We start from the raw sequence: 56,114 nt of genomic DNA, 5'->3' as shown, positions 1-56,114 counted from the left end.
CCCCACACGCGCACCTTGCGGGAAACTTGCGAAACTTGCAGGTCAGTCGACGGAATCGGACGGTTTCAGTTCACGAAGGCGCAGAACTCGTTGCCGTCGGGGTCCGCCAACACGGTCCAGACCACCTCATCGTCCGGGGAACGCAGCACCTGAGCGCCGTACGCCGTGAGCAGTCCGAGGTCGGTGGTGGCCACATCCCAGTGGATGCGGTTTTTGACCGTCTTGGGCTCGGGGACGTGGGCGAACACGAGACTCTCGAACGGCGCGCCCGGGATCTCCGCCAGGCTCGCACAGCCGTCCTCCTCGTCGAGCTCCCACCGGCCGCCGATCAGGCCCGCCCACCACGCAGCGAGACCGGCCGGGTCGGCGCAGTCGATCCCGATCTCGTAGAGCCGGCGGGCCGGCACCTTCTCGCGGGGAAACACGCACAGCTCACCGCCCTCCGGGTCGCGCAGCACCTTCCACGCGAACGAGTCGAGGTCCAGCGGGGTCGCCCCGAGCGCGAGCGCGTCGGCGACATCGGCGACGTGCACGTCGAGGTGCACCCGCTGCTTGACCGTCACGGGCTCCGGCACCGGGTTCACCCAGATCGTCGATGCCTGGTCGGCCCCGGTGAGCAGGACCAGTCCATCCGCACGCTGCTCGAGGTCGAGTCGCAGCAGGTCGGCCCAGAAACGGCCGAGCAGGACCGGGTCGACTGCGTCGATGCAGAGGTCCTTGAACCGGGCGATCGGGGCACTCATCTCGCCATCATGTCCGGCCGGCTCAGTTCCAACCAGATTGACCTCAACCCGAGTTGAGGTTCTACGGTCTGCCCGTGACCCTGACCGCCGATCCCGAGGTGACGCCCCGCCCGCGTCTGCTCTCCCCGACGTACGCCGCCACCACGATCGGCATGTTCGCGCTGGTCGTCTTCGTGGCGTTCGAGGCGACAGCGGTCACGACGGTGATGCCGGGTGTGGCCCGCGAGCTCGACGGCATCGGGCTGTACGCCCTGTCGTTCGCGGCTCCGCTCGCGAGCGGCGTCGTCGGGATGGTCGCCGCCGGCGCCCGCAGCGACCGGCACGGTCCGGGCGGCCCGCTGGCCGCCGCGCTGGTGCTGTTCTCGCTCGGCCTGGTCGTCTGCGGCACCGCGCCGTCGATGGAGGTCCTCGTGGCGGGCCGGGTCCTCCAGGGCCTCGGCGGCGGCGCGCTGACCGTCTGTCTCTACGTGATGATCGGGCTGGTCTTCCCGGCGGCCCTGCAGCCGGCGGTCTTCGCCAGCTTCGCCGCCGCATGGGTGCTGCCGTCGCTGTTCGGGCCCGCGCTGGCCGCGTTCGTGGCTCAGGCGGTCGGCTGGCGCTGGGTCTTCCTCGGTGCGGTCGCGCTGGTCGCGGCCTCCACCCTGCTGATCGTGCCGGCGCTTCGCGGCCTCGAACGCCGCGACGGCGGGAGCGAGACGCCCCGCTCACGACTGGTCTGGGCGATCGTCGCGGCGACTGCGGTGCTCGCCCTCGAGCTGGTCGGCTCGCGACGCGGGAGCATCGGGCTCCTCGCCGTCCTCGCTCTCGGGTTGGTCTTCCTCTCCCTGCGCCGGATGCTGCCCGCCGGGTCGCTGGTCGCGCGGCGCGGCCTGCCCGCGGTGATCGGCACCCGCGGTCTGCTCAGCGCGTCGTTCTTCTGCTCCGAGGCTTACATCGTCTTCGTGCTGCAGGACCGCTGGGACCTGACCGCCGGCACGGCCGGCCTCGCGCTGACCGCGGTTGGCGTCACCTGGGCGGCTGCCAGCCAGGTGCAGGCGCGGCTGGGCGCACGGGTCTCCGATGTCACCGCGATGCGCTGCGGCGTCGCCCTGGTGCTCGCCGGGACGGCGGCGCTGCTGGCGGTCATCCTCAGTCACGCGTCCCCGGTGCTGGCAGTCGCGGCGTACGTCGTCTCCGGCGCGGGGATGGGCTTCGGCTACCCACGCACCGGCGTGGCGATGCTCGCCGCCTCGACAGACGCCGACCGAGGCTTCAACTCCTCGGCGCTCTCCATCGCCGACTCGCTCGGCGGCGCGCTCGCGCTGTCCCTCTCGGGCATCGTGTTCGGGGTGGCCACCCGCGCGGGCGCCGACCCGTTCGTCTCGGTCTTCATGCTGGCGGCCGGCATCGCAGTGCTGGGCGTCGTCACGGCGTCGCGGACCGATGCTCGCGTCAGTGACCCGGCACCGCACTGAGCTGGTCCGGCGCGAGCACGATGTCGATGCGGGTGATCTGACCCCCGTCGACGGTGAACGAGACGATCGAGTGCAGCCGGCCGGCCACGCGGAACGCGACCCCGGTGCGGCCGTTGACCTCGACCAGCTCCACCCCTCCGTCCTTGCGGGCGATCCCGGCCATGAAGCGGGCGACGTTGTCAGGTCCGAGGACCGGCCGCCGGGCGGCGTTGACGACGCCGCCGTCACTCGTGAAGACGACGGACGGGTCGAGGAGCCGCACCAGCCCGGCCAGGTCTCCCCCGGCGGCGGCGCCGAGGAACGCCCCGACGACCCGGTCGTGGGTGCCGGCGTCGACCGCGACCTGCGGCGTACCGGCTGCGACGTGCTGGCGGGCCCGGCGGGCGAGCTGGCGCACCGCCTCCGGCGTACGTCCCACGGCATCGGCCACGTCCGCGAACGGCCCTGCTCCGGCGCAGCCGGAGCCACTGACACAGGCCGAGGAGTGAATACAGGCGCTAGACGAGCCCGGGCTCGGTCTTCTCGCGAACCTCGTCCTCGGTGACGCCGGGGGCGAGCTCGACGAGCTTCAGTCCCCCACCTTCTGCTGCGGGGATGACGTCGATGACGGCGAGGTCGGTGATGATCCGCTGGACGCAGCCGCGGCCGGTGTAGGGCAGCGAGCACTCCTCGACGATCTTGTACGAGCCGTCCTTGGCGACGTGCTCCATCAGCACGATCACCCGCTTGGCACCGTTGACGAGGTCCATCGCCCCGCCCATGCCCTTGACCATCTTCCCGGGGATCATCCAGTTCGCGATGTCACCCGTCTTCGAGACCTGCATCGCCCCCAGGATCGCGGCGTCGATCTTGCCGCCCCGGATCATCCCGAACGACGTCGCCGAGTCGAAGATCGACGCCCCCGGCCGCAGCGTCACGGTCTCCTTGCCGGCGTTGATCAGGTCCGCGTCGACCGCGTCCTCGGTCGGGTAGGCACCCGTACCGAGCACCCCGTTCTCCGACTGCAGCACCAGCTCCACCCCCTCGGGGACGTAGTTGGGCACCAGCGTCGGCAACCCGATCCCCAGGTTCACGTACGACCCGTCGCTCAGCTCCGAGGCCGCCCGCGCGGCCATCTCCTCGCGCGTCCAGCTCATCGGCCCACCTCCGTCACAGTCCTCTTCTCGATCCGCTTGTCGGCCGCCTGCTGCGGGGTCAGTGCCACGACCCGGTGCACGAACACCCCCGGCGTGTGCACCTGCGCCGGGTCGATCTCGCCGGGCTCGACCAGCTCCTCGACCTCCGCGACCGTCACCCGTCCGCACATCGCCGCGAGGTTGTTGAAGTTGCCCGCGGACTGGCGGTAGACGAGGTTGCCGTGCCGATCGCCCTTCCAGGCCCGCACCAGCCCGAAGTCGGCCACGATCGCCCGCTCCAGCACGAACTCCTTCGGCCCCTCGGCGGTCTCGAAGACCTGGGTCTGCTTCGCCGGGGATGACACGACCACGTTGCCGGCGGCGTCGTACTTCCACGGCAGCCCGCCCTCGGCCACCTGGGTGCCGACACCGGTGCCGGTGAAGAACGCCGCGATCCCCGTCCCACCCGCCCGCATCCGCTCGGCCAGCGTCCCCTGCGGGGTCAGCTCCACCTCCAGCTCACCAGCCAGGTACTGCCGGGCGAACTCCTTGTTCTCCCCGACGTACGACGACACCATCCGCCGGATCCGCTTCCGCGCCAGCAGCAGGCCCAGGCCCCAGTCGTCGACACCGCAGTTGTTCGACACCACCTCCAGGTCCGTGGTCCCGGCCTCGAGCAACGCCTGGATCAGCACCGACGGGATCCCGCACAGCCCGAACCCGCCCACCGACAGCGTCGCGCCGTCCGGAATGTCCGTGACCGCCTCAGCAGCGGACGTCACCACCTTGTCCACGAACGCTCTCCTCCACCACTGGGGCTCCTGGATGTGACCTGCCTCCCGATGGAGTTTAGGGGCGCGGCTCTCCTGGCTACCCTCGGTCCATGTCCGGGCCGAGCACAGCCGACTGGTCGCGCGTGCGTCTGCACGTCGTGACCGGCAAGGGCGGCACCGGCAAGTCGACGGTCGCCGCCGCGCTAGCGCTCGGACTCGCCTCCCACGGCAAGCAGGTGCTGCTGTGCGAGGCCGAGGGCCGCCAGGGCATCGCCCGGATGTTCGACGTCGACCCGCTGCCGTACGCCGAGCGCCGGATCGCGACCGGGCTGAGCCACGAGGACCGGGCACCCGGTGTCGTCCACGCCCTCCACATCGACGCGGAGTCGGCCCTGCTGGAGTACCTCGCCATGTACTACAAGCTCGGCCGCGCCGGCCGGGCGCTCGACCGGTTCGGCGTGATCGAGTTCGCGACCACGATCGCCCCCGGCGTCCGCGACGTGCTGCTCACCGGCAAGGTCTTCGAGGCCGTGCAGCGCAACAGCCGCAACAAGGGCGCGATCACGTACGACGCCGTCGTGCTCGACGCACCGCCGACCGGGCGGATCACCCAGTTCCTCAACGTCAACGACGAGCTGGCGGGTCTCGCCAAGGTCGGCCCGATCAAGAGCCAGTCCGACACGGTGATGACGCTCTTCCGCTCTCCCCGCACCGCCGTCCACCTGGTGACGGTGCTCGAGGAGATGCCGGTGCAGGAGACCGCGGACGGCATCTCGGACCTGGCCGCGGCGGGGCTGCCCGTCGGCGGGGTGATCGTCAACCAGGTCCGCTCGCGCGACATCGCTGCCGCCGACCTCGAAGCGGCCCTCGCCGGTCGGCTCGACACCGCCCGTCTCGCGGCCGACCTGAAGGAGGTCGGCGTGGACTCCACCGAGGGGCTGGTCGAGGGCCTGGTCGCCGAGGCTCACGACCACGCCGTACGACGCGCGCTCGAGGACTCCCAGCACGAGGTGGTCGCCGGGCTGGGGCGACCGACGTACGAGCTCCCCCGCCTGACCGGAGGCGTCGACCTCGGCGGCCTCTACGAGCTGGCCGCCGCCCTCAAGCACCAAGGCCTTGCATGAGGAGCCCGGCATGAAGACCACCCGGATGAAGTCCCGCCCCCGCGTCGGCCCGCTCGCCGGTCGCCCCGGCCCGGCCCCCGCGATGGACGTCGATGCGCTGATCGACGACCGCGGGATCGGCATCATCGTCTGCTGCGGCTCCGGTGGCGTCGGCAAGACCACCACCTCGGCGGCGCTCGCGCTGCGCGCGGCCGAGCGCGGCCGCAAGGTCGTCGTCCTCACCATCGACCCGGCCAAGCGGCTGGCGCAGTCCATGGGGATCGAGCAGCTCGACAACACCCCGCGGCCGGTCACCGGTCTGCGCACCAATGGCAAGGGCAACCGCAAGGGCGGCGGGCTCGACGCGATGATGCTGGACATGAAGCGCACCTTCGACGAGGTGGTCGAGAGCCAGGCCGCTCCGGAGAAGGCGCGTCAGATCCTCGAGAACCCCTTCTACATCGCGCTCTCCAGCTCGTTCTCGGGCACCCAGGAGTACATGGCGATGGAGAAGCTCGGCCAGATCCACGCCGACGCGCAGCGCGACGGCACCTACGACCTGATCGTGGTCGACACCCCGCCCTCGCGCTCGGCGCTGGACTTCCTGGACGCGCCCGAGCGGCTCTCCAGCTTTCTCGACGGCCGGTTCATCCGACTGCTGCTCACCCCGGCGAAGGGCCCAGCGCGGATGATGACCGCCGGGCTCGGCCTGATCACGGGCGCCCTGAACAAGATCCTCGGCACCCAGGTGCTGCGCGACATGCAGACCTTCGTCGCGGCGTTCGACACGCTCTTCGGCGGGTTCCGGCAGCGCGCGCAGAAGACCTTCGAGCTGCTGCAGGCGGACGGTACGGCGTTCCTGGTCGTGGCCGCCCCCGAGCCCGACGCCCTGCGCGAGGCGGCGTACTTCGTCGAGCGCCTCGCCGAGGACGACATGCCGCTCGTAGGGCTGATCGTGAACCGGGCCAGCCCCGAGCCGCGCGGCACCCTGTCCGCCGACGAGGCGATGGCGGCGGCGACCCGGCTCCGTCAGCGTGACCCGGAGTCGCTGACCGCGGGGCTGCTGCGCCTGCACGCCGACCAGTCCCGCATCGGCGAGCGCGAGGAGCGGCTGCGCGCGCGCTTCGCCGCCGCGCACCCGCAGGTGCCGACGGCCGTCGTACCGGCGCTGCCGGGTGACGTCCACGACCTCGCCGGCCTCCGCAGAGTCGGCGAACTGCTCGCTGACGTCAGACGCTGACGGCCGGCACGATCGTGCCGTCCTTGGCGCGTGCCGCCTCGAGCACGGTGCGCCACGAGGAGTTCGGACGACGACGCAGCAGCGCACGGCGCTCCCGCTCGGTCATCCCACCCCAGACGCCCCACTCGATCTGGTTGTCGAGTGCCTCTGCGAGGCACTCCGTCCGCACCGGACAGCCGGAGCACAGCTGCTTTGCCTTGTTCTGCTCCGCGCCTCGCACGAACAGTTGGTCCGGCTGTGACTCGCGGCATGCCGCCGCGCTCGCCCAATCTTCAACCCACATAAGTGATGTCCCCACATCGGAACCCGAGAACGCAGCGCCCCCATGGCGTGTGACTCTCGGGATTGTTCCCCTCGCTGAGAAAGTTAAGGAATTGCTGAGTAGTGGAACAGACCATTTGTGCCCAGATCGTCTAGTCCATTCGGACTAGTCCGAATGGGTCAGGTGGCCCGAATCGAGGAATCGGGCTCTCTTCGGCCGGTCCCGTATCCTCGGAGCCATGTCCGTCCCGCGCGACGAGCGCCTCTCCGCCGGCCGCGTCATCTCGCATTTGGGGGTGATGGTGGCCGTCGCAGCGATCCTCGGCGTGGTCGTCGCCGGTCTGGCCATCCCGTTCGCCGGCGTCCTGGGTGTGGGCGCACGCAACGTCGCCAAGGCGATGGACAACCTGCCGGCCGAGCTCGAGACCGACCCGCTGCCGCAGCGGACCCGGCTGCTCGACTCCAGCGGCAACACGATCGCCACGTTCTACGACGAGAACCGCGTCAACGTCTCAATCGACCAGGTCTCCCGCAAGATGATCGAGGCGATCATCTCGATCGAGGACGCCCGGTTCTACGAGCACGGCGCGCTCGACCTCAAGGGCACGGTCCGCGCACTCATCACCAACCAGGCCAACTCGGGCGTGGTGCAGGGCGGGTCGTCGATCACCCAGCAGATGGTCAAGATGACCCTCCAGACCCAGGCGCACAACAAGGCCGAGCGGCTCGCCGCCACCGCGGACACCTACGCGCGCAAGCTCAAGGAGCTCCGTTACGCAATCGCGTTCGAGCAGCACCACTCCAAGGACTGGATCCTGGAGCGCTACCTCAACATCGCCTACTTCGGTGACGGCACCTACGGCGTGCAGTCGGCCGCGCGGCACTACTTCGGCGTCAACGCCAAGAAGCTGAACCTGCGCCAGGCCGCGATGCTCGCCGGCCTCGTCAAGAACCCCTCGGGCTACGACCCGACCAACTCTCCCGATCGCGCCCTGGCGCGGCGCAACGTCGTCCTGGACCGGATGGCGCAGCTCAACGTCATCACCCGCGAGAAGGCCGACAAGGCCAAGGAGACGAAGCTCGGCCTCCACGTGGTCCCCGCGAAGAACGGCTGCATCAACTCGCAGGCCCCCTTCTTCTGCGACTACGCCTGGAACTACCTGCTGACCGACAAGTCCCTCGGCAAGACAGTCGCCCAGCGCAAGCGAACCATCAAGTCGGGCGGACTGACGATCCGCACCACGGTCGACCTGCGCACCCAGGCAGCCGCCGACGAGTCCGTGGCCGCGCACGTCTACCCGACCGACCAGGCGCTCGGCGCGCTGGCGATGGTCGAGCCGGGCACGGGCGACGTCAAGGCGATCGCCCAGTCGCGGCCTATGGGCGGCAAGAAGAAGGTCGGCCAGACGTTCCTCAACTACGTGGTTCCGCAGAAGTACGGCGACTCCGCCGGCTTCCAGGCCGGGTCCACCTTCAAGCTCTTCGTGCTGTCCGCGGCGATCGAGCAGGGCATGTCCCTGAGCACCACGATCAACTCACCGCAGCAGGTGGACATCCCGATGTCGAACTTCCCGGACTGCGAGGGCAACTTCCAGAGCACGGACGTCTGGAGCCCCAACAACTCCACGGGCGCCGGCACGTTCAACTTCTACACCGGCACCCAGATGTCGGTGAACACCTTCTTCGCCCAGCTCGAGGAGCGGACCGGCCTGTGCGAGCCCTACCGGCTCGCCAAGTCGATGGGGATCGAGCTGACGGACCCGGACCGCGAGCGGGTCCCATCGTTCACGCTGGGCGTGCCGAGCGTGAGCCCGCTGGAGATGGCCGAGGCCTACGCGACGGTCGCCGCCCGAGGGCTGCACTGCGACTCGCGACCGGTGACCTCGATCGTGGACTCCGACGGCAAGACGGTCAAGGACTTCCCGTCGCAGTGCAAGCAGGTGATGGCCAAGGGCACCGCCGACGCCGTCAACGACATCCTGCGCGGAGTCCAGGAGACCGGGTTCGGCGCCCAGGCCGGCATCAGCCTGACGCAGCCGTCCGCCGGCAAGACCGGCACCATCAACGACAACATGGCTGTCTGGTTCTGCGGCTACACGCCCAACCTGGCAGCCGCGTCGATGATCGCCGGCGCCAACAGCCTCGGTCACTGGATCACCCTCAACGGGCAGATGCTGGCCGGCCAGTACACCGTCTCCGCCCACGGCTCCACGACGGCCGGACCGATGTGGGGCGACGCGATGAAGAAGATCTCCGCGTGGCTCCCCGACGAGGACTTCGTCGCGCCCGACACCGACACAGTGTCCGGCGTCCAGATCGCGGTCCCGAGCACCAACGGTATGAGCACCAGCGCGGCCGAGGACGCGCTCAGGTCCGCCGGGTTCTACCCCTCGGTCTCCGGATCGGTCGCGTCGGGCAGCCCGGCCGGCACAGTGGCCTACACGTCACCGGGTGGCGGCTCGTACGCCGCGAAGGGCTCGTCCGTCACGATCTACCCCTCCACCGGCCACCCGCCGCGTGGCAACGGCGGTCGCGGCAACGGCGGTCGCGGCAACGGAGGCCGGGGCGGCGGGCGCTGAGCCCGCGCGCACTCAGGCGCCCAGCTGCCGGCGTACCTCTGCCGCGACGGCGCCACCGTCGGCCCGGCCCTTGACCTGGGGCGTGACGACACCCATGACCTTGCCCATCGCCTTCATGCCCTCGCCGGCCGCGCCGACCTGGGCGACGGCCGCGGTGACGAGGTCGGCGATCTCCTGCTCGCTGAGCTGCGCGGGGAGGTAGTCGGCGATCACGGCCGCCTCGGCGACCTCCTTCTCCGCCATCTCGGCGCGCCCGCCGTCGGCGAAGGCGGTCGCCGCCTCGCGGCGCTTCTTGGCCTCGGTGGAGAGCACGCCGATGATGTCGTCGTCGCTGAGCTCGCGCGCCTCCTTGCCGGCGACCTCGGCGTTGGTGATGGCCGAGAGGACCATCCGCAGGGTGGACGACCGCACCTCGTCGCGCGCCTTGATCGCGGTGGTGAGGTCGGCGCGCAGACGGTCCTTCAACTGGCTCATGTGGTCATTGTGGCAGCCTTGCCAGGGTGAGCCTCCTCGACGCCGTCCGACGTACGACACTGGGAGTCGTCGGCGCCGGCGCGATCGGTGGTGCCGCGCTGACGGCGTACGCACTGGCCGAGGCGCGCGCCTACACGCTGCGCCGGGTCACCGTGCCCGTGCTGGCACCGAGCAGCCCCGACCTGCGGGTGCTGCACCTGAGCGACATTCACCTGACCCCGGGCCAGACCCGCAAGCAGGACTGGGTCCGGAGCCTCGCCGACCTCCGACCCGACCTGGTCGTCGACACCGGCGACAACCTGGCCCACCGCGGCGCGGTGCCGATCGTCCTGGACTCGCTGGGCGGCCTGCTCGACGTGCCCGGCGTGTTCGTCTTCGGGTCCAACGACTACTTCGAGCCGACCCTGCGCAACCCCGTGCGCTACCTGCTCCCCGACGACGGGAAGCGGCACACCGACACTCCACAGCTCCCGTGGCCGGAGCTCCGCGACGCGTTCACCGGCGCGGGTTGGAGCGACCTGACCAACCGGCGCGCGACGTTGGAGGTGCGCGGGGTGCGGATCGCCTTCGCGGGCGTCGACGACCCGCACCTCGGCTACGACCGGCTCGACGACATCGCCGGACCGGCCGACCCGGAGGCCGACCTGAGGCTGGGCGTCGCGCACGCGCCGTACCTGCGAGTGCTCGACCGCTTCGCCGCCGATGGGTACGACGCAGTGCTGGCGGGCCACACCCACGGCGGCCAGGTGTGCGTGCCGGGCATCGGCGCCCTGGCCACCAACTGCGACCTCGAGCCGGCCCGCGCGAGGGGCCTGCACCGGCATCCGGCGGACTCTCGGCCCGGCGATCCGGGGTCGTCCTGGCTGCATGTGTCGGCCGGTCTGGGCACCAGTCCGTACGCCCGGATCCGGGTCGCCTGCCGACCCGAGGCGACGCTGCTGACCCTGGTCGCGACCAAGCGCTGAACCGATTTCAGTGGGCCGGAGGTGCTCGGGTATGGTTGCCCACGGCCTGCTCCGGTGGGCCGATCGGGCTGTGGCGCAGCTTGGTAGCGCGCTTCGTTCGGGACGAAGAGGCCGCAGGTTCAAATCCTGTCAGCCCGACATCCAGGACCCGGATCCGCACAGCGGATCCGGGTCCTGCTGTCTTCCGGATGGTTTCCTGAGTCCGGGCGGTGGAATGCTGCCGTCATGGGTGACACCGAGCGCGACGAGCCGTCCCTCGAGCTCGAGATTCCACGCCTGCGACGACCGCGCCGCAAGCGGAAGGACCGTGCCGCTGACGCGACGCCGTCCAGCGGTGAGCAGGCAACCGTTCCGGCCGTGCCATCGGTTGCTGACGCACCGCCGCCGGCCGACGAGCCCACCCCGGCCGCCACCAGCGGTGAGCAGGCAACCGTTCTCGAGGTCGCAGAGGTTGCCAGCACACCGCCGCCGGCACCACGAGCCCGCCGTCCGCGGCCTTCCGTCCAGCTGCCCAGCGGCTGGCCGGCGGTGATCGTCACCGGCCTCGTCGTGGGCCTGGTCGTCGTCGGACTGACCTGGGTGTCGCTGCGGACGTGCGAGGCCGTCCAGGGCACCACCAGCTGCGGCACGGCGGGCTACCCCATGCTGGGGCTGGTCCTGGTCCTCGCCGTCCTGGCCGGCGGCACGCTGCTACGGCTGGCCCACGTGCCCGACCCGGTGAGCACCAGCCTGCTGGCCGTCGGCTGCGCCGCTGTGATCGCGCTCGTGTTCCTGATCGACCACCTCGACCAGCCGGCGATGGTGGTCGTGATCCCGTTGGTCTGCGCGGCCACCTTCGCCGGCGCGCACTGGCTCACGACCGCGGTGATCGAGCCCCACGAGGAGTGAAGGTCAGCGAGAGGCTGCGATCAGCTCCGCGATCTGCACCGTGTTGAGCGCCGCGCCCTTGCGCAGGTTGTCGTTCGAGACGAAGAGCGCGAGGCCACGGTCGTCGTCGACACCCGGGTCCTGACGGATCCGGCCGACGTACGACGGGTCCTGGCCCGCCGCCTGCAACGGGTTGGGGATGTCGGACAGCTCGACACCGGGAGCGCCGGCCAACAGCTCGCGGGCTCGCTCGACCGACATCGGCCGCGCGAACTCGGCGTTGATCGCGAGCGAGTGCCCGGTGAAGACCGGGACGCGCACGCAGATGCCCGAGACCTTGAGATCGGGCAGGCCGAGGATCTTGCGCGACTCGTTGCGGAGCTTCTGCTCCTCGTCGGTCTCGTTGAGACCGTCGTCCACGATCGAGCCCGCCATCGGGAGCACGTTGTAGGCGATCGTCCGCTCGTACTTCACCGGGTCCGGGAACGTCACGGCCGTGCCGTCGTACGCGAGCTCGGTCGCCTTGTCACCGGCGGCGGCGACCTGGCCGGCCAGCTCCTCGACCCCGGCGACGCCGGAGCCCGAGACGGCCTGGTAGGTCGACGCGATCAGCCGGACCAGCCCAGCCTCGTCGTGCAACGGCTTGAGGACTGGCATCGCGGCCATCGTGGTGCAGTTCGGGTTCGCGATGATGCCGCGCCCGGCCGCGATCACGCCGGCCATCGCCTCGGGGTTGACCTCGGAGACGACGAGCGGGATCGCGGGGTCCTTGCGGAACGCGCTCGAGTTGTCGACGACGATCACGCCGGCGTCGACGAACCTCGGCACCAGCGCGCGCGAGGTGGTCGCACCCGCCGAGAAGAGGGCGATGTCGAGCCCGGTCGGGTCGGCCGTCTCGGCGTCCTCGACGACGACGTCCTGCCCGGCGAAGGGCAGCACCTTGCCCGCGGAGCGGGCGGAGGCGAAGAAGCGGATCTGGTCGACCGCGAAGCCGCGCTCCTCGAGGATCTGGCGCATCGCGACGCCGACCTGGCCGGTGGCGCCGACGACGCCGAGGTTGATGCCCATGTCTACCGGCCCGTCCCGCCGTACACGACCGCCTCGACCTCGCCTGCGTCGAGGTCGAAGGCCGTGTGGACCGCGCGGACGGCCTCGTCGACCTGGCCCTCGGCGACGATCACCGAGATCCGGATCTCGGAGGTGGAGATCATCTCGATGTTGACGCCCGCCGAGGCGAGCGCGGCGAAGAACTTCGCGGTGATGCCCGGGTGCGAGCGCATGCCGGCACCGATCAGCGAGACCTTGCCGATCTGGTCGTCGTACAGCAGCTTGTCGTAGCCGACCTCGTCCTGGATCCGGGCGAGCGCGCCCATCGCGGACTGGCCGTCGGCGCGCGGCAGCGTGAACGAGATGTCGGTCAGACCGGTGGCCGCCGCCGAGACGTTCTGCACGACCATGTCGATGTTGACCTCGGTCGCCGCGAGCGCCTCGAAGATCCGGGCCGCCTCGCCGACCTTGTCGGGTACGCCGACGACGGTGATCTTGGCCTCGCTGCGGTCGTGAGCGACGCCGGCGATGATCGCCTGCTCCATCTCGTGCTCTCCTGCCTTGCTGTCCGGGATGACCCAGGTGCCTTCCTTCTGGGAGAAGGACGAACGCACGTGGATCGGCATGTCATAACGGCGGGCGTACTCGACGCACCGCAGGTGCAGGATCTTCGCTCCCGAGGCCGCCATCTCCAGCATCTCCTCGGTGGAGACCTTGTCCAGCTTGCGGGCGGCCGGGACGATCCGCGGGTCTGCGGTGAAGACCCCGTCGACGTCGCTGTAGATCTCGCACACCTCGGCGCCGAGGGCGGCCGCGAGTGCGACGGCGGTGGTGTCGGAGGCGCCGCGACCCAGGGTCGTGACGTCTTTGGTGTCCTGCGAGACTCCCTGGAAGCCCGCCACGATCGCGATCGCGCCGTCCTTGATCGCGGCCTCGATCCGGCCGGGGGTGATGTCGATGATCTTCGCCCGGCCGTGGGCGGAGTCGGTGATCACGCCGGCCTGCGAGCCGGTGAACGACTGCGCCTTGTGGCCGAGCTGGGCGATCGCCATCGCGACCAGCGCCATCGAGATGCGCTCACCGGCGGTCAGCAGCATGTCGAGCTCGCGCGGCGGCGGCAGCGGCGTCACCTGCTCGGCGAGGTCGCGCAGCTCGTCGGTCGTGTCGCCCATCGCCGAGACCACGACGACGACGTCGTTGCCCGCTCGACGGGTGTTCACGATGCGCTGTGCGACGCGCTTGATACCGGTCGCGTCAGCGACCGACGATCCGCCGTACTTCTGCACGACAATGCCCACGGTGCGGTCCTTGATGCTCGAGGTGTGTCCGCGAGCGATTCTATCGAGAGTCGGGATCCGCCGATTCGAGTATCTCATCGGCGACCGCGAGCAGCTCCTCCTCCTCGACCGGGGCGTCCGCGTCGAGACGGTCGTGGGCGACCACGGAGAGCAGCGCGTTGAGCGCCGCACCCGCGAGGTTGCCCCAGGAGGCGACGTACGAGAACTGCCACCACCACAGCGCCTCGTGGACGTTGCCGAGCCGGTAGTGGCGCAGCCCGTTCTCGAGGTCGGTCGCGATGCTGGTCAGGTCGTCGGACAGCTGGCTCTCGACCACGTCGGGGACGTAGGGGTCGAAGACGAAGGCGTAGGTGTCGACGCCACCGAGCATCTCGGCGAGCGCGAGTCGCATCTCGTCGAGGTCGGCCTCGGGGCCGACGTCGGGCTGGTACTCCGCGATCGGGGTGAAGTCCTGCTGCGCGCCGAGCCTGGCCCCGGCGAGGGACACCTGGCTGATCTCCAGCAGGAGCAGCGAGATGCTGCGGCTACCGTCGGCCTCACGTGCGATCGCGCGCAGCGCGATCAGGAAGCTCTCGATCTGGTCGGCGATCTGCCCGGCGAACTCCGCCGTCGCCTTGTCGACCACGGTCTCGGTCGGTTGGGTCTCAGTCATCTGCGGATCGTCTCCCTACGAACGCTCGGCCGAGCGTCACTTCGTCGGCGTACTCGAGATCGCCGCCTACCGGCAGTCCACTCGCCAATCGCGTCACGCGCAAGCCGATCGGCTTGAGCATCCGGGTGAGATAGGTCGCGGTCGCCTCACCCTCGAGGTTCGGGTCGGTCGCGAGGATCGTCTCGGTGATGGTGCCGTCGGAGAGCCGGACCATCAGCTCGCGGATGCGCAGCTGGTCGGGTCCGATCCCGTCGATCGGCGAGATCGCGCCGCCGAGCACGTGGTAGCGGCCGCGGAACTCACGAGTGCGCTCGATGGCGACGACGTCCTTGTACTCCTCCACGACGCACAGCACGGTCGGGTCGCGCCGCGGGTCACGGCAGATCCGACACTGGTCGTCCTCGGAGACGTTGAAGCAGATGGTGCAGAACTTCACCTTGGCCTTGACCTCGATCAGCACGTCGGCGAGCCGGCGTACGTCGGTCGGGTCGGCCTGCAGCAGGTGGAACGCGATCCGCTGCGCGCTCTTGGGACCGACGCCCGGCAGCCGACCGAGCTCGTCGATCAGGTCCTGGACGACGCCTTCGTACAACGCAGACCTGCTAGAAGCCGAGCTGCCCGGGGGCGCCGCCTCCCGGCAGACCACCCCCGGCGAGCGGACCGAGGGTCTCGCCGGCGAGCGCGTCGGCCTGCGCCTTCGCGTCTCGGTAGGCGGCGACGATCATGTCGCCCAGATCGGACAAGTCGTCGGCGTTGTCGCCGTCGAAGCCGCCGGCCTTGATCTCGACACCGACGAGCTCGCCGACGCCGTTGACCTGGACCGTGACCGCGCCACCGGCGACAGTGCCGTCGACGATCGTGTCGGCCAGCCGAGCCTGCGCGCTGGCCAGCTGCTCCTGCATCTGCTGGGCCTGCTGGAGCAGGGCGTTCATGTCGAAGCCGCCACCGCCCAGCGCCTCGAAGGGGTTCTGGCTCATGGGTGCACCTCTCGCATGTGGGTGGTCACTGGTGGGGGATCTCCTCGATCATCGAGGCCCCGAGCTCGCGCTGGAGCAGCTCGGCAGCGCTGACGCCCTGGTGCTCGGCGTCGAGGTCGTCGGGGCGGGCGTCGGCGTCGGCCGACGCCCAGTCAGGACCGGTCTGCGTCGGCCCCTGGTCGGCGGACCGGGTCTGCTGGATCGCCTCGCGGGCGGCGGCACTGGCCGTCGACTCGGGCTCGGGGTCCCACGGCGCCGCCGTGTCCGACGCTGCCGGCGCCGGAGCCGTGGGGGCAGCGGGTTCCGGGGTCGCCGTCGCGGCCTTGGTCACCGTGGGCGTGCCCTCGGGCTGCGCGCTCGGGTCCACGATCGTGTCGATCTTCCAGCTGGCGCCGACGACGTCGACCGCGGCCTGGCGGAGCACGGCGTCGCAGCCACCGCTCACGAACGAGTCGCGCGCGCCGGAGTTGGCGAAGCCGAGGGTGAGGATGTCGCCCTCGATCGAGACGACCTGGCAGTTCTGGGTGAGGTGCATCCAGGCCAGCCGGCGCATGCCCTTGGTCGCCTCGACGATGTCGGGCCACAGGCGGCGTACGTCGATGAGGGTGAGCGCGCCGGAGGCGACGGGCGCGGCGGCGGGCGCCGGCTCGGGCGCTGCGGCCGGTGCCGGCTCGGGTGCGGACGGCTGGACGATGACCACCGGTTCGGGCTCAGGCTCGCTCTCGGGCGCGGGGGTCTCGACGACGCTCGCGGGCGGGGAGCTCGCGGGAGAGACCACCGGCTTGGCCGGGTCGGGGGCCGCGGGCCGGTCGACGGGCGGGGCCGGACGGTCCTGGGCCGGCGGCGCCGGTGCGGCCACGGTCGGCGTCGGCGTACCGCCGCTGATCGACACCCGCTTCTCGAGCCGGTCGAGCCGGGCCAGGACGCCGCCGGTGTCGTCGTCGGCGCCGGGCAGCAGCACCCGGGCGCACAGCAGCTCGAGCAGCAGGCGGGGTGCGGTGGCGCCGCGCATCTCGGTCAGCCCGGAGGCGACGATGTCGGCGGCGCGGCTGAGCTCGGCCGGCCCGAACCGCGCGGCCTGCGACACCAGCCGCTCCCCCTGGTCCTCGGAGCAGTCGATCAGGCCGGTCGCAGGAGCGTCCGGGACCGCGGCGACGATCACCAGGTCGCGCAGCCGCCGCAGCAGGTCCTCGGTGAACCGACGCGGGTCCTGCCCGGTCTCGATGACCTTGTCGACGACGCCGAACACCGCGGCGCCGTCGCCGCCCGCGAACGCCTCGACGACGTCGTCGAGCAGGGTGTCGGGGGTGTAGCCCAGGAGCCCGGTCGCGAGGTCATAGGTGACCCCCGCCGGCCCGGCGCCACCGAGCAGCTGGTCGAGCACGGACAGGCTGTCGCGGGCGGAGCCGGCGCCCGCCCGGACGACCAGCGGCAGCGCCGCGGGCTCGATCGTGACGCCCTCCTTGGCGCAGAGCTCGGAGAGGTACGCCGAGAGCAGCCGCGGCGGGATCAGCCGGAACGGGTAGTGGTGGGTGCGCGACCGGATCGTCGGCAGCACCTTGTCGGGCTCGGTCGTGGCGAAGATGAACCGCAGGTGCGGCGGCGGCTCCTCGACCAGCTTGAGCAGGGCGTTGAAGCCCTGCGTCGTGACCATGTGGGCCTCGTCGATGATGTAGACCTTGTAGCGGCTGCGCACCGGCGCGAAGAACGCCTTCTCGCGCAGGTCACGGGCGTCGTCGACACCACCGTGCGAGGCCGCGTCGATCTCGATGACATCGATGGAGCCCGGTCCGCCACGGGCCAGGTCCTTGCAGCTGTCGCACTCGCCGCACGGGTCGGCGATCGGCGCCTGCTCGCAGTTGAGCGCGCGGGCCAGGATCCGCGCGCTGGTGGTCTTGCCGCAGCCACGCGGCCCGGAGAAGAGGTAGGCGTGGTTGACCCGGTTGTTCGCGAGCGCGGCGCGCAGCGGCTCGGTGACATGCGCCTGGCCGATGACCTCGGCGAAGGTCTCCGGCCGGTAGCGGCGGTACAGCGCGAGGGGGGACTCCACGCATGAACCCTAACCACCGGTGCCGACAGGGGGTAGGCGGGCGGGTGGGCGGGTGGACTGTGGCGGGGCGATCACCCTTGTAACGCGGGGTCAGGGGATCTATGAACCCGTCAGAACGGGGTGACCAGACCCCACAACACCGCGTGACAAGCGGCGGCGGCCGAGGACAGCCAGACATGAAGAGGCCCCCCGCGTACCCGACAGAGCTCGCTGACCCTTGCTGCCTTCCGGCCCTGGGGGAGTTAGGCAAGGTGCCGCCACGCGGGGGGTTGGCCCGAGTGTAGGTGAGGGCCACGCGGCTCTCCAAGACGGGGTGACCGGCGGGCAGCCGGGCGATTTCGCGGCGTCGTACGCCGACGGGTACGCTCCTCCGCGGAGGATTCGCCTAGTGGCCTATGGCGCTCGCTTGGAAAGCGGGTTGGGTGTGAAAGCCCTCAGGGGTTCGAATCCCCTATCCTCCGCCACTCGAACGGCGTCGCACCTCGTGCGGCGCCGTTCGCGTTGTGTGGGCCAGCGCCTCAGGCCGAGGGGCTCGCGTCGAGCCCGAGCAGCAGCCGGTCCAGCAGGGTCCGCAACTGGACCACGTCGGCGGGGGCCAGGCCCATCCCGTGCCACACGCGCTCAGGGACGTCGGCCACCTTCGGTCGCAGCTCCTCGCCGCGCTCCGTCACCTCGATGCGGACCCTGCGCTCGTCGACGGCGTCGCGCCGCCGGACCACGAAGCCCGCGGACTCCAGCCGCTTCAGGACCGGGGTCAACGTGCCCGAGTCGAGGTGCAGCCGCTCGCCCACCTCGCCCACGGTCAGCGGCGCATCGGCGTCCCACAGGGCCAGCATCGTGACGTACTGCGGATAGGTGAGGCCGACCCCGCCCAGCGCCTCGGCGTATCGACGGGTGACCCCGCGCGCGGCGGCGTACAGCGGGAGGCAGAGCTGGGCGTCCAGCTCGAGCTGCGGAAAGTCGACCACGTGGCCATATTAGCGCTTGCCTAATTCAATTGCGCACAATACGATTGCCCACATGAATACCCTCTACACCGCCAGCGCCGCAGCGACCGGCGATGGCCGCAACGGCCATGTCCAATCCACCGACGGCTACATCGACGCCGACGTCCGCATCCCGAAGGAGATGGGCGGAGGGGGTGGCGCCACGAACCCCGAACAGCTCTTCGCCGCCGGCTACGCCGCCTGCTTCCACTCGGCTCTGAAGCTGGTAGCCGGCCAGGCCAAGGCCGACACCACCGACTCCGAGGTGGTGGCCGACGTCTCGATCGGCCCGAACGACGCCGGCGGGTTCGAGCTCGCCGTCCAGCTCGAGATCACCTTGCCCGCCCTGGACCGCGCCCTGGCCGAGGAGCTCGTCGAGAAGGCCCACCAGGTGTGCCCCTACTCGAACGCCACCCGGGGCAACATCGAGGTGACCCTCACCGTCGCCTGACGAGCGCGGTCCCGATCTCGACCCTCTGACGCTCAGCTGCCGTCGGGCAGCTCGAACGTCGTGCCGTCGACCGTGCCCTCCGGCACGTGCACGGTCGTGCCCGCCGTGCCGTCGACCGGGGTGCAGGCGCCCGACGGCACCACGCACCTGACCAGCTCGGCGGAGGTGCCGTCGGCATAGAACCCATCGCCGCCGAAGCCGCCGTCCACCGCGATCCCTGCCGCGGTGGTGTCGTCGACCCACCACAGCAGGTCGACGATCGGCGGGACGCCGGAGAGCGGCACCTTCTGCCCGTCGGAGGAGGCCAATCGGTCGTGGGTCTCCGGGTAGTCCCGGTCGACATCGTCGATCCGCCAGCTGCCGTCGGGGCTGCGCCGGTCGTCGTACGGCGGGAGGCGGAACAGCTCGTCGTCAGCCTCCTCGGTGCTGCTGACGTCGCCCGAGGCCAGGTCGATGGACACCAACGCACCCACGCCGTCGTAGGTCGCCGTGTCGTCGGTGACCACCAGCGCGCCCGGCTCGGCGTCCTCGTAGAGGTCCGCGAGGTCGTCGGACCCGGGGTCGCCCATGGCCTCGGAGGTGCGGGCCACCTCCTCGCCGGACTCGAGGTCGACGACCACCACCTGGGCCTGTGGCGTGTCGAACTCGTCCCTCGTGCCCGAGATCGTGTCCACGAAGCCGAGGTAGCGACCGTCGGGCGAGGTGCGCGGGTTGGCCGCGGACTCGGCCAGCCTCGTCGCTTTGCCGGTGCCGTCGGAGTAGTAGAGAGGCGCGGCGGCGAGGTAGCGGCCGGCCTCCGGCCCGGACTCGTCGGTCGAGTAGAAGACTCCGCCACCGCCGAGCACGAAGCGCTCGATCTCGTCGCCGACGGCGACCGTGGAGCCGTCGCCGAGGTGGACGGTGTCTCCGATGGCGTAGACGAGCCCCGACGTGTCGATCGAGACCTCGCCCGACGGCCAGCCGGCCTCGTCCCCGCCATCGCTGCCAGCCTCGGAGCCGCAGCCCACCAGCCCGCCCGCGAGCAGCAGCGCGAGCAGCACCTGCCCTGCGCGGCGGCGCGGCGTCATCCCAGCCTCCCGGTCAGGCGCTGCATCCCGCCGCTGACGTGGTCGTCGGTCGCGACGTAGCGGTGGCTCGCGGCGTCCAGCGCGTCGGCCAGGAACTCGACACCCAGCCCCGACGTACGCACGCTCTGGCCGACGGCGTCGACGCGGCCGGTGACCGCGCCGCTGAACCCGCCGGCTGACGGCACGTCGCCGAGCAGGTGGGCGGGCATGGTCACACCCTCCAGGATCCCCGCCTTCTTCTTCAGGGTGGACCCGGGGTCGCCGAGGGCCGCGGCCGCCTTGGTCAGGCTCTGCGGCTCAGCCTCGAGCTCCCCTGACGTCCCGTCGGGCGTGAGACCGAGCGCACTGAGCGGCGTCTGCGTCATGAACGGGCTGGCCCAGAGCTCGTCGTCGTCGTTGCCGCCGAACAGCCGGTCGAGCCAGTCGCCGGCCTTCGCATGCTGGTACTGGTCCGCGCCCGACTCGTACGTCGCGACGAGCTGACCGTCGACCTCGACGATCCCCTCGGCCATGTTGGGGAACTCGTAGGAGCTCGCGGAGTCGGCGTCGTAGTCGCCGTGGCCCTGCTGGACGATCATCGTGCTCGAGTTCGTGCGCCCCTCCGACGTGCTGTAGATGAAGCCGTCGTCGCGCACCACCACGCCCTGGGTGTTGGTGGGTGTCGCGTACGACGGCGGCGAGCTCGCCGTCCACGACCCACCCGGAGCCTTGTCGTAGACGTACATCGTGTTGGTGTCGAAGTCGCCGACGTAGAGCTTGCCGTCCTTGAAGGCGGTGTACGACGCCTTCCCGTCGACCTCGGCGGGCAGGGCCGTGGGGGCGACGGGATCGCCGGCCGACGCACCGCGGATGGCATCGAGCGAGTAGGTGTAGATCTTGCCGCCGGAGCTGACGAGGACGTTGTCGCCGTCGACGGTCACTCCGCCGGCGTGCCCGATCGCCCCGTCCTGGTCGTCCTTGCCCGGGCTCAGGGTCACCTCGCTGACCTCCTGCCCGGTGCGCGGGTCGATCACCGACAGCACCGCTGGCCCGTCCTCGCTGTAGTAGGTCTGCAGGAGCATCCCACTGGCCGGGTCGTAGCCCAGGCCCTGCGGCGTGAGACCGCGGTCGTCGCCAGCCGCCTTGGTGTTCGGGATCAGCGGGCCTGCCGTGCTGCCGTACTCGTCGAGCCAGTCGTCGGTCTTGTCCAGGCCGCGCTCCACCCACGACCGGGTGTCGTCGTCGAGCGCGTCGAGGTCGATGTCACCGGCATCGCCGGTGAGCACCGCCGTCGCGGCGGAGAGCTGGGCGTCGTACACCTTGCCGATGCCGGCGAGCTGCACGCCGACCATGGCGGCCAGCAGGTCCTCGAGGATCGGCGGCATCCCCGGCGGCCGGTTGCGCCAGAAGGCGATGGACTGGTCGGCCGCCGTGCAGGTCTCGTCGTACGCCGCGCCCACGTGGTCGAGCACATTGGCGGTCTGCGTGAGCAGCGCTCGGCCGCCGACCGCCGCCTGGAGGACCGCGGTCGCCCGGACCACGAACGCGGTCGCGCCGTCGCCGGTCCACACCGGGATGCCGGTCGCCTCGTGGACCGCGTCGCAGGCACCGTCGATCGCCTCCGCGACCCCGTCGAGCACTCCCCCGCGCTCGCGGATGGCTCCGGCCTCACCCGAGGTGATCCGTCGGTACACGAGCTCGGGGTCGAGCATCAGGTCCGCCGCCGCCGCGCGAGCACCGGGCGCAGCATCAGGGCCACCACGAGTAGGCCACCGCCGATCAGCCCCCACCACACGGCGTTCTCGCGGGTGTCGGCCAAGAGGTCGTCGGCCGGTTCGGGCGCTGTCGCCTGGGTGTCGGTGTCGGCATGCACGACCGTCCGCTCCACGTCACCCGACTTGTCGGGTGCGAGCGGGCGCGTCAGCGCCTCGTAGGGCTGGACCACCCCGGCGCCGGTGAGCGGGGTCGGGTCGTCGGTGGTGCCGTCGGCGGTGTTGACCAGCCGGGAGACGATCTGCGCCGGCGTCTCCTTCGGAAAGCGCTGCCACAGTAGGGCGAGCACCCCGGCGACCTCGGCGGCGGCGGCACCAGTGGAGGTCTCCTGGACCAGGCAGGTGCTGCCGTTGAGGCCGTAGGACACCGCGTCGTACGTCGGCGCGGCAACCGTCGTACGCGAGTTCTTGACCACGGACTCGATCGCGCCGGCCGGGTCACCGCTGCCGGTCGCATTGACTGCCACGACCCCGGGGTAGCCGGCGGGGAAGAACAACGGTCCGGCGTCCTCGTCCTTCGCGGGCGGGTCCTCGAAGGACGAGGAGAGCTCGCCACCGGCCTCGGGCCGGTCTCCGGTGGCGGCGACGACGATGACCCCGGCGTCCTGAGCCGCCCTGACGACCTCGCGCAGGCTGTCGCTCTTGCGGACGGCGTACGGGACGACCGCGACCCTGATGTTCAACGACCCGGCGTTGGCGGCGACCCAGGACATGGAGCCGGCCAGGGCCGGCGTCGTGGGCCGCTCGCGTGCGGAGTTGGAGCCCCTGTTGACGAAGGTGCGGACGTCGACGATCTCGGCATCGGGCGCGATTCCCACCCCCTGTCGGTCCTTGCGCGCCGAACCGGCGACCAGGCCGGCGACCTCGGTGCCCTGCGGGTCCGTGATCTCGCCGCCGATCCCGCTTCCGTCGACGGCCCGCTTCACCGGCAGCGCGCCGTCGCCCTGCAGTACGCCGGAGCTGAGGACCGCGACCCGCACCGGCAGGTCGGTCTTCGGGGCGAAGCGCTCGACGTGGTCCTGCGCTGCCTCGATCCCGAGCAGGGCGTACGGCGCGCTCGGCAGGCCGGTGTCCCCCGGCGGGGTCGTCGCGTCGACGTCGCGACACACGTTGTCGACGGCGTACGCCGGGGCGGCTCCCGCGACCACGCCGACGGCCGCCGCCGTGACGACCGCGCTGAGGGCCAGCGGCGCGGCTAGTACGGACCTCAGGCGCACGAGTCGTCGTCCGCCTCGCGCGGTGGCGACAGTGCGGCGTCGCGAGAGAGGTTGACCCCGCAGTCGAAGAGCTTGACCCAGGTGTCGGGGACGACCGACACCTGATAGCCGCCGTACCCCAACAGCTCTGCGGCGTCGTCGCCGACGAGCGGGTTGGCGCGGCCCTTGGAGTCGATGACGAACGGCGACCCCTGGTCGGTGTCGGACCAGCCGCCCGAGAGCACGTACGCACCGCGGCCGGCAGCGACGACCGGGTCCTTCTCGCCCGCCGCCACGTCGGCACCGCTGGACACGTCGTCCAGCTCGGCGCCCGGCGCCACGAGCTGGACGACCGGTGTCTCCCCGGGCTCCGCGGTCAGCTGCGCGCACGGCTCGTCGATCGCCTCCAGCGAGGGTGCGGCCAGGGGCCAGTGGGTGTCGTCCTTCTGGTCGGAGTCCCGCCGCACCTGCGGCGGCGCGTCGACGTCCTCCGGCGTGACGACGACGTCGCCCGGGGCGATCACGTTGCGATAGACGAGTGCCGCGAAGTCCGAGAGCTCCCGTGGCCCGGCGTCGGTGAGCAGCAGCTGCTCGTTGCCCGCCACCAGCAGGTCACCGACCTGCTTGTCCGTCAGGACACCGGTCTCGTCCTGGTCGGCGTAGTCGGGCCGCTGGCCGAACTTCGTGATCTCGAAGCTGCTCCAGTCCAGCGGCGCACCCGTCGGGAACAGGTTGATCCACTCCCGGCTGACCGGGACCGCATTGCCGGTCGGCTGCACGTTGAGCGCGGAGAGCAGGTTGTCCGTCTGGTTGCCGTTCGTGCCCTGCGGAGGGACCGGGAAGACGTAGGCCCCCGGGTCACGGGCACCGGGCGTGCCGGCGCCGCCCGTCGGCACGACGACAAAGAACTCACCGCCGTTCGAGACCGTGATCCCGGTGTCCGGGACCGGCGTGACGTCCGTCGTCTCGGCGATCCGCACCCGGATGCCTGCGTCAGCGGCGGTGCAGGCGGTCCAGCCGGAGTTGATCAGCAGCGACGAGGTCGGCACGCTCGCGGGCGCCCCCAGGATCCCGATGTCGTCCCCGATGCGCTGCTCGTCGATGGTGCTCTGGGCGATCAGGGTCGGCTCGGCACCGGAGCCGAGGATCAGCTTGGCACTCGTGGAGTTGATGACCGGTCGCAGCTCCGGGTCGCTGCTCTCGTCGACGATGACGTACGCCGAGCCGGTGTCCTTCGAGATGATCAGGCCTTGCTTCTTCCAGTCGCTGGGCGCCGTCGGCGAGAAGACACCCGCGATCGCGGCCCCCGCCCCGAGGAGGACGGCGAGTGCGAGCCCGCCGACGATCGTGCGGCCGGGCCGCGCGGGCTCGACCTCGCGACCCCCCGGAGCTCCGGAGACGAACGCCGTGACCAACCGGCGGCGGCTGAACGAGTACGCCTCGACCAGGTCCTTCTTGGTAGCCATCGCCTCGGCCTAGCCCCGGATCGCCGAGAACACGCCCACCGCGACCACGGTCACCGGGATCAGGGCCAGCAGCGCGACGCTCTCCGCCACGTCGCCGAGGCGGCCGCGGCGTACCGACGGCGTGGCCGGAAGCAGGGTCACCGCCAGGAGCACCGCCCCGGACGCAGCGAGCACGACCGCGATCGTCGGGCGCCAGTCGGGGTGCACCCAGAGCGCGGCGACCGCTGCGGACAGCAGGCCGACGATGCCGGACACCAGACCGACCAGGACCTCCGGGCCGGTGCGGTACTGCCGGGTCCGGAGCATCACGACCGCGCAGCACAGGACCGCGACGAGGGCGCCGGACAGGCCGAGCGAGACCGCGAGCGGAGCGATCAGCACGAGGAGGAGGCCGACGGTCGCGGAGACGGCGACCAGGATCTCGTGGGCGATGCGGGCGTCCGACCCGACCCGGGCCGGGTCGACGGGCCGTGGCTCGGCGGTGATGTCGGCGACGTTGTAGAGCTGATCGACCGACGTGCTCGTGGCCCCGAGCGCGAGCCACGGGAAGACGCTGCCGAGGATGACGACCAGGACCAGCGCGACCGTCAGCACGACGGCGGGGTCGAAGTCGGCAGCCTGCATGAGCAAACCGGTGAGCAGGAAGACGGCGCCCGCGACCACCGTCGGGAGCACCAGCGTGCGGCCCTGGCCGAGGCCGACGAGGCAGACCAGTCCGGCGGCCATGGCGGCACCACCGGCGGCGGCCACCGGTGGGCCGAAGAACGGGTTGTCGGTGACAAGCATCAGGCCCGCCACGGCGGCGTACAGGGCGCCCATCCACGCGACGGCGACGGCCGCCTCGGGTTCGCGCTGGGCGCGGGAGAGGACGATCGCACCAGTGACCAGCGCGGCGGAGACGACGACCGCGGCGACACCGGCCAGCAGCGAGCCGCGCTGGATGAGGAGCGCCACCGCGCCGAGCGCCATGAAGAGGCCGGCGGCCCAGAGGGCGGTACGGCGACCCGCGGCCGGCGACCACGGGCGGAGGTCGTGCTCGACGATGTCGGTCATCGCCTCCACGACGTCGTCGTACACCCGGGGGGCGTCGTCGTCGACGCCGGCGGCGACGGTGATCAGGCCACCGTCCTCCACTCCTTGGATGACCAGGCCGGCGTCGGTGGCGAGCTCACGGCCGTCGGCCGTGACGAGGCGGTAGCCGCCGTAGACGGTGCTCGGGTCGAGCAGCCCGACGCTGCGGGCCAGCTCGGGCACCAGCTCGGCGACCGGGACGGCGCCGGGGAGCACGAGGTCGACGCGCCGAGATCCCGACGCGACGGTCACGCGCACCAGGCCCGAGACCACAGGTGCTTGGCTCATATCCCTCCCTCTCCCGTCACGGCCGCCGTCGAAGAAGGGGCCGGCGCCGTGCGCCGACCCCTCTTCCCTACGTGGCGTCAGATCTCGAACGATGCGGCGCCGCGCTGGTCCGCGGCGCGGTAGTCCGCGTTCGACTGGTGCACGGTCGTGCTCGTCTCCTGCAGCAGGTCCCGCATCTCCTGCATCGCGGTGTCCCACTTGGTCTTGGCGACCTGGTAGGACTGCTGGGCGTTACCGGTCCAGTCGCTGCGCAGCGGAGCGAGCTCCGACTCGAGGCGGTTGAGCCGGTCGTCGATCTTCTTGACCGAGTCGCTCAGGTCTTGGGCGGCCATGTCCAGGCCGGCGTGGTTGACGCGAAGTCCGTCGAGAGACATCTCATTCACTTCCTTGTCCGGTGTCCGGGTGCCCGGTCAGCCGAGGCGGCCGGCGACACGGCTGTAGTTGGAGGACTGCGCCTCGTCGGTGTTGACGTTGTCCTTCTCGGTCGACGTCAGCGACGCCTGGAACTCGTTGAGGGCGTTGGTGATCACGCGCTGCTTCTCGTTCCACGCCTGGTGGAGTGCGAAGAACGCGGTGCCGCCGGCACCGGCCCACTTGCCCTGTACGCCGGCGATCTGGCCCTCCAGCGTCTTGCTCAGGCTGTCGAAGTCCTGCTTGGCCTCGGCCACCAGGCCGGCGGCTCGGGTGAGTGTGCCCTCACCCTGTCCCATCTCTGCTGCGCCAGACATAGCGCCAACTCCTTCCCCCGTGGCGGCGTCAGGCCGCTCGAGACTGATTTCGTGCCGTGATGAAGATCAGCTCGGTCCGTGTTTCCGAGCCGGACAGACGTCGATTACCCGGGGCCTTGTGGGCTAAACCTGAATCCACAGCTCACGACCCGAGGTTCCACGTGCTGGCCATCTCCCACACGTCTCGGAACCATCCGGCCGACACGACCACGGACGCGACGACCAGTGCGCCGCAGAGTCCCTCGGCCACCTCGGCACGTCGCGACCACCATGCCGAGCGCCACCCCCGCCCGGTGGCGACGGCCACGATGACCAGCGCGACGCCCAGTAGCACGGCCCCGATCGTCAAGGCACGCACGGCCGCCTCGCCCGTCAGACCCAGCAGCGCGACCAGCAGCACCAGCCAGCAGCCGAGCCCCGCCGTACGTAGCAGGGCGCCTGCGCCGCGGTGGCGATAGCTGCGCGCCGCCAGCAGGAGGGCCGCTCCGGCGAAGCCGACCAGGCAGCGCGCACCGATCCGGTCCACCCGCAGGGTGGCGGTGGAGAGCAGCAACGGCGCGGAGACGACCGCGACGACGGCGACCGCGGCGGCGGCCGCGGTGAGCATGCGGGTGCCCTGGCCGGCGACGGCCGAGACGGCGCTGCGCGGGACGACGGAGCGACCACGCTTCCCGGTCGTCGGCTCGCGGGCCGACCACGCCGTGACGGCGAGACGCTCGAGATCGATCAGGAACTGGTCGGGTACGTCGACCACCAGGCCGGGCACGACCCGGGCCGCGAGGACGGCGAGCATCAGGAGGAGCGACCAGGTGAGCCGAGGCGGAGCACCCGCGAGAGTGCACAGCCACGTCAGGCCGAAGAGCAGGGAGCCGGCGACGATCCACACCTGGAGCGCCTCGTCGGCCTCGCGTCCGAGCGACCGGGCGACCGCGGCGCTCAGTGCGGCAACCAGCACACAGAGCCCGAGGATCATCGGCATCCGCTCGGCCTGCGAGTCCCACGCGATCGCGAGCGCAGCGGCGCCCGCGAACGCAGGGGCGGCGATCGCGCGTTGCCCGGCGTACCTGCCGACCGGAAGCACCCCGAGCACGCTCGCCGCCACCAGCACGACGACCGTGGCGAACCGGAGACGGTCCGTGCCGGACGTGGCGGCAAGCCAGCCGGCCGCCACCGCGCACGCGGCCGCGACGACGGCGACCACCGTCGCCGCCGTGTCAGTACGCCGGGGCGCTGGGTCCGGCTCCGCGGCCCGGTGTCTGCGACCCGCCGCCGGGATGACGTCGATCGTCGCGACCAGCACGTCGCCGGGCCGGACACCGGCCCGCGACAGCGGCAGGTCGGGCGGCAGCACCGCCCCCACCCTCGTGCACAGCACGGGGACCGTGGTGAGGCCGGCCTGCCGGGCGTAGACCTCCGCGACGTCGACGGCAGCCGCGCAGGAGGGCACGACCAGGTCGAGCACCCCGACCGGTCCGTGCACGCTCAACGCCAGGTCGGCGGCCGCGTTCGTCGTCACGTCGTCCACCTTCCCCAGCCATGGGAGGCGTCAACCGTGCCCAGGAGGGGTAGTTGCCCCGTGGACAGCTGGGCCGACGGGGGCTCGGCCGCTGGACTCGGCCACTAGAACTGGGGAAGCGCAGGAGGGAATGCGTTGACGACGACGCTGCGCGGCACGCGGATGGATGCGCCGGAGATGCCGACCGGACAGCTCGTGCTCCAGCCGCCACCGCAGATCGAGCCCAACGAGGGCGCCAGCGGCGTGCTGATGAACGCGATCCCGATGCTCGGCAGTCTCGGGTCGATCGTGCTGGTCGCCACCATGGGCAAGACCAACGGCGGCCGCGGCCTGATCGCCGCCGGCATGTTCCTCTTCGCGACGGTCGGCTTCATCATCGTCCAGCTCGACCGGCAGCGTAAGCAGCGGGCGCAGCAGGTGACCGGATCCCGCACGGAGTACCTCCGCTACCTCGCCAACGTCCGCAAGGTCGCCCGTGAGGCCGCCGACCAGCAGCGTCGGGCTCTCACCTGGCACCACCCCGATCCGGCCGCGCTGCCGGCCCTCGCCGACGAGCGGTCCCGCGTCTGGGAGCACGGGACGGCCGACCCCGGCTTCCTCCACGCGCGGTACGGCGTCTGCGCGCAGCCGCTCGCGCTCGAGCTGGTGCCACCCGAGAGCACGCCCATCGACCAGGTCGACCCGGCCGCGGCTTCGGCGCTGCACCGGCTCCTCGTCGTACACCGCCTGCAGCCGGACCTGCCGGCGTCGATCGACCTGCGCGCCTTCGACCGGGTCGAGGTCTGCGGGCCCGAGGAGCCGGCCCGCTCCCTCGCGCGGTCGCTGATCTGCTCGGCCACCGCCTTCCACGCCCCCGAGCACCTCGTCGTCGCCGTGCTCAGCTCGGAGCAGAACCTCGCCCACTGGGACTGGGTGAAGTGGCTCCCCCACGCCCAGAGCAGCCGGCAGTCCGACGCCGTCGGCCCGATGCGGATGGTGTCCACGTCACTGGCCGACCTCGCGGGGCTGCTTCCGGAGGACCTCGCCGACCGGCCGCGGTTCGGTGCCGCCGAGCGGCCGGCGACGCCCCACCTGCTGCTCGTGATCGACGGCGGCGAGCTGCCGCCCGGCAACCACGTCGTACCCCCCGACGGCCTGCACGGCGTCACCCTGATCGACTTGCCGACCCGGTGGGACGAGCTCGAGGACCCCACCCGGCTGCGCATCCAGTTCGACGACGACGGCCACCAGGACTCGCACGGCCGGCACCAGATCCACGCGCTGCGGCTGCGCGAGGAGCCGATCCGGGCCAAGGCGGACGCCTGCCCGATCGCGACCGCCGAGGCGTTCGCGCGTCGGCTCACTCCGCTGCACACCGTCGCCGGGGCCGTGGAGTCCGGCGGCGAGATCGCCGCCCCGACCGACTTCATGGAGCTGTTGGCACTCGGCGACGTGCACACGTTCGACCCGGCCCGGGCCTGGCGTCCGCGACCGGCCCGCGACCGGCTGCGCGTCCCGATCGGGCTCGGCGAGGGCGGCGCGGTCGTGCACCTCGACATCAAGGAGTCGGCCCAGCAGGGCATGGGCCCGCACGGTCTGGTCATCGGCGCGACCGGGTCCGGCAAGTCGGAGTTCCTGCGCACGCTGGTGCTGGGGCTCGCGATGACCCACTCCCCCGAGCAGCTCAACATGGTGCTGGTCGACTTCAAGGGCGGCGCCACGTTCGCCGGCATGACCACGATGCCGCACGTCTCGGCGGTGATCACCAACCTGGAGCAGGAGCTCACGCTGGTGGACCGCATGCAGGACGCCCTGTCCGGCGAGATGGTGCGCCGGCAGGAGCTGCTGCGCGACGCGGGCAACTTCGCCTCGATCCGCGACTACGAGAAGGCGCGGTCGTCCGGCGAGGACCTCACACCGATGCCGTCGCTCTTCGTCGTCGTCGACGAGTTCTCGGAGATGCTCTCGGCGAAGCCCGAGTTCATCGACCTCTTCGTCGCGATCGGCCGCCTCGGCCGCTCGCTCGGGCTGCACCTGCTGCTCGCCTCCCAACGTCTCGAGGAGGGGCGGCTTCGGGGTCTCGAGTCCCACCTCTCCTACCGGGTCGGGCTGCGCACGTTCAGCGCCACCGAGTCGCGCTCGGTGCTCGGCGTACCCGACGCCTACGAGCTGCCCGCCGACCCCGGCCTCGGCTACCTCAAGCCCGACCCGTCGACGATGCTGCGGTTCAAGTCGGCGTACGTCTCAGGCCCGCCGACGCAGGTGCAGGTACGCCGAGACGAGGGCGGCCACGTCCGCGGCATCCTGCCCTTCACGATCTCGGAGGTGCAGAACCTCGACCTGCCCGAGGCAGATGTGGAGCCGGTCGCCGTCGAGCCCGCAGCCGGCGACAGCGAGTCGCTCTTCGCGATCGCCGTACGCCACATGGAGGGACAGGGGACCCCGGCCCACCAGGTCTGGCTGCCGCCGCTGGACCGCCCCGACACTCTCGACGACCTGATGGCCGACCTCACCGCCGACGGCCGGCTCGGGCTGGTCTCCGGCGACTGGCGTCGGCTCGGCGGGCTCGTGGTGCCGCTCGGCACCGTCGACCGGCCGCGCGAGCAGCGCCGCGACACCCTCACCATCGACCTCAGCGGAGCCGGCGGCCATGTCGCGGTCGTCGGCGGCCCGCGGAGCGGCAAGAGCACCGCGCTCCGCACGATCGTCGCCAGCATGTCGCTGACGACGACACCGCTGGAGTCGCAGTTCTTCGTCCTCGACTTCGGTGGTGGCACGTTCTCGCCGTTCGTCAACCTGCCGCACGTAGCCGGCGTGGGCACGCGCGCCGAGCCCGACGTCGTACGCCGGATCTTCGCCGAGGTGCAGGGGATCGTCGACCGCCGCGAGGCCTACTTCCGGGCGAACGGGATCGACTCCATCGAGACCTACCGCGCCCGCCGGGCAGCCGGGCGGGCGGACGACGGGTACGGCGACGTGTTCCTCGTCGTCGACGGCTGGAGCACCCTGCGCGCGGACTTCGACGACCTCGAGGCCGAGATCCAGCAGCTCGCGACGCGGGGTCTGACCTTCGGCCTGCACGTCGTCGTCGGGGCCGCGCGCTGGGCCGACTTCCGAGCCGCGATGCGCGACCTCTTCGGCACCCGTCTCGAGCTACGGCTGGGCGACCCGATGGACTCCGAGATCGATCGCAAGGTGGCCGCGCTGGTGCCTGCCGGGCGACCGGGGCGCGGGCTGGTGCAGGGCAAGCTGCACTTCCTCGCGGCGCTGCCCCGGATCGACGGGGTCGGCGACGCCGACACGCTCGGCGACGGCGTCGAGAACCTGATCAAGCAGGTCAACGCCGCCTGGACCGGGCCGACCGGGCCGAAGCTCCGGCTGCTGCCGGAGCGGATCGCGCTCGACGACGTACGCGCCCTCGGAGCAGCGTCGGCAGGACCGCGCGAGCTGCTGCTCGGGATCAACGAGAAGGACCTCGGCCCGATCGGTCTCGACGTCGAGACCGAGCCGCACCTGCTGATCTTCGGTGACGGACAGTCCGGCAAGAGCGCCGTGCTGCGGGCGTACGCCCGGGAGATCATGCGGACCCGTACGCCGGCGGAGGCCCAGCTGGTGGTCGTCGACTACCGGCGCTCGCTGCTCGGCGAGGTGCCGGACGAGTACCTGCTCAACTACCTGACGTCCGTCACCCAGGCGCAGCCGGGGCTGACCGACCTCGCGACGTACCTCGAGGGCCGGATCCCCGGCCCCGACGTGACGCCCGAGCAGCTGCGCAACCGGTCGTGGTGGACAGGTGCCGAGGTGTACGTGCTGATCGACGACTACGACCTGGTCGCGACCCAGCAGGGCTCACCGGCGCACGCGCTGGCTCCGCTGCTGGCGCAGGCCCGCGACGTCGGGCTGCACGTCGTCGTGGCGCGCAGGTCGGGTGGCGCCTCGCGAGCGCTCTACGAGCCGGTCATCCAGTCACTGCGCGACCTGGCCATGCCGGGGCTCCTGCTCTCCGGCAGCCCCGACGAGGGGTTCCTGCTCGGCAACCAGAAGCCGCAGCCCGCCCCGCCCGGCCGTGGCCGCCTGATCTCGCGCGACCGCGGTGTCGAGGTCGTGCAGATGGCGTGGAGCGAGCCAAGCTTGTAGGTGCGGGCGGTGGGTGCGGCGGTGATCGCCGCTTCATCTGTTGCAGCCTCACCAACCGCCGTTTCATCAAGGGATGAAGGTGAACATGCACTCCCCACGGCGTGCAGGCCATGGGGAGTGCCGGTCGGCCTTCATCCCTTGATGAAACGGCAAGCACCCCGGACCACCAGCAACCAGCCGCCGGCACGTCCTCGCTCACACATGGGTGTGCTCGCCCGGACCCTTGACCTTGGTGCCGGGCAGGTCGGCGAGGTTGTAGGTCACCTCGAACGTACGGCGGTAGCCGGTGTGGGCGACCCGCCAGCCCTCCGGCGTACGCACGTAGCGGTCGGAGTAGAAGGCTGCGCCCTCGAGCATGAACTGGAAGGCCGGGACGATGACCTTGTCCTGGAGGTACCACCGGGCGGTCGCGGTGTCGCCCTCGACCGCGATCTCGGGGTGATGGACCTGGTGCATGGTCAGCATGCCCTCGCCGAGGTTCTCCTTCATGTAGGAGACCAGCGCGTCCCGGTTGTCGAAGATCAGACCGTTGTAGTCGCCGGTCGTCTCGGGGATGAAGCAGTCGGCGAACTCGTCCCACTGCTTGGTGTCCAGGGTGCGGAGATAGCGGTACTTCAGCTGGCTGATCGCGGTGATGTCGTCCACAAAACTAGAACGTATTCCAGTTGTGCCCGCGAGCACAGCCGAACGTTTGACCTGCTTGTAACGCGGGGTCAACCTCCCGGCGATGTGAACGATCCAACCTTGTCCTCAGAAGGCCGTCCCCTCCACCGGCGGCCGAACAAACGAACTGATCAACACACCTGATCCGGAGGCACCGATGGACGAGCAGATCACCCCCGAAGTCCCGATCGACCGCGTTGCCGAGCAGCGCGCCCTGCTGCGGATGCGCCACTCGGCCGCACTCACCAGCCTGATGGTGGAGCGGAGGGACCTGCGCGGCGTACACGCCCTGGCCGACACCATCGACGACGCGATCCGCTGGACGGCCTGAGCCCGACTCCCGCACCGCCGGAGCCCGCCTGCAGACGGCGGGCTCCGGCGGCGGCACCGCTCCAGCCCTGGCGTCGTCGTTATAGTCGCGACGTGATCTTCAAGCGTGTGGGCGTCGGGAAGCCCTACCCGGACCACGGGCTGTCGTCCCGGGGCTGGGCCGCTGTGCCGCCCCGCCAGATCCGGCTCGACCAGCTGGTCACCACCAAGGACACCCTCCAGCTCGCCGCCCTCCTCGACGAGGACTCGACTTTCTACGGCGACCTCTTCGCGCACGTCGTCGAGTGGCAGGGCGAGTACTACCTGGAGGATGGGCTCCACCGCGCGCTCCGCGCCGCCCTGCAACAGCGCAACATCCTGCACGCCCGGGTGCACACGATGGAGGGCTGATGACCCAGGCCATGCGGACGACGATCACCCTCGTGGCGCTGGGCGCGCTGCTGATGATCGCGGCCGCGTGGGGCTGGCACGCCACGATGAAGCCGCTTCCGGCCAAGGTCGACAGCCCGATCTGCGTCGACACCCCGATCGCAGCCGGCAGCAAGGTCTATCCCCAGCAGGTCACCGTGAGCGTCTACAACGCCAGCCAGCGCGAAGGCCTCGCCGGCCGGACCATGCAGCTGCTGAAGGACGCCGGCTTCGCCGCGGGTCAGGCCGGCAACGCGGCGTCCGCCAAGGTGGACGACGTCGAGATCTGGACCCCCACCCCCGAGAGCCCCGACGTCCAGCTGCTCGCCACCTACTTCGGCGACGACGTCAAGGTCGAGCGTCGCGACGGACCGGGCGTCGGGGTCACGGTCATCGTCGGGGACAGGTTCCGTGACCTGTCGGAGGGGCAGCGCTCCTTCGTCGCCGAGGACGACGCCGAGATCTGCAGCCCGCCGGTCACCTGACGCTCAGTGCGTACGCCGCTCGCGCTCACCGAGCCACTGGGCGAGCCGCCCGTGCGCACTCACCTGGCGCAACCTCTCCTCGGTCTTCTCCCGCAGCTTGCGAGGTGTGACCACCAGCAGGTCGTCGCCGTGCCGCAGCACGGTGCGGTGCTCGGGGATGATCGTCCGGCCGTCGCGGATCACCATCGACACCGACGACCCCTGCGGGAGCCGCAGCTCGCCGACCTCGACGCCGTGCATCTGCGACACCGGGCTGATGGTCACCTGGAGCAGGTCGGCGGCGATGCGTTCGAGGGGCGCGGCCTCGACCTCGAGCCCGCGCGGCTCCGAGGGTCGGGCCACCTTGAGCACGCGGGCGACGTGCGGCAGCGTCGGCCCGGTCAGCAGGGTGTAGATCACCACCATCACGAAGACGATGTCGAAGAGCCGCTCCGACTGGTCGATCCCCTCGGCCAGCGGGATCGTCATCAGCACGATCGGCACGGCGCCGCGCAGCCCGGCCCAGGAGATGAAGCCGAGCTCGCGCCACGGCATCGGCTGCACGACCGCGCTGAACAACACTGAGAGCGGGCGGGCGATGAAGGTCAGGATGAGGCCGGCGAGCACGGCGAGCCCGACGGTCTCCCACGAGATCCGGCCTGGCGAGAGGAGCAGCCCGAGCATCACGAACAGCCCGATCTGCGCAAGCCAAGCGACGCCTTCGGCGAAGGAGCGGGTGGCCGCCCGGTGCGGCAGCTCCATGTTGCCGAGCACCAGGGCCGACACGTAGACGGCGGCGAACCCGGACGCGTGGATCGACGTCGCGACGCCGTACCCCAGGAACGCGAGCGAGAGCACGGCCAGCGGGTAGAGACCGGACGACGGCAGCGCCGCTCGGCGCATCAGCCAGGCGCCGCCGAAGCCGGCGGCCAGACCGATCGCGGTGCCCGCCGCCAGCTCGTAGCTGATGATGCCGAAGAGAGCCAGCGGCCCGTGCTCGTCGACGGCGCCGGAGGCCACGAGCGTCACGAGCACGACCGTCGGCGCATCGTTGAGGCCCGACTCCGCCTCGAGTGACCCGGTGAGCTTCTTGGGCAGGGGCACGACCCGCAGCACCGAGAAGACGGCCGCGGCGTCGGTCGGCGAGGTCACCGCGCCGAGCAGCAGGGCCAGCTCCCACGGGAGTCCGAGCACGAAGTGGGCGCCGATCGCGACGACCGTCACCGACACCGCCACGCCGATGGTCGCCAACGAGATGCCGAGCCGGATCGAGGACCGCATCTCGCGCCAGCTGGTCGTGAGACCACCCTCGGCGAGGATGATCGCGAGTGCGGCGAACCCCAGTGCGTGCGCCAGCTCGGCGTCCTCGAACTCGATGCCGAGACCCTGCTCGCCCAGGGCAACGCCCATCAGCAGGTAGATCAGCAGGCTGGGGAGCCCGGCGCGCGACGAGAGCCGGACCGCGAGGATCGCCAGCAGCGTGACGGCGGACCCCACGAGCACGAACGTGTCGAGCTCGTGGACGTCGAAAGACACAGGTCACCTCGGCGTTCGTCGGGGCGGCGGAGACGCAGTCTATCGGTGCGGATGCCAGGTGCCGCCGCCGCCGACATCAGGTGGTCGGCGTGTACCCCGGACGGCCCGACGCGTCCCACTTCTCCCAGAACGAGGTGAACTCCTCACCGAGGAACGGGTCACCTCCGGTCATCGCGATCCCCCCGCGACGTACGGTCCAGTCCCACGGCGCGAGGTCCAGGGCGACGGCCAGCTGCCGCCTGGCAGCGTCGGTGCGCCCGGCCCGCTGGTGGTGGCCTGCGATCCGCCGGTGGGCCAGCGCCAGCAGCTCGTCGTCGGTCCGCTCCGGAGCCTCGGCGCTGGTGCACTCGGGCAGTACGCCGTCGCGCACCCAGGCGCGGAGCAGGTCGTGGTGCTGCTCCGCGTCGATCTGGGTGAACTCGGCGAACTGGTTGTCCCCCGGCGCGATCGTGGGCGGCTTGACGATGTTGTCGTCCTCGTCGACCCACACCACCGACGGGACGTTGGTGATCCCGAACCGCTCGGCGGTGACGTGGGCCGAGTCGATCGCGACGGGGTACGACGGGGACGCCGCCTCGATCCACGGCCGGGCATCCTCCGGATCGGCGTCGAGCGCGACCGAGAAGAGCTTCACGCCCGCATCGGCGAGCTCGTCCTGGAGCGCCTGCCAGCCGCCGAGCTCGTGCCGGCAGCCGCACCACGACGCCCAGGTGACCAGGACCCGCTTACTGCCGGAGAGGTCACCGAAGGAGAGGGGGTTGCCGTCGACGTCGGCGAGGTCGAGCGCCGGCGCCTTGCCGGACATCGCTGCCATCCGGTGCCACCCGGCCGACGGCATCAGCGAGGAGATGTCATGGTCGGCGTCGTGGGCGACCAGCAGCCCCAGCGCGGCCGCCCAGGCGTCGAGGTCGATCAGCCCAGGGTCCGCGGGCGAGGTGACGTTGCGACCGAAGAGCGGCACGCACACGTCGTCCTTGCACAATCCGGCGCTTCGGAGCTTCCAGCCGGTGGCCGCAGTGAGCGCATCGGCCTCGGCGTACCCCGCCCAGGTCGGGATCTCGTGCATGCGTCCGTCCGCGTCTATGAGCGTGAGCACACCCGACAGCATCCCACGCAACTGGAACTTGTTCTAGATTTGGGTCATGAGCTCACCCGGCACCGCGATCCCCGATGTCCTCCCCGCCTCCGCTCTGCCGGAGGATGCCGAGCGATACGACGTCGTCGTGGTCGGCTTCGGCATCGCCGGCGGCTGCGCTGCCCTCGAGGCCGCCCGGGCCGGTTCGCGCGTGCTGCTGCTGGAGCGCGCGGCCGTGCACGGCGGCACGTCATCGATGTCCGGCGGCCACTTCTACCTCGGCGGCGGCACGGCGGTGCAGGTCGCGACCGGGCACGAGGACTCGGCCGACGAGATGTACAAGTACCTCGTCGCCGTCTCCAAGGAGCCCGAGCACGACAAGATCCGCGTGTACTGCGACGAGTCGGTCGAGCACTTCGACTGGCTGGAGGCGCTGGGATTCGAGTTCGAGCGCTCCTACTACCCGGAGAAGGCGGTGATCCAGCCCGGCACCCAGGGGCTGATGTTCACCGGCAACGAGAAGGTCTGGCCTTATCGGGAGCAGGCGGTGCCCGCCCCGCGGGGACATAAAGTGCCGGTGCCCGGCGACACAGAGGGCACCAAGATGGTGATGGACCTGCTCCGCGCGCGGGTCGAGGAGGCCGGGGTCGAGGTCCGCTACGAGACCGGCGCGACCAACCTGGTGGTGTCCGCCGACGGGGCCGTGGTCGGTCTGGGCTGGCGGTCCTTCGACGAGCACGGCGCGATCGCCGCGTCGGCCGTGGTAGTCGCCGCCGGTGGCTTCGTGATGAACCCGGACATGGTCGCGGCGTACACGCCCTCGCTTGCGGAGAAGCCGTTCACGCTCGGCTCGACGTACGACGACGGCCTCGGCATCCGCCTCGGCGCGTCGGCCGGCGCCGAGCTCAAGCACATGGAGGAGCCGTTCATCACGGCGCCGTTCTACCCGCCGTCGGCCCTGATGACCGGGTTCATCGTGAACGCGCAGGGCGAGCGGTTCGTGAGCGAGGACTGCTACCACTCGCGGACCTCGCAGTTCGTGATGGAGCAGTCGGACCACACGGCGTACCTCATCGTCGACAGCGAGCACGTGGAGTACCCGAAGTTCCCGCTGGTGCCGCTGATCGACGGCTTCGAGACGATCGCGGAGCTCGAGTCTGCGCTGTCCCTGCCTGAGGGGTCGGTCGCGGCGACGCTGGAGCGCTACAACAAGATGGCGGCCGCTGGCGAAGACCTCGACTTCCACAAGGGCGCCGAGTGGCTGGCGCCGCAGGGCACCGGACCGTGGGCGGTCTTCGACCTGCGGCTCGGCAAGGCGATCTACGCCGGCTTCACGCTCGGGGGCATCCGGGTGTCGGTCGACGGTGAGGCGCAGCGGGCGGACGGATCCGTGATCCCGGGCCTGTACGCCGCCGGCGCCTGCGCGTCGAACCTCGCCCAGGACGGCAAGGGCTACTGCTCCGGCACCCAGCTGGGTGAGGGGTCGTTCTTCGGGCGGAGAGCTGGAAGGCACGCCGCTGCCCAACTCGGGTAGCCCCACCGTTGGTCGAGCAGGGAGGCGCGCCAGCGCCGAGCGTCGTCGAGACCCCCGCACCCCGACCGCCTGTCTTAGCTCCGGGGGTCTCGACAAGCTCGACCACCGGACAGGCGCCGTACCCTCGCTCCATGACCGACCGCTTCCAGGTGGCGTCACGCGCCAACGTGCCGCCGTTCCACGTGATGGACCTGCTGGCGGCGTCGGCGGCACGACAGCGCACCCACGGCGACATGATCAACCTGCTGGCCGGGCAGCCGATGACGGGGGCGCCGGGGCCGGTACGCGAGGAGGCGAAGCGGCTGCTCGACTCGGGTGACCCGCTGGGCTACACACCGGCGGCCGGCATCCTCGAGCTCCGCGAGGCGATCGCCCGGCACCACAAGCGCGCGCACGGGATCGAGGTCACAGCCGCCCAGGTCGTGGTGACGACCGGGAGCAGCGGTGGCTTCCTGCTGGCGTTCCTGGCGGCGTTCGAGGTCGGCGACCGGGTGGCGATGGCCCGCCCGGGCTACCCCTGCTACCGCAACGTCCTCACGGCGCTCGGCTGTGAGGTGGTCGAGATCCCGACCGGCCCCGAGACCCGCTTCCAGCCGACCGTGGAGCAACTCGCAGAGCTGGACGACATCAAGGGGCTCGTGGTCGCCAGCCCGGCCAACCCCACCGGCACGATGCTGCTGCCGAGCGAGCTGGCCGCGCTCGCGGCGTACTGCGAGCAGCAGCAGATCCAGCTGATCTCCGACGAGATCTACCACGGCATCGAGTACGCCCCACTCTCGAACGGTGGAGCGCATATCGCCCGCAGCTCCTGGGAGACCAGCCGCGAGGCGGTCGTCTTCTCGAGCTTCTCCAAGTACTTCTCCATGACCGGCTGGCGGATCGGCTGGATGCTGGTCCCCGAGCGGCTGCAACGCGCGGTCGACGTGCTCACGGGCAACTTCACGATCTGTCCGCCGGTGATCGCGCAGCGCGCCTGCCTCGCTGCCTTCGACGACGCGTCGTACGCCGAGCTCGACGGCCACGTCGCGCGGTACGCCGACAACCGCCGGATCCTGCTCGAGGGGCTGCCCAGGCTCGGCATCACCGAGCTCGCGCCGGCCGACGGCGCGTTCTACGTGTACGCCGACGTCGGCCACCTCACCGATGACACGATGGCGTTCGCCCACCACCTGTTGAGCACCGCCGGCGTCGCCGTCGCCCCCGGCATCGACTTCGACACCGTCGACGGCGGACGGTTCATCCGGCTCAGCTTCGCCGGCCCGGGCAGCGAGATCGAGGACGCTCTCGAGCGGCTCTCCACAGCCCTCGATCGCTGAGGTTTCTCCACAGCCGGGCACCGGCGAGCCTCTCCGTGGCGACCCGGACGGGTCGCGACGAAGGGGGACCACATGTTCACCGACACGAGCGGCATCCGACACCTCGCGCGACGGATGCGCGAGCGCGCCGAGGAGATCCGGGCCGAGGGCGCCGCGTTGCGGCGCCGAGCCGACGACGTGCCCTGGCAGGGCCGATCCGCGGAGGCGATGCGCACCCACCTGGCGGTCCGCCTGACCACCCTGGCGGCGACCGCGGACCTGCACGACGAGGCCGCCGATGCGCTGGAGCGACATGCCGGCGCGGTCGACTCCCTCACCGCTGTGGGTGGGGCCGTCGCGGGCGCAGCAGACAAGCTGCGGAGCCTGCTGTGACGGGGGCGGAGATCACCGGCGTCGTCGGCGGCGCGGCCGGGATCGAGGCGATGTACGCCGCCGTGCGCGCACTCGCGGCAGCCTTCGACCAGACCGGTGACGAGCTGCGGGCGTGGGCCGGCGACGGCTTCCGGGCACTGATGGACCCGGACCTCGCGTCGACGGCACTGCTGTCACCGCCGACCTTCGCCCTCGCCGAGGCCGCACTGCTGGCCGCGACCACGGGACCGCTCGGCCTGCTGCCCGGATCGGCCGGCTGGGAGGCCGACGCTGTGCTCGTCCGGGCAGCGGTGGCGATGTTGGCGGCGAGCGACGACGCGGCCCACCTCGCCCTGGAGGTGGTCGACTGGCGGCTGGGGCTGGCCGCCGGTGGCGCGGTCCGACTCGTCGGGCCGGCGGCGGCCGTCGGCCTGATCGCGATGCCACCGGACGCGCGCGACCGGCTCGGCATCGCGGCCGAGAGCTGGATCGTCCACCACCCCGGCTTCGTGCAGCACGCCGCCAACGCCGGCGGCGGCCTCTTCACGGGGCTGGCACCCCTCCCGTTCGTGGTGCCCGACAACCGCACGGCGACGGCGCTCCTCGCGACGCCGTACGATGACGGGACGGCGGTCACGACCCGGCGGCCGGACCTCGGCGTCCCGGCCGACCACCGGCAGCCGGGCTCCATCGAGGCGCTGGTCGAACACCTGTCAGAGGTGGCGGGGCTGTCACCCGACCCGGACTCTGCCGACAACGGCACAATCGAGGTGCAGTCGCTCGACCCGGGCACCGACCGGGCGAGGCACGTCGTCTACATCCCGGGCACCGACGACCTGGCCACGCTTCCCTGGACCCAGGACGGCGACGTCCGCGACCTGGGCAGCGACCTGCGCTCGGCGGCGGGCCAGGAGACGGCGTACCAGCGCGGCATCCTGGACGCGATGCGGCAGGCAGGCATCGGACGGCACGAACCCGTGCTGCTCGTCGGGCACTCCCTCGGCGGGATGGAGGCAGCGGCACTGGCCAGCAGGGACACGGGCTTCGCGATCACCGACGTGGTCACGGCCGGGTCGCCGACCGCGCAGCTCGACGGCTTCCCCGATGGCGTCCACGTGCTCTCGCTCGAGCATCGCGGCGACGTCGTACCCCTGCTCGACGGGGCCGACAACCCGGACATCCGCGAGCAGACGACGGTCACCTTCGATGACGGCGGTCGCCCGGAGGTCGAGGCCAAGCACGCCTACGGGCACTACATCGACGGCGCTGCCGCGGTCGATGCCTCCGCCGACCCGTCGCTGACCCGCGAGGTCGCCGGTCTGCACGACCGGGGCTTCCTCGAAGATGGGCGAACGGCGACGGAGGTGACCAGCCAGTTCTTCCAGATCGTGCGCCGGTGACGTCCGGAGGATCGAGCTCAGTGCCGCGACGGGGCCGCGAGTCCGTCGAGGATCAGCTCGAGCAGACGGGGCGCTCGATCCACTGGTGTCGCGGGCGCCCGCCACAGTGCACCTGTCAGCTGGAGGAAGTCACCCGGGTCGACATCACCGCGGATGCTGCCGGTCCGCTCGCCCGCGTCCAACAGATCGGAGATGGCGCCGACGACCGGGCCGTAGGTCTGTTCGGTGATCGACAGGTGCGCACTGGGGGTGAGAGCGTCGCCCAGGCCGTGCTTGCGGCGCATCGCCTCGACCAGGTCCAACGTCCAGGTGCGCAGCGCGTCCACCGGAGGCAGCTCGGTGAGGAGTCGCGGCACGGAGTCGACCAACCGGTCGACCTCGTGGCGGTAGACGGCGAGCACGAGAGCCTCGCGCGTCGGGAAGTTCCGGTAGAGCGTCCCCGCACCCACGCCGGCGCGCTGCGCGATCTGGTTCATCGACGTTGTTCCGTCCTCGTCGAGGGCGTCACGCGCAGCCTCGAGGATGCGGGCTCGGTTCTCCCGAGCATCCGAACGGACCAACGACGACCTCCTTGATAAGTGGAGAGTTCTCCACTACTGTAACTGGAGACTTCTCCACCTACGCTAAGGGACCACCATGCACTACATCAAGCTCGGCACCACCGGACTCGATGTCTCGCCCATCGCCATCGGGGCGATGACGTACGGCGAGCCCGATCGCGGCCACCCGGTGTGGTCGCTGAACGAAGCCGAGAGCCGACCGCTCATCAAGCAGGCCCTGGACGCCGGTATCAACTTCTTCGACACCGCCAACATGTACTCCCAAGGCTCGAGCGAGGAGATTCTCGGACGTGCACTGACGGACTTCGCCGACCGCGACGACGTCGTCATCGCCACCAAGCTGCGCCACCCGATGCGCCCCGGCCCGAACGGCAAGGGATTGTCGCGGAAGGCGATCATGACCGAGGTCGACCACAGCCTGGCCCGCCTCCGCACCGACTACATCGACCTCTACCAGATCCACCGCATGGACACCTCGACGCCGCTCGAGGAGACCCTCGAAGCGCTGCACGACCTCGTCAAGGCCGGCAAGGTCCGCTACCTGGGAGCGTCGTCGATGCACGCGTGGGAGTTCAGCAAGGCGCTGCACCTCCAGCGCCACCACGGCTGGGCGCGGTTCGTTTCGATGCAGAACCACTACAACCTCCTGGCCCGCGAGGAGGAGCGCGAGATGCTCCCGCTGTGCACCGACGAAGGCATCGGCACGATCCCGTGGAGCCCGCTGGCTCGCGGCCGCCTCGCCCGTGCCAACGGCGCCGTCACCGACAGGTCCTCCAGCAACGACGCCGCGTACGCCGACATGCTCTACACCCAAGAGGCGTCCGACCGGGCCATCATCGAGGCCGTCGGCGTCGTCGCCTCCCACCACGGGGTGAGCAAGGCCCAGGTCGCGCTTGCCTGGCTCCGTTCGAGCCCTGTCGTCACCGCACCACTGGTCGGCGCAACCAAGCCTTCCCAGATCGAGGACGCCGTGGCATCGCTCGACCTCGAGCTCACGGCCGACGAGATCGAGTCCCTCGAAGCGCCGTACACGCCCCGCTACGACTTCCAGGGTGCCTCGGACGAGACAGAACTCGCACGCATCTCCAAGAAGATGGGCATCGCTCCCGCGTGAACGCGTGCTCGGCGAGCCCGTCCTCGGACCTCGCCCTCACAGGATGTCGTGCACGAACTCCCCGAGCTGGGTGAGGTTGCGGCACTCCACCATCGGCACGACCTCGCCGTACTTCGTCGCCGCGGAGTCACCGGTGTCCCAGTGCCGCCGGTGCTCGGGGTTGAGCCACCACGCGTGCCGGGCCTCGCCGGCCAGCCGCTTGAGCACGTCGAGGTTGAGGTCGCTGTAGTTGGAGCGCGCATCGCCGAGGATCAGCAACGACGACTTGGGGCCGAGCGCGTCGCCGTGGTTCTCCTCGAACTTCAGCAGTGCCCGGCCGTAGTTGGTGCGGCCCCACAGCGCCGCGTGCGAGGTGGCGGCGGCGAGCTCGGTGAGTACGTCGGCGGGGTCGGCGCCGGGCACGAAGTGCTCGGTGACCTCGTGCACGTGGTCGATGAACGTGAACGCACGGACCTTCTCGAACTGGTCGCGCAGGGCATAGACGAGCAGCAGCGTGAACTGCGCGAAGTTAGCCACCGAGCCGCTGACGTCGCAGAGCACGACGAGCTCGGTGCGGTGCGGCCGCTTCGGCTTGTGGTGGGTGGTGAGGGGTACGCCGCCCGTGGACATCGAGGCCCGGACGGTACGCCGGAAGTCGAGCGGTCCCCGTCGCTTCGCATGGTGCTCCTGGGTCAGCCGGGTGGCGAGACGGCGCGCGAGCGGGTAGATCTCTCGGCGCATCTGCTCGAGGTCGGATCGACGGGCGGCGGTGAAGTCGAGCCGGTCGATCGAGGGCTTGATCGCGACGTTGGCGACGTGCTCGGGCCCCTTCTCCTCCGCGATCCGGCGCCGGGCGTCGGCCTCGACCATCGCGGTGAAGCCGCCCACCCGGCGACCAGCCTCGCGGCGCGCCTCGTCGTCGAGGCGGCCTTCGGCCATCAGCGCCTGGACGATCCTGTCGACCAACTCGGAGGGCGCGACCCGCTGCATCGCCGTGTACGCCGACCACGACGACAGTCCCGGGCCACGGCCCGGCATCGCGCCGAACCGGGCGATCATCTCCGCGGCGAGCTCGAGCATCGCCTGCTGGTCGCCCTCGGCGAGGGCATCGGCCAGGGCGTCTCGGAAGGCCGCCAGCGCCTCGGCGTTGTCGCGGACCGCGCTGTCGGTCGGGTCCTCGTCGTCGCGCTGACCCGCCACACCGTCGCCCACCATCCGCGGGAAGTAGACGTCGAAGAGCGCGTCGAAGGTCGGCCGCTGGGTCTGCTTCTTGACCAGGGTCGCGGCGTACGCCGTCTGCACGACGGACCGGTCGTCCCAGTCCAGTGCCTGCAGGGCGGCGATCGCGTCGAGGTCCTCGGCGAGCGACACCGACAGCCCGGCGGCTCGCAGCGCCTCCAGGAAGGAGATGTGACGATCGACGAGTCCAGAAATCATGACCGGAGTCGGAGCTCCTTGACGGCCTTCGCCTGGTCGGACGCGTGCTTGAGCACCACGCCCAGCGTGTCGGCGATCGCCTTCTCGTCCAGCTCGCCGATCTCCAGTGCGACCAGGGTGCGCGCCCAGTCGACGGACTCCGCGATCGACGGCGCCTTCTTGAGCTCGAGCTCGCGCAGCCGCGAGATCGTCTCGACCAGGCGTACGGCGACGCGCTCCTCGAGGTCGGGCACCTGCGAGGTGACGATCTCGCGCTCGCGCTCGGCGTCCGGATAGTCGAGGTGCAGGTAGAGGCAACGTCGCTTCACGGCCTCCGACAGCTCGCGGGTCGCGTTGGACGTGAGCACCACGAAGGGCCGGCGTACGGCGGAGACCGTGCCCAGCTCCGGGATCGTCACCTGGAAGTCGGACAGCACCTCCAGCAGGAGCCCCTCGACCTCGACGTCGGTCTTGTCGACCTCGTCGATCAGCAGCACCGTCAGCTCCTCGCGCCGGATGGCGGTGAGCAGCGGCCGGGTCAGCAGGAACTCGTCCGTGAAGATGTCGTCGTGCGTCGCCGACCACTCCTGGTCGGAGCCCTGCGACGACTGGATGCGCAGCAGCTGCTTCTTGTAGTTCCACTCGTAGAGCGCTCGCGCCTCGTCGAGTCCCTCGTAGCACTGCAGCCGCACCAGCTCGGCGTTCGTCACCTTCGCGACCGCCTTGGCCAGCTCGGTCTTGCCGACTCCCGCCGGACCCTCGACGAGGAGCGGCTTCTCCAGCGCACCGGCGAGGTACGCCGTGGTCGCGGTCGTCGCATCGGCGAGGTAGCCGGCCTCCGCCAACCGGGTGGCGGCGTCGGCGGGCGAGGAGAACCAGGAGCTCGGCTGCGGCATGTCCCCATCCTTCCGCACCCCCGGGCCGTACCCCAGGGCAGAGTGCGTCGTTGACCGAGTGGGAGGACCGCGTCCGCTCTGGGGGGAGGACGCGGGAGGCACCGTACGAGGAGGTTCCGATGCCCCACCGGCTCCCGATGCCGACGCGCAGGCTGCGAGCGGCACTCCTCGTGTTACGAACGGGCTCGCTGTCCCTCGTCGTACTGTCCGGGCTCTGGACTCCGGCGTACGACGGGGGCGGCGGTTCGTTCGCGGCGACCGGTCGGCCGTCCGGTCAGGTGCAGCGCCTGATCGACCGCCACGACTGCTCGACCACCGGCTTCGATGACGCCACCCCGGTCTCGGCTCTGGTGCGCCGGCCCGACGGCCGGCTGCGGCTGGTCGCCTACGAACGCGACCTCTTCGCGCTGGCCCGGGTCGGGAGCGTGGTCGCCCTGTGCCTGGACGATCCGCCCGGGTCGCACTGACGATCCGCGGGACGTCATACGAAATGTGGCCCAGAGACCACGACTCGTATGACGTCTCGGGCGAGGACCTAGACGGCGTTGCGCGCCTCGGGCCGGTCGACGACGACGGTGGCGACCGGACCGTCGACCTCGACCCGGACGGTCAGGACGGGTCCTTCACCTCGGGCGCTCCGACGCGGTGCCGCTGCGCGAGCTCCTGGTAGTACGGCGGGTTCTGCTCGATCCAGAGCTCCGACGAGGTGCCCTCGATCGGCTTCGTCGGCTTGGCCGGGATGCCGGCCGCGACCATGCCGCCCGGGATCTCGGTGCCGGGCGTGACGACGGAGCCGGCGGCGACCAGGGTGCGGGCGCCGATCTTCGCGCCGTCGAGCAGCGTCGACCCGTTGCCGATCAGCGCCTGCTCCCCGACCTCGGCGCAGTGCACGATGCAGCCGTGGCCGACCGTGGCGTTGGCGCCGACGACCAGGCTGGTGCCGGACGCCGCGTGCAGGACCGAGTTGTCCTGGATGTTGGCGCCCTCGCCGATCACGATCGTGCAGATGTCGGCGCGGAGCACCGCGCCGTACCAGATGCTCGCGCCCCTCTCGACGGTCACGTCGCCGATCAGCGTCGCGGTCGGCGCGATGAAGGCATCGGGGTGGACGGTGGGGCGCTTGCCCTCGAACTCGAACAGTGGCATGCGGACATTCCACACCCTCGGAAATCCGTCGCTTCGGCGAGTCCGGGGTTAGAGTCCCAGCACTGTCTCGGGGGAGGTCGTTCCCGGGCGTGCACATCACGGGGGGAACATCGTGCGTTGGGGAATCGTCGCACTCGCGACGCTGCTCTGCCTCGCGCTGCCGTCGGTCGAGCTGACCGCGTCGGGCTCGGCGACCGCGGCCGCCGCGGCTCCCGTCCGGTCCGACCCTCAGTGCACCGGTGACGGCTTCACGGCGACCTCGCGCGACCAGGAGGTCGCCGACGACCTGATGGCCAGCCGGATGACGCTCGCGAACTTCTCCGCCTGGCAGCTGCCCGACGACCTGCAGTGGACCGAGGACCCGTTCTCGGACAACAACTGGGTCTTCCAGCTCAACCTGCTGCACTGGGCCGACCCACTGCGCCGGGTCGGACTGGCCACGGGCAACCAGGCGATGCTGGACCGCTACCAGTCGATCATCCACGACTGGGTCGACGACAACCCGGTCGAAGCTCCGCGGTCGAAGTTCGCCTGGTACGACATGGCGGACGGCTTCCGAGCCATCGCCCTGGTCTGCCTCGCGGCCGCACTTCCCGACGAGCCGCAGTGGCTGGTGGACGCGATCGAGACGCACGCGGAGATGCTGTCCGACCCGGACCGCTTCGCCAGCATCAGCAACCACGGCCTCTACCAGAACCTCGGCCTCCTGGCCCTCGGGTGCTCGCGAGCCGTGGCTCCATGGCGCGACCTCGCCGTACGACGGGCCACGACCATGTTGGAGTACGCCGTCGATGAGGAGGGTGTCACCAACGAGGGTTCCGTCGAGTACCAGGCGAGCAACCACAGCTGGTACCTCCAGCTCGCCGAACGTCTTCGCCGCTGTGGCCTCCCCCGCATCCAGAAGCTCGATCGCGTCGACCTGATGCCCGAGTTCCTTGCTCAGGCAACCCAGCCCGACGGCAACCTGGTCGCCTGGGGTGACAGCTCCGCGATCGACCGTGGCGTCAGCATCCCCGGCACCGGAGCCGAGTACGCGATGTCGGAAGGCCGTTCTGGGCCCAAGCCGGACCGCACCTTCGCGGTCTACCAACGCGGTTACGCGTTCTCGCGGTCGGGCTGGTTCGACACCCAGCCCGCCTCGCGACAGTCACTGGCCTCGATCCGCTTCGGTGCACCGAAGTCGACGGCGGTCCACGGCCACGAGGACAGCGGCGCACTCGGCTACTACGCCTACGGCAACCAGGTCCTCTGGCAGCCAGGCCTGTGGGGCGGCGCCGGCGGACCCGAGCGGCGCTACGTCCTCAGCAACCAGGCCCACAACACGGTCGACATCGCGGGCGCGGCGTACGACCCGACGGTCTCCACACCGCTCGTCGCCGCGACCACCACTCCGGCCGCCGACCTCGTGACGGTCGACAGCACCGCGCTCCAGTACGCGAGCTGGCGCCGCACGATGGTGCACGTGAAGCAGCCCGAGATGTTGGTCGTCGACGACCGGGTCAACCAGCTGGTCAAGCGACCCGTGCTCCAGCGCTGGCATCTCGGCGCGGACCGCCGGGTCACCGCGTCGTCCTGCGGTCGGGCCGACACGAGCGGTCCCGGCTCCAACTCGACCTTCCTCTGGATCGGCGGCTGTCCTCGCCTCTCGCTCGCGGTCGGGCAGACCTCCCCGCTCCTCGGGTGGCGCAGTCCGCACGTGAACGAGTTCGTCCCCGCTCCCACCCTGGTCGCCCGGACCTCGGTCCTCCAGGCTCGGATGACCGCGATCATCGTGCCGCGGCGCAGCGGTGTCCGGCCGGCCGACGTCCAGGTGCTCTGGTCGCGGCTGGACCAGAAGGGCGGCGCGGCCGACGTGCGGATCGGACGTCGCGTGCACCGCGTGACCTTTACGGGCTCTACGTCGTCGGTGCGGCTCGAGCGGAGCCCCTCGACGACCTCGGCGACTATCCGGAAGGCGGCTCGCATCCGGGTCGGCAAGCCTCTCGAGGTCCTCGTGAAGGTCTCCACGGCGACCGGCCAGACCGCGACGGGGCGAGTGTCCGTGGCGATCGGTGGGCGGAAGCGCAGCGCCCGCCTGCGGCACGGCCAGGTCTCGCTCCGCCTCCCGCAGCTGAGCGCCGGGCGCTACCGGCTGCGCACGGCGTACGAAGGCAGTGGCAGTGTGCGGCCCTCGCGGACGGCGGCGCAGACCGTCGTCGTGAAGTCGGGGCGCTGACCCGACGGCCCGGTCGGACGGGACACGCGCCCCTGCCGACTGGGGCGCCGGGACACGCAGGGTGTCCGCATGACTCGGACGAACCACCGCACCCTCACCACTCTTGTCCTCGGGCTCGCCCTCGTGCTGCTGACTCCGGCGTACGCCGGCGCCGAGCCGCCTGAGGAACCGGAGGAGGACCTCACCGCACCCACGATCACGATCACCCCGCCGGTGGGTGGGATCGGCGGGTGGTACGCCGACAGCCCGGTCGAGGTCCACGTCCAGGCGACCGATCCCGGCACGGATGCCAGCGGGCTGCAGGTCGTCGGCTACACGGTCACGGGCGCCCACAGCGACACGGGCACGGTGGCCAACGTCGGCGGCGGAGTCGTCCGCATCAACACCAACGGATGGTCCAAGGTCACCGTCGAGGCGATCGACCGAGAAGGCAACACCGCCACCCAGGAGGTAGCGGTCGGACTCGACCGCGGCCAGCCATCCGTGATCTACAGCGGCCAGGTGACGCCCGGTGCCGTCGGGCGGGCTGCTCGACACCAGCACCGTCGGGAGCAATCGGACCGTCCAGGTCACCGCCACCGACCGCGTCGGTCGGCAGACCACCAACATCGTCCACGACGCCGTCGTCGAGGCGAAGCTCAACGTGGTCTCACCAGTTGCGATGAGTGGCAACGGGGTCATCGCGGAGGAGCTGACCAGGCTCGCCGGGGAGTTCACGCCCGTTCCGACCACCATCGAGTACGAGTGGCACCGTGACGGTCAGTCGATCCCGAGTGCAGTCGGGCTGACCTACCGCCCCCGAGCCTCCGATGTCGGCCACGCGGTGACACCGGTCGCCACTGCCAAGCGCAACGACTTCGCCGACGGGCGCTCCGAGTCGGCGCCGATCACGATCACCCCGGGTGAGCTCCAGATGAGCGAGCTCCCCACCCTCCGCGGTGAGGTCCGCGTCGGGGGCCAGCTCACCGTCGACCACGCGCCGGTCTTCCCGGGAGGCGCGACCACGACGTACGGTCACCGCCCTCAAGGTCAGCGCCAAGGCGAAGAGCCGCGTCGTCCGGCTCACCGTCCGCGCGACCTCCCCGGGCATCGCGCCCGCCGGAACCGTGGTCGTGAAGGTACGCGGCAAGGTCGTCGCCCGCGTCACGCTGAGGGCGGGCACCGGGACGGTCCGGGTCAAGGGTCTGCGGCCCGGTCGCACCACGCTCACCGCGTCGTACGCCGGAACTGCGGTCACGACGTCCGCGGCCGCCAAGGTCACCGTGAAGGTACCCCGCCGCTGACCTGGTCCCGAGCGGAAATGCCGAACGCCCCAGATCGATGATCCGGGGCGTTCGTGCTGGCGGTGGCGGTGGGATTTGAACCCACGGTGGGCGATGAACCCACACAACATTTCGAGTGTTGCACCTTCGGCCGCTCGGACACGCCACCGCGGGAGAGATTACCGGAGGGGTTCCGCAGCGACGAAATCAGGTCGGTCGTGCTGCTGAGAGTGCGCTCGGGCGCGCGCTCAGCAGCACGACTGGACGATCAGGGAGCCCAGCCAGGGTCCCGTCCGGTCGCACCGGCGAGCCGGTCGAGCGCAGGGGCATCGGCGGGGACGGGCACGGGCGGGCCGAACGGGCCGGCGCCGGCCCCGGGCGGCACCTCGAAGCTCGCCGCGAAGCCCAGCGAGGCGAGCACGCAGGCCTCGTCGGGGTCGTAGGGATGGCCGGTTGCGCGGGCCAGGTCCCAGCCGTGCACGACGACCTCGTCGAGCGCCACCAGGGCCGCGATGTCGGCCGGCATCTCGATCGGGCCGGCCATCGTGAGCCCGTCGTACGCCGCGGGGTCGGTCCAGGCGGCGGCGAGCTGTTCGAGCGCCGCCGGGATCTCGGTGCGCCAGTCGGGCGAGAGCTGCGAGCCGTCGACGACGGGCTGGCCGCCGTCGGGGAGCGGCGCCTTGCGCGCGGCGAGGGTGAACGCCAGCGCCAGCCCGTTCAGGTGGTCGAGCAGGTCGGCGACCGAGAAGTCCGGGCACGGGGTCGCGGCGGTGAGCTGCTCGTCGCTGATGCCGCCGAGCACGGTCGTCACGGCGCGGGTGGCCGGTGCGAAGTCGATGGTGTCCATGTCAACACCGACCCTGGCACCGGTCCGAACTCATCGGCTGTTGCCGTGACAACCTCGACCCCTAGGCTGGCCGCATGGACCCGCTGACCGATTCCGAGGCCGCGCTCTGGCACGCCTGGCAGGCCGCGGCCGAGGCGTTGTCGCAGGTCAGCACGGAGGTGGCGACCGAGACCGGGCTCTCCGAGCCAGACCTGACGGTGTTGACACGTCTCCAGGACCACGGCGGCGGCCGATTGCGGCAGAGCGAGCTCGCCGCGGCGTCCGGATGGCACCGGAGCCGGCTCTCCCACCACCTCCGGCGGATGCAGGAGCGCGGGCTGGTCGACCGCGACGAGGTGCCCGGAGGTGTTGACGTGCGGCTCACCACGATGGGCCGGGCAGCGCTGCACCGGGCCCGGCCGGTGCACGCCGACGCCGTACGACGTCACCTCGTGCAGGCGCTCCCCGCGCGCGACCGGGACCGGTTGTTGACGATCCTGCGCAAGCTCAGCCCAGCGCCGGGATCGTGAGCACCGACGGGTAGGTCGCCGAGCTGTGGATCGTCAGCCCGGTCAGCGTGCTCGGCAGGTCCGGCAGGGTCGGCAGCAGGTGCGGGACGTCGAAGGACTGGATCGCGATCCGCAGCCGGTGGCCCCGGGCGATCCTGGCCGCGGTCGGGAACACCTCGACGTCGACCGGCGCGATCTCCCCGCCGGCCAGCGGCTTCTTCGACGCCCGCGTGAACCGGTGGAAGGGCTGCAGCACGCGACCGTCGAGGTAGCGGGTGCGCCCCTTGTCGAGAGCTCGCTGCGACACGAGCTGCCAGCCGCCGGTCAGCCGGCTGACCTTCCCGTCGGGAGCCACGTCGGAGACCGACACCGAGAGCATGCCGTCGCCGCTGACGCTGGACGTGTAGAGCCGGGCGTTGATCGGGCCGCGCAGCCGCGTCGCCTTGGCGAGCGGCGCCGTCTCGTAGACGATCCCCGTCTGATCGTTGGCCGCGTTGTCCTGGAAGCACGGCAGGTCGGCGAGCGCCGTCTCCGGGATCCCGGCCGTCCACTGGTTGGCGGAGCGCGTGCACAGCCCCGAGATCGGGATCGGCGGCACGTACGCCGTACCGTCCTCGGCCGCACCCGTGGTCAGCACGCCGTGCCCTCCCCCGGCCGTGGCCGCACCGGAGAGCCGGAAGGATTCCGCCCGCTGCTTGCCGATCCAGCGCTGCGCCGTGGTCCAGCGGCCGCTGCCCTGCTCGTAGTAGGTGACCGGCGGGATGTCCTTGTCGAGGCGGGGGTCCTTGATGCCGCGGACGTAGCGGTCGAACCACCGCAGCTGCAGCTCGTCGAGCGTGCCGTGGCCGGCCTTGCCGATGCCGGCGCCCGAGGAGCCCTCGAGGTGGTCCCATGGGCCGATGATCATCTTGGCCGGGACGCCGCGCTTCTGGAGGTTCTCGAAGAGCAGCGGGGTGCCGCGCTGGAAGAGGTCGAACTCGCCACCGATGAGGAACGTCGGCACGTCGACTCGCTTGATCACGCGCGACGGCGAGCGGTCGCGGTAGAACTTCCCGTCGTACGCCGAGTCACCGCCGGTGACCGCGTCGAGCAGGAGCGGCAGCGTGAACGTCGCAGCGGCACCGAGGTGGGAGACCAGGGCACCGAAGCCCGACTGCGGATCGGTCGCGGCGACGGCCGGCGGAACGACGCCCGTGGTCGTCACGAGCCCCAGCCAGAGCGGGATGAAGCCGACGTCGACCTGGCCACCGGAGGCGACGACGTCGCGGTAGACGTCGGCCGCCGGGACCTGCGGGAAGATCGCCTTGAGCCCCTTCGGCCGGGCGCCAGCCGCGAAGATCTGGCTGATCCCCATGTACGACGGGCCGCTCATGCCGATCCGGCCGTTGCTCCACGGGCGGTTGCGCGAGTGCGCCCACTCGACGATCTCACCGGCGTCCTTGTCCTCGCGCCGGCTGAACGCACCCCATGAGCCCTCGGAGCTGCCGGTCCCGCGCGCGTCGACGGTCAGCTGGGCGTAGCCCCGCTGGACCAGGAAGTCGCTGCCACCCGGGGAGACCGTCTTGTTGTACGCCGTGATCGTGACCAGCACCGGGAGCCGCTTGCGCACCGCCGTGCCGTCGGCCTTGGCCGGCAGCACCAGGTCGCCGCGCAGCACGGTGCCGTCGGACATCGGGATCGCGAGGTCCTTCTGGGTGACGGCCCCGGGATAGGTCGCCGCCCGAGGCTTCCACGCGCCCGCCTTCGTGGCGGCCGGCCCGGCCGCGTCCGCAGGCGCGGCGATGACGACGGCACCGGACAGCACCAGCGCAGAGGACAGGGCGAGGACGAGGCTGCGGATCCGGTTCACACGGGGACAACGAGCCGAGCCCGGAGATGTAACGGTCAGTTACATCTCCGGGCTCGTCGCGAGGTCCGGCTCAGGTGATGCGGATCGTGCGGGCTGCCGACCTCGAGCCGGCCACCACGGACGATCCGGCGTACACCGCCGTGACCTTGTGCTTGCCCTTGCGCTTCACGACAACCTTCACCGTGGCCTTGCCGTTCTTCAGGATGACGGTCTTGACCTTCTTGCCGTCGACCCGGACCACGACCCGGCCGGTCGCCCTCGGGCTGGATCCCACCGTGACGGTCACCCGGACGGGCTTGCCCTTCTTCACCTTGGTCTTGCTGACCGCGACCTTGGTGGCAGAGACGGCCTTGGCCACGGGACCGGTGGCCGTCGAGACCGCGGTCCCGGGAGCCTTGCCGGCCTTGGTCGCGGTCACCCGCACCGACAGCCGCTTGCCCACGTCGGACGCACTCAGCTTGTACGACGTCCCCGTCGCTCCCGGGATCGCCCCACCCTCACGCAGCCACTGGTAGCCGTAGCTCAGGCCCTTGGTGTTCCAGGACCCGCTCGTGGCCGTCAACACCGCGCCGTACTTCGCGACACCGGTGACCTGAGGGGCCACCAATGCCTGCACGGCGTCGACGTCGGCCAGGTCGACCGTCTGGTGGCGCACCATCTCGGGGTTGCCCGCCACGTCGGTGGACGCGAAGTCGACCAGGTGCTGGCCGAAGCCCTGCACGGTGATCGGCCCCGAGCCGACCCTGGCCCAGTCACCGCCGTCGATGCGATAGACGGTCTGCGCCACGCCACTGAGGGCGTCGGTCGCCGTGAAGGACAGGGTCGCGGAGTCCGCACCCTCGACACCGGCGCCACGGGTCGCGGTCAGCACCGTCGCCGGGGCCGCGGTGTCGATCCACACCGGCACCGTGCCCGTCGAGACGTTGGCGCTGGCGTCGGTCGCGCGGTACGACAGCTCGTGCTTGCCCTCCCCGGACACCGGCACCGGACCGACGTACGCCTGCCAGGTCCCGCCGTCCGCGGTCTCGATCGCCGGTGCGTCGTCGCGGTTGTCGGCCGCCGAGACCGCGACCGTGACGTCCGAGCGGTACCAGTTCCCGTTGCCGGCCGTGCCGTCGGCCACGACCGCCGACACGTCCGGGCCGCGGGTGTCCACCCCGAGAGGCAGCACCCACAGGTCGGCGATCGACGGGTCGAAGAACCCGTTCGAGGCCAGGGTCCCGAGGCGGTACTCGTAGCGGACCCGCGCCTTGCCGTCGGCCGTCGCTGCCAGCGCCGCCGGGTCGGTGACGGGGAAGTCGTAGACCTTGTAGCCCTCGCCGCTCTCGGCCCGGGGCAGCTCGTGCTCCCGCACCCGGACGTCGTCGACGTAGATGTCGTACTTCTTGGTGTAGGGACCCGAGTAGGTCTCCACGTTGCGGAGCACGAACGGCTGACCCGCCGGGACGGTCACCTCGGCCGAGAACCACGAGCCGGGGGTGCCCGAGTTGGAGTAGCGCCGGGTCAGTCCGGCCTCGGTGTTGGCACCGCTGCTCGTGGACTTCTGCAGGCCGTGCGCGTTCTCCGAGGTGTTGTCCCCGAAGTCGACGTGGTCGAGCGAGGACGCCGGCGGCCGTGGCGCGGTGAGCGTCAGGTCGACGCTCCTCTGGGCCATCGTCGCGCCCGCTCGGCGGACGACGACGTCCACCGGCACCGGACCGGTGCTGGCCCGGTCGAGCGGTACGACGACCGGCACCTTCACGTCGATCTGGCCACCGGCCGGGACGAGCACGTCGGACGACGGGACGCTCCGCCAGCCGGCGGGCAGGGTCAGTGCGACGTGCGCGCGGACGTCCGCCGTGCCGGTGTTGGACACCGGGACGGTGACGACCGCGTGGTCGGCCGGATCGGCGACGTCGGTCGCGACGGTGACGGTGCCGACGGTCAGGCCGGAGGTCACCGACGCCCAGCCCGGCGTCGACGCGGTGATCGTGAAGGGCTCGCCGTCCAGGGTGAGGGTCAGCGCCAGGGTGGCGTCGTGCCCGCCCGGGTCGGCCTGCTTCGGCACGGCCAGCTCGACGGGGAGCTGGGCCGAGCCGCCGGCCGGCACCGACGCGAGCGAGACGGTCGTCTCGCCCAGGCCGGCCACGGTCACGGTGCCCTGGAGCCCCGTGATCGGCTGGGTCCCGGTGTTGGTCACCTCGACCGTGCCGGCGACCGTGCCACCCGGCAGCACCACGCCGGCGACCGGCGGAAGCGCCACCGAGACGCCCACCGACGCGGTGTACGCGTTGACGAGCAGGCTCTCGATGCCGGCGACCCGAGCGGTCACGTCGGCCTTGACCTCCGCGTCGATCGCCGACGCCGCCAGCCAGGTGCGCAGCTCTCGGATCCCGGCGAGGGCGTCGTCGAGCGCTGCGGTGACCGCCGCCGTGTCGCCGTCGAGCCCGGCGAGGAGCGCCGTACCGACGTCGGAGCGGACCGCGGCGACCGCGGTGTCGAGGTGCTCCCGCTCCGACGGGGAGACGTCCCCGTCACCCAGCTCGGCCACGTGCGCCCGCAGCTCGTCCAGGTCCACGGCGACCTCGCCGACCGCGGTGTTGTCGGACGTGACGGCGAAGTCGTAGCTGCCGGATCCGACAGTGACGGTGACGGTGTCGCCGTCGTCGTGGACGTCCAGGACGCCCTCGACGTCGGCGAGCAGCTCGCCGCCCTCGGTGACCGCGAACGGGTTCGCGGCGGGCAGCACGACCTGCGCCGTGGTGTTGACCGGGACCTGGGCCTTCAGCGAGAGATCCTCGTCCGCCAGGGTCCAGCCGGTCGTGATCGGGCCGTAGACCGAGTCGAACTCACTGGCGCCATGGGTCAGGCCGCCGCCGACGACCGGGGCGATCCGGGACACCTTGTAGCCCGCCTCGACCGCCTTGATGCCACCGATGTTCTGGTACATCCAGTCGCCGACCGCGCCGTACGCGTAGTGGTTGAAGGAGTTCATCTCGACCGGGCCGAACGAGCCGTCCGGCATGATCGAGTTCCAGCGCTCCCACATGGT

At 71.1% G+C, this 56,114-nt stretch carries 52 protein-coding genes, 3 tRNA genes and 1 other RNA gene (1 of these 56 only partly in view); 23 read left to right on the top strand and 33 right to left on the bottom strand.

Translation table 11 applies throughout. The annotated features are described in order from the left end of the window. Positions 1–65: 65 nt before the first annotated feature. Positions 66–743: a VOC family protein gene (locus ABEA33_RS02195; protein ID WP_345524906.1), complete on the bottom strand. Its 678-nt coding sequence runs from the start codon at positions 741–743 to the stop codon at positions 66–68. Between the two features lie 74 nt (positions 744–817). Here ABEA33_RS02195 and ABEA33_RS02190 point away from each other — a divergent pair, with 74 nt between their 5' ends. Beyond that, entirely contained in the window at positions 818–2,197 is a 1,380-nt protein-coding gene (locus ABEA33_RS02190) for an MFS transporter (protein ID WP_345524905.1), read from the top strand. On the opposite strand, the gene ABEA33_RS02185 is transcribed toward ABEA33_RS02190, so the two are convergent. From ABEA33_RS02185 to ABEA33_RS02175, 3 genes are all read right to left on the bottom strand, one after another. Continuing rightward, positions 2,175–2,627: a sigma-70 family RNA polymerase sigma factor family protein gene (locus ABEA33_RS02185; RefSeq protein WP_345524903.1), complete on the bottom strand. Its 453-nt coding sequence runs from the start codon at positions 2,625–2,627 to the stop codon at positions 2,175–2,177. The two genes, ABEA33_RS02190 and ABEA33_RS02185, sit on opposite strands and share 23 nt — an antisense overlap. 67 nt (positions 2,628–2,694) lie before the next feature. Beyond that, positions 2,695–3,333 carry a CoA transferase subunit B gene (locus ABEA33_RS02180; RefSeq protein ID WP_345524902.1) on the bottom strand — a complete coding sequence of 213 codons (639 nt, stop codon included), beginning with the start codon at positions 3,331–3,333 and terminating at the stop codon, positions 2,695–2,697. Continuing rightward, on the bottom strand, positions 3,330–4,106 hold the full coding sequence (locus ABEA33_RS02175) for a CoA transferase subunit A (RefSeq protein ID WP_345524901.1): 777 nt from the start codon (positions 4,104–4,106) through the stop codon (positions 3,330–3,332). The genes ABEA33_RS02180 and ABEA33_RS02175 overlap by 4 nt, the downstream gene beginning before the upstream one ends. Positions 4,107–4,195: 89 nt before the next feature. Between ABEA33_RS02175 and bagA the strand changes: the two genes are divergently transcribed. Together bagA and bagB are read left to right on the top strand one after the other, a co-directional pair. Further along, a complete protein-coding gene (gene bagA / locus ABEA33_RS02170; protein WP_345524900.1) occupies positions 4,196–5,209 on the top strand; it encodes an ATPase BagA in 1,014 nt (337 codons plus the stop codon). A gap of 25 nt (positions 5,210–5,234) precedes the next feature. Continuing rightward, a complete protein-coding gene (gene bagB, locus ABEA33_RS02165) occupies positions 5,235–6,428 on the top strand; it encodes an ArsA family ATPase (RefSeq protein ID WP_345524932.1) in 1,194 nt (397 codons plus the stop codon). On the opposite strand, the gene ABEA33_RS02160 is transcribed toward bagB, so the two are convergent. Beyond that, entirely contained in the window at positions 6,418–6,711 is a 294-nt protein-coding gene (locus ABEA33_RS02160) for a WhiB family transcriptional regulator (protein WP_345524899.1), read from the bottom strand. The two genes, bagB and ABEA33_RS02160, sit on opposite strands and share 11 nt — an antisense overlap. Positions 6,712–6,928: 217 nt before the next feature. Here ABEA33_RS02160 and ABEA33_RS02155 point away from each other — a divergent pair, with 217 nt between their 5' ends. Further along, positions 6,929–9,268: a transglycosylase domain-containing protein gene (locus ABEA33_RS02155; protein WP_345524898.1), complete on the top strand. Its 2,340-nt coding sequence runs from the start codon at positions 6,929–6,931 to the stop codon at positions 9,266–9,268. A gap of 12 nt (positions 9,269–9,280) precedes the next feature. Here ABEA33_RS02155 and ABEA33_RS02150 read toward each other — a convergent pair whose 3' ends face one another. Then, positions 9,281–9,742, bottom strand: coding sequence for a GatB/YqeY domain-containing protein (locus ABEA33_RS02150; RefSeq protein WP_345524897.1), 462 nt, complete (start codon positions 9,740–9,742; stop codon positions 9,281–9,283). A 26-nt stretch (positions 9,743–9,768) separates the two neighbouring features. Between ABEA33_RS02150 and ABEA33_RS02145 the strand changes: the two genes are divergently transcribed. From ABEA33_RS02145 to ABEA33_RS02135, 3 genes are all read left to right on the top strand, one after another. Then, positions 9,769–10,707 carry a metallophosphoesterase gene (locus ABEA33_RS02145; RefSeq protein WP_345524896.1) on the top strand — a complete coding sequence of 313 codons (939 nt, stop codon included), beginning with the start codon at positions 9,769–9,771 and terminating at the stop codon, positions 10,705–10,707. 64 nt (positions 10,708–10,771) lie between these two features. Continuing rightward, positions 10,772–10,845, top strand: a tRNA-Pro gene (locus ABEA33_RS02140). Between the two features lie 87 nt (positions 10,846–10,932). Continuing rightward, positions 10,933–11,595 carry a hypothetical protein gene (locus tag ABEA33_RS02135; RefSeq protein WP_345524894.1) on the top strand — a complete coding sequence of 221 codons (663 nt, stop codon included), beginning with the start codon at positions 10,933–10,935 and terminating at the stop codon, positions 11,593–11,595. Positions 11,596–11,598: 3 nt separating this feature from the next. On the opposite strand, the gene ABEA33_RS02130 is transcribed toward ABEA33_RS02135, so the two are convergent. The 7 genes from ABEA33_RS02130 to ffs all read right to left on the bottom strand — a co-directional run bounded on the left by ABEA33_RS02130 (position 11,599) and on the right by ffs (position 17,869). Beyond that, complete coding sequence (locus tag ABEA33_RS02130) at positions 11,599–12,642, bottom strand: aspartate-semialdehyde dehydrogenase (protein WP_345524892.1); 1,044 nt, start codon at positions 12,640–12,642, stop codon at positions 11,599–11,601. 2 nt (positions 12,643–12,644) lie between these two features. Beyond that, positions 12,645–13,919: an aspartate kinase gene (locus ABEA33_RS02125; protein ID WP_345524890.1), complete on the bottom strand. Its 1,275-nt coding sequence runs from the start codon at positions 13,917–13,919 to the stop codon at positions 12,645–12,647. A gap of 40 nt (positions 13,920–13,959) precedes the next feature. Next, positions 13,960–14,571 (bottom strand): DUF5063 domain-containing protein, encoded by a 612-nt coding sequence (locus tag ABEA33_RS02120; RefSeq protein ID WP_345524889.1) that lies wholly within the window; start codon positions 14,569–14,571, stop codon positions 13,960–13,962. After that, positions 14,564–15,163 carry a recombination mediator RecR gene (gene recR / locus ABEA33_RS02115; RefSeq protein WP_345524888.1) on the bottom strand — a complete coding sequence of 200 codons (600 nt, stop codon included), beginning with the start codon at positions 15,161–15,163 and terminating at the stop codon, positions 14,564–14,566. The genes ABEA33_RS02120 and recR overlap by 8 nt, the downstream gene beginning before the upstream one ends. 10 nt (positions 15,164–15,173) lie before the next feature. Further along, entirely contained in the window at positions 15,174–15,548 is a 375-nt protein-coding gene (locus ABEA33_RS02110) for a YbaB/EbfC family nucleoid-associated protein (protein WP_345524887.1), read from the bottom strand. A gap of 25 nt (positions 15,549–15,573) precedes the next feature. Then, complete coding sequence (locus ABEA33_RS02105) at positions 15,574–17,598, bottom strand: DNA polymerase III subunit gamma and tau (protein WP_345524886.1); 2,025 nt, start codon at positions 17,596–17,598, stop codon at positions 15,574–15,576. 180 nt (positions 17,599–17,778) lie between these two features. Beyond that, positions 17,779–17,869, bottom strand: an RNA gene (ffs, locus tag ABEA33_RS02100) — signal recognition particle sRNA small type. 103 nt (positions 17,870–17,972) lie between these two features. Between ffs and ABEA33_RS02095 the strand changes: the two genes are divergently transcribed. Further along, positions 17,973–18,062: transfer RNA gene (locus ABEA33_RS02095), tRNA-Ser, on the top strand. 54 nt (positions 18,063–18,116) lie between these two features. On the opposite strand, the gene ABEA33_RS02090 is transcribed toward ABEA33_RS02095, so the two are convergent. Then, positions 18,117–18,566, bottom strand: coding sequence for a MarR family winged helix-turn-helix transcriptional regulator (locus ABEA33_RS02090; protein ID WP_345524885.1), 450 nt, complete (start codon positions 18,564–18,566; stop codon positions 18,117–18,119). A gap of 43 nt (positions 18,567–18,609) precedes the next feature. Here ABEA33_RS02090 and ABEA33_RS02085 point away from each other — a divergent pair, with 43 nt between their 5' ends. Beyond that, a complete protein-coding gene (locus ABEA33_RS02085) occupies positions 18,610–19,035 on the top strand; it encodes an organic hydroperoxide resistance protein (RefSeq protein WP_425577294.1) in 426 nt (141 codons plus the stop codon). 32 nt (positions 19,036–19,067) lie between these two features. Here the strand turns inward: ABEA33_RS02085 and ABEA33_RS02080 are convergent, their stop codons facing one another. The 8 genes from ABEA33_RS02080 to ABEA33_RS02045 form a co-directional block, all read right to left on the bottom strand. Continuing rightward, positions 19,068–20,102 (bottom strand): hypothetical protein, encoded by a 1,035-nt coding sequence (locus ABEA33_RS02080; RefSeq protein ID WP_345524883.1) that lies wholly within the window; start codon positions 20,100–20,102, stop codon positions 19,068–19,070. Then, positions 20,099–21,793 (bottom strand): hypothetical protein, encoded by a 1,695-nt coding sequence (locus tag ABEA33_RS02075; protein ID WP_345524881.1) that lies wholly within the window; start codon positions 21,791–21,793, stop codon positions 20,099–20,101. The genes ABEA33_RS02080 and ABEA33_RS02075 overlap by 4 nt, the downstream gene beginning before the upstream one ends. Further along, positions 21,793–23,070, bottom strand: coding sequence for a S8 family serine peptidase (locus ABEA33_RS02070; RefSeq protein ID WP_345524880.1), 1,278 nt, complete (start codon positions 23,068–23,070; stop codon positions 21,793–21,795). The genes ABEA33_RS02075 and ABEA33_RS02070 overlap by 1 nt, the downstream gene beginning before the upstream one ends. Continuing rightward, entirely contained in the window at positions 23,061–24,515 is a 1,455-nt protein-coding gene (locus ABEA33_RS02065; RefSeq protein WP_345524879.1) for a type VII secretion protein EccB, read from the bottom strand. Before ABEA33_RS02065 ends, ABEA33_RS02070 begins: the two co-directional genes overlap by 10 nt. 9 nt (positions 24,516–24,524) lie before the next feature. Beyond that, positions 24,525–25,874 carry a type VII secretion integral membrane protein EccD gene (gene eccD / locus ABEA33_RS02060; RefSeq protein WP_345524878.1) on the bottom strand — a complete coding sequence of 450 codons (1,350 nt, stop codon included), beginning with the start codon at positions 25,872–25,874 and terminating at the stop codon, positions 24,525–24,527. Between the two features lie 77 nt (positions 25,875–25,951). Continuing rightward, positions 25,952–26,248 (bottom strand): WXG100 family type VII secretion target, encoded by a 297-nt coding sequence (locus ABEA33_RS02055; protein ID WP_345524877.1) that lies wholly within the window; start codon positions 26,246–26,248, stop codon positions 25,952–25,954. A 36-nt stretch (positions 26,249–26,284) separates the two neighbouring features. Continuing rightward, positions 26,285–26,602 carry a WXG100 family type VII secretion target gene (locus ABEA33_RS02050; RefSeq protein ID WP_345524876.1) on the bottom strand — a complete coding sequence of 106 codons (318 nt, stop codon included), beginning with the start codon at positions 26,600–26,602 and terminating at the stop codon, positions 26,285–26,287. A 142-nt stretch (positions 26,603–26,744) separates the two neighbouring features. Then, on the bottom strand, positions 26,745–28,118 hold the full coding sequence (locus tag ABEA33_RS02045) for a ubiquitin family protein (RefSeq protein WP_345524875.1): 1,374 nt from the start codon (positions 28,116–28,118) through the stop codon (positions 26,745–26,747). 135 nt (positions 28,119–28,253) lie between these two features. On the opposite strand from ABEA33_RS02045, the gene eccCa reads away from it, so the two are divergent. Beyond that, positions 28,254–32,234 carry a type VII secretion protein EccCa gene (gene eccCa / locus ABEA33_RS02040; RefSeq protein WP_345524874.1) on the top strand — a complete coding sequence of 1,327 codons (3,981 nt, stop codon included), beginning with the start codon at positions 28,254–28,256 and terminating at the stop codon, positions 32,232–32,234. 195 nt (positions 32,235–32,429) lie between these two features. On the opposite strand, the gene ABEA33_RS02035 is transcribed toward eccCa, so the two are convergent. After that, on the bottom strand, positions 32,430–32,879 hold the full coding sequence (locus tag ABEA33_RS02035) for a nuclear transport factor 2 family protein (RefSeq protein ID WP_345524872.1): 450 nt from the start codon (positions 32,877–32,879) through the stop codon (positions 32,430–32,432). Between the two features lie 175 nt (positions 32,880–33,054). Here ABEA33_RS02035 and ABEA33_RS02030 point away from each other — a divergent pair, with 175 nt between their 5' ends. The 3 genes from ABEA33_RS02030 to ABEA33_RS02020 all read left to right on the top strand — a co-directional run bounded on the left by ABEA33_RS02030 (position 33,055) and on the right by ABEA33_RS02020 (position 34,120). Beyond that, on the top strand, positions 33,055–33,228 hold the full coding sequence (locus tag ABEA33_RS02030) for a hypothetical protein (protein ID WP_345524870.1): 174 nt from the start codon (positions 33,055–33,057) through the stop codon (positions 33,226–33,228). Positions 33,229–33,320: 92 nt separating this feature from the next. Beyond that, the gene (locus tag ABEA33_RS02025; protein ID WP_345524869.1) at positions 33,321–33,617 is read left to right on the top strand and encodes a type II toxin-antitoxin system VapB family antitoxin; all 297 of its coding nucleotides are present in this window, start codon (positions 33,321–33,323) and stop codon (positions 33,615–33,617) included. Next, positions 33,617–34,120 carry a LytR C-terminal domain-containing protein gene (locus ABEA33_RS02020; RefSeq protein WP_345524868.1) on the top strand — a complete coding sequence of 168 codons (504 nt, stop codon included), beginning with the start codon at positions 33,617–33,619 and terminating at the stop codon, positions 34,118–34,120. Before ABEA33_RS02025 ends, ABEA33_RS02020 begins: the two co-directional genes overlap by 1 nt. Positions 34,121–34,123: 3 nt before the next feature. On the opposite strand, the gene ABEA33_RS02015 is transcribed toward ABEA33_RS02020, so the two are convergent. Further along, positions 34,124–35,635 (bottom strand): potassium/proton antiporter, encoded by a 1,512-nt coding sequence (locus ABEA33_RS02015; RefSeq protein ID WP_345524866.1) that lies wholly within the window; start codon positions 35,633–35,635, stop codon positions 34,124–34,126. Positions 35,636–35,711: 76 nt separating this feature from the next. Continuing rightward, entirely contained in the window at positions 35,712–36,743 is a 1,032-nt protein-coding gene (locus ABEA33_RS02010) for a redoxin domain-containing protein (protein ID WP_345524865.1), read from the bottom strand. A gap of 34 nt (positions 36,744–36,777) precedes the next feature. On the opposite strand from ABEA33_RS02010, the gene ABEA33_RS02005 reads away from it, so the two are divergent. From ABEA33_RS02005 to ABEA33_RS01990, 4 genes are all read left to right on the top strand, one after another. Next, positions 36,778–38,244, top strand: a complete 1,467-nt coding sequence (locus ABEA33_RS02005) for an FAD-binding protein (RefSeq protein ID WP_345524864.1) — start codon at positions 36,778–36,780, stop codon at positions 38,242–38,244. Positions 38,245–38,375: 131 nt separating this feature from the next. Next, positions 38,376–39,560 (top strand): pyridoxal phosphate-dependent aminotransferase, encoded by a 1,185-nt coding sequence (locus ABEA33_RS02000; RefSeq protein ID WP_345524863.1) that lies wholly within the window; start codon positions 38,376–38,378, stop codon positions 39,558–39,560. 72 nt (positions 39,561–39,632) lie between these two features. Further along, a complete protein-coding gene (locus ABEA33_RS01995) occupies positions 39,633–39,932 on the top strand; it encodes a hypothetical protein (RefSeq protein ID WP_345524862.1) in 300 nt (99 codons plus the stop codon). Beyond that, complete coding sequence (locus ABEA33_RS01990; protein ID WP_345524861.1) at positions 39,929–41,311, top strand: hypothetical protein; 1,383 nt, start codon at positions 39,929–39,931, stop codon at positions 41,309–41,311. Before ABEA33_RS01995 ends, ABEA33_RS01990 begins: the two co-directional genes overlap by 4 nt. Before the next feature lie 17 nt (positions 41,312–41,328). Here ABEA33_RS01990 and ABEA33_RS01985 read toward each other — a convergent pair whose 3' ends face one another. Beyond that, positions 41,329–41,871 carry a TetR/AcrR family transcriptional regulator gene (locus ABEA33_RS01985; protein ID WP_345524860.1) on the bottom strand — a complete coding sequence of 181 codons (543 nt, stop codon included), beginning with the start codon at positions 41,869–41,871 and terminating at the stop codon, positions 41,329–41,331. A gap of 76 nt (positions 41,872–41,947) precedes the next feature. On the opposite strand from ABEA33_RS01985, the gene ABEA33_RS01980 reads away from it, so the two are divergent. Beyond that, the gene (locus tag ABEA33_RS01980) at positions 41,948–42,985 is read left to right on the top strand and encodes an aldo/keto reductase (RefSeq protein WP_345524859.1); all 1,038 of its coding nucleotides are present in this window, start codon (positions 41,948–41,950) and stop codon (positions 42,983–42,985) included. A gap of 36 nt (positions 42,986–43,021) precedes the next feature. On the opposite strand, the gene ABEA33_RS01975 is transcribed toward ABEA33_RS01980, so the two are convergent. Then, complete coding sequence (locus tag ABEA33_RS01975) at positions 43,022–44,401, bottom strand: vWA domain-containing protein (protein WP_345524858.1); 1,380 nt, start codon at positions 44,399–44,401, stop codon at positions 43,022–43,024. Continuing rightward, positions 44,398–45,276, bottom strand: a complete 879-nt coding sequence (locus ABEA33_RS01970) for an AAA family ATPase (RefSeq protein WP_345524857.1) — start codon at positions 45,274–45,276, stop codon at positions 44,398–44,400. Before ABEA33_RS01970 ends, ABEA33_RS01975 begins: the two co-directional genes overlap by 4 nt. Positions 45,277–45,395: 119 nt before the next feature. Here ABEA33_RS01970 and ABEA33_RS01965 point away from each other — a divergent pair, with 119 nt between their 5' ends. Next, the gene (locus ABEA33_RS01965; protein ID WP_345524856.1) at positions 45,396–45,743 is read left to right on the top strand and encodes a hypothetical protein; all 348 of its coding nucleotides are present in this window, start codon (positions 45,396–45,398) and stop codon (positions 45,741–45,743) included. Positions 45,744–45,885: 142 nt separating this feature from the next. On the opposite strand, the gene ABEA33_RS01960 is transcribed toward ABEA33_RS01965, so the two are convergent. Further along, complete coding sequence (locus tag ABEA33_RS01960) at positions 45,886–46,422, bottom strand: gamma carbonic anhydrase family protein (RefSeq protein WP_345524855.1); 537 nt, start codon at positions 46,420–46,422, stop codon at positions 45,886–45,888. A 112-nt stretch (positions 46,423–46,534) separates the two neighbouring features. Between ABEA33_RS01960 and ABEA33_RS01955 the strand changes: the two genes are divergently transcribed. The 3 genes from ABEA33_RS01955 (at position 46,535) to ABEA33_RS01945 (ending at position 49,920) form a co-directional block, all read left to right on the top strand. Beyond that, positions 46,535–48,637 (top strand): heparinase II/III domain-containing protein, encoded by a 2,103-nt coding sequence (locus ABEA33_RS01955; RefSeq protein WP_345524854.1) that lies wholly within the window; start codon positions 46,535–46,537, stop codon positions 48,635–48,637. Positions 48,638–48,706: 69 nt separating this feature from the next. Then, the gene (locus tag ABEA33_RS01950) at positions 48,707–49,393 is read left to right on the top strand and encodes a hypothetical protein (protein ID WP_345524853.1); all 687 of its coding nucleotides are present in this window, start codon (positions 48,707–48,709) and stop codon (positions 49,391–49,393) included. A 182-nt stretch (positions 49,394–49,575) separates the two neighbouring features. Next, a complete protein-coding gene (locus ABEA33_RS01945; protein ID WP_345524852.1) occupies positions 49,576–49,920 on the top strand; it encodes an Ig-like domain repeat protein in 345 nt (114 codons plus the stop codon). Positions 49,921–49,977: 57 nt separating this feature from the next. Here ABEA33_RS01945 and ABEA33_RS01940 read toward each other — a convergent pair. Next, positions 49,978–50,068: transfer RNA gene (locus ABEA33_RS01940), tRNA-Ser, on the bottom strand. A 99-nt stretch (positions 50,069–50,167) separates the two neighbouring features. Then, positions 50,168–50,746 (bottom strand): TIGR03086 family metal-binding protein, encoded by a 579-nt coding sequence (locus tag ABEA33_RS01935; RefSeq protein ID WP_345524851.1) that lies wholly within the window; start codon positions 50,744–50,746, stop codon positions 50,168–50,170. A gap of 74 nt (positions 50,747–50,820) precedes the next feature. Here ABEA33_RS01935 and ABEA33_RS01930 point away from each other — a divergent pair, with 74 nt between their 5' ends. Then, a complete protein-coding gene (locus tag ABEA33_RS01930) occupies positions 50,821–51,255 on the top strand; it encodes a MarR family winged helix-turn-helix transcriptional regulator (RefSeq protein WP_345524850.1) in 435 nt (144 codons plus the stop codon). On the opposite strand, the gene ABEA33_RS01925 is transcribed toward ABEA33_RS01930, so the two are convergent. Further along, positions 51,233–53,083, bottom strand: a complete 1,851-nt coding sequence (locus tag ABEA33_RS01925) for a CocE/NonD family hydrolase (RefSeq protein WP_345524849.1) — start codon at positions 53,081–53,083, stop codon at positions 51,233–51,235. The genes ABEA33_RS01930 and ABEA33_RS01925 overlap by 23 nt on opposite strands. Positions 53,084–53,153: 70 nt before the next feature. Further along, positions 53,154–56,114 carry the 3' portion of a family 78 glycoside hydrolase catalytic domain gene (locus ABEA33_RS01920; RefSeq protein ID WP_345524847.1) on the bottom strand. 2,850 nt of this gene lie beyond the right edge of the window, so the window shows 2,961 of its 5,811 coding nt (coding positions 2,851–5,811); its start codon lies beyond the right edge, outside the window; the stop codon is at positions 53,154–53,156.

Origin of the sequence: Nocardioides endophyticus, from assembly GCF_039543845.1 — a bacterium.
In the GTDB taxonomy this organism is placed as follows: Bacteria; Actinomycetota; Actinomycetes; order Propionibacteriales; family Nocardioidaceae; genus Nocardioides; species Nocardioides endophyticus.
Note: the sequence above shows the minus strand (reverse complement) of the source record. Positions and strands in the feature narration are given on the sequence as shown.

Bases quoted from the DNA above. Each gene is read 5' to 3' on its own strand.
- ABEA33_RS02005 (WP_345524864.1), top strand. From the start codon at position 36,778: ATGAGCTCACCCGGCACCGCGATCCCCGATGTCCTCCCCGCCTCCGCT.
- ABEA33_RS02150 (WP_345524897.1), bottom strand. From the start codon at position 9,742: ATGAGCCAGTTGAAGGACCGTCTGCGCGCCGACCTCACCACCGCGATC.
- ABEA33_RS02120 (WP_345524889.1), bottom strand. From the start codon at position 14,571: ATGACTGAGACCCAACCGACCGAGACCGTGGTCGACAAGGCGACGGCG.
- ABEA33_RS02065 (WP_345524879.1), bottom strand. From the start codon at position 24,515: ATGGCTACCAAGAAGGACCTGGTCGAGGCGTACTCGTTCAGCCGCCGC.
- ABEA33_RS01995 (WP_345524862.1), top strand. From the start codon at position 39,633: ATGTTCACCGACACGAGCGGCATCCGACACCTCGCGCGACGGATGCGC.
- ABEA33_RS02135 (WP_345524894.1), top strand. From the start codon at position 10,933: ATGGGTGACACCGAGCGCGACGAGCCGTCCCTCGAGCTCGAGATTCCA.
- ABEA33_RS01935 (WP_345524851.1), bottom strand. From the start codon at position 50,746: ATGGACACCATCGACTTCGCACCGGCCACCCGCGCCGTGACGACCGTG.
- ABEA33_RS02020 (WP_345524868.1), top strand. From the start codon at position 33,617: ATGACCCAGGCCATGCGGACGACGATCACCCTCGTGGCGCTGGGCGCG.
- ABEA33_RS01965 (WP_345524856.1), top strand. From the start codon at position 45,396: ATGCCCCACCGGCTCCCGATGCCGACGCGCAGGCTGCGAGCGGCACTC.
- ABEA33_RS02110 (WP_345524887.1), bottom strand. From the start codon at position 15,548: ATGAGCCAGAACCCCTTCGAGGCGCTGGGCGGTGGCGGCTTCGACATG.
- ABEA33_RS01950 (WP_345524853.1), top strand. From the start codon at position 48,707: ATGACTCGGACGAACCACCGCACCCTCACCACTCTTGTCCTCGGGCTC.
- ABEA33_RS02075 (WP_345524881.1), bottom strand. From the start codon at position 21,793: ATGCTCGACCCCGAGCTCGTGTACCGACGGATCACCTCGGGTGAGGCC.
- ABEA33_RS02000 (WP_345524863.1), top strand. From the start codon at position 38,376: ATGACCGACCGCTTCCAGGTGGCGTCACGCGCCAACGTGCCGCCGTTC.
- ABEA33_RS01970 (WP_345524857.1), bottom strand. From the start codon at position 45,276: ATGCCGCAGCCGAGCTCCTGGTTCTCCTCGCCCGCCGACGCCGCCACC.
- ABEA33_RS02055 (WP_345524877.1), bottom strand. From the start codon at position 26,248: ATGTCTCTCGACGGACTTCGCGTCAACCACGCCGGCCTGGACATGGCC.
- ABEA33_RS02050 (WP_345524876.1), bottom strand. From the start codon at position 26,602: ATGTCTGGCGCAGCAGAGATGGGACAGGGTGAGGGCACACTCACCCGA.
- ABEA33_RS02155 (WP_345524898.1), top strand. From the start codon at position 6,929: ATGTCCGTCCCGCGCGACGAGCGCCTCTCCGCCGGCCGCGTCATCTCG.
- ABEA33_RS02080 (WP_345524883.1), bottom strand. From the start codon at position 20,102: ATGACGCCGCGCCGCCGCGCAGGGCAGGTGCTGCTCGCGCTGCTGCTC.
- bagA (WP_345524900.1), top strand. From the start codon at position 4,196: ATGTCCGGGCCGAGCACAGCCGACTGGTCGCGCGTGCGTCTGCACGTC.
- eccD (WP_345524878.1), bottom strand. From the start codon at position 25,874: ATGAGCCAAGCACCTGTGGTCTCGGGCCTGGTGCGCGTGACCGTCGCG.
- bagB (WP_345524932.1), top strand. From the start codon at position 5,235: ATGAAGTCCCGCCCCCGCGTCGGCCCGCTCGCCGGTCGCCCCGGCCCG.
- ABEA33_RS02160 (WP_345524899.1), bottom strand. From the start codon at position 6,711: ATGTGGGTTGAAGATTGGGCGAGCGCGGCGGCATGCCGCGAGTCACAG.
- ABEA33_RS01930 (WP_345524850.1), top strand. From the start codon at position 50,821: ATGGACCCGCTGACCGATTCCGAGGCCGCGCTCTGGCACGCCTGGCAG.
- ABEA33_RS02180 (WP_345524902.1), bottom strand. From the start codon at position 3,333: ATGAGCTGGACGCGCGAGGAGATGGCCGCGCGGGCGGCCTCGGAGCTG.
- ABEA33_RS02030 (WP_345524870.1), top strand. From the start codon at position 33,055: ATGGACGAGCAGATCACCCCCGAAGTCCCGATCGACCGCGTTGCCGAG.
- ABEA33_RS01960 (WP_345524855.1), bottom strand. From the start codon at position 46,422: ATGCCACTGTTCGAGTTCGAGGGCAAGCGCCCCACCGTCCACCCCGAT.
- ABEA33_RS02130 (WP_345524892.1), bottom strand. From the start codon at position 12,642: ATGGGCATCAACCTCGGCGTCGTCGGCGCCACCGGCCAGGTCGGCGTC.
- ABEA33_RS01975 (WP_345524858.1), bottom strand. From the start codon at position 44,401: ATGATTTCTGGACTCGTCGATCGTCACATCTCCTTCCTGGAGGCGCTG.
- ABEA33_RS01980 (WP_345524859.1), top strand. From the start codon at position 41,948: ATGCACTACATCAAGCTCGGCACCACCGGACTCGATGTCTCGCCCATC.
- ABEA33_RS02010 (WP_345524865.1), bottom strand. From the start codon at position 36,743: ATGCTGTCGGGTGTGCTCACGCTCATAGACGCGGACGGACGCATGCAC.
- ABEA33_RS02195 (WP_345524906.1), bottom strand. From the start codon at position 743: ATGAGTGCCCCGATCGCCCGGTTCAAGGACCTCTGCATCGACGCAGTC.